This window comes from Pseudomonas rustica (assembly GCF_018336155.1).
Classification (GTDB): domain Bacteria; phylum Pseudomonadota; class Gammaproteobacteria; order Pseudomonadales; family Pseudomonadaceae; genus Aquipseudomonas; species Aquipseudomonas rustica.
Map to the genome: position 1 here is coordinate 1 of NZ_JAGYHF010000004.1, position 56,486 is coordinate 56,486.

54 protein-coding genes, 1 tRNA gene, 2 pseudogenes and 1 riboswitch (1 of these 58 running past the window's edge) are annotated in these 56,486 nt (G+C 59.4%); of the genes and pseudogenes, 31 read left to right on the plus strand and 26 right to left on the minus strand.

Translation table 11 applies throughout. From position 1 onward, the window contains the following. Both KFS80_RS27265 and KFS80_RS07965 read left to right on the plus strand, forming a co-directional pair. Positions 1-240: hypothetical protein (locus KFS80_RS27265; RefSeq protein WP_212544445.1), on the plus strand; the 240-nt coding region annotated here is incomplete at its 5' end. A gap of 168 nt (positions 241-408) precedes the next feature. Continuing rightward, a complete protein-coding gene (locus tag KFS80_RS07965) occupies positions 409-2,397 on the plus strand; it encodes a peptidase U32 family protein (RefSeq protein ID WP_212544446.1) in 1,989 nt (662 codons plus the stop codon). A gap of 114 nt (positions 2,398-2,511) precedes the next feature. On the opposite strand, the gene KFS80_RS07970 is transcribed toward KFS80_RS07965, so the two are convergent. From KFS80_RS07970 to KFS80_RS07995, 6 genes and pseudogenes are all read right to left on the minus strand, one after another. Then, positions 2,512-2,586 (minus strand) — tRNA-Gln (locus KFS80_RS07970). Between the two features lie 127 nt (positions 2,587-2,713). Continuing rightward, positions 2,714-3,739 carry a GlxA family transcriptional regulator gene (locus KFS80_RS07975; RefSeq protein WP_053120706.1) on the minus strand — a complete coding sequence of 342 codons (1,026 nt, stop codon included), beginning with the start codon at positions 3,737-3,739 and terminating at the stop codon, positions 2,714-2,716. 50 nt (positions 3,740-3,789) lie between these two features. Continuing rightward, positions 3,790-4,911, minus strand: coding sequence for an agmatine deiminase family protein (locus tag KFS80_RS07980; protein WP_212544447.1), 1,122 nt, complete (start codon positions 4,909-4,911; stop codon positions 3,790-3,792). Positions 4,912-4,960: 49 nt separating this feature from the next. Next, a complete protein-coding gene (locus KFS80_RS07985; protein ID WP_212544448.1) occupies positions 4,961-6,064 on the minus strand; it encodes an extracellular solute-binding protein in 1,104 nt (367 codons plus the stop codon). 1 nt (position 6,065) lies between these two features. After that, positions 6,066-6,973, minus strand: a pseudogene (gene aguB / locus KFS80_RS07990) (N-carbamoylputrescine amidase). 4 nt (positions 6,974-6,977) lie between these two features. Further along, on the minus strand, positions 6,978-8,030 hold the full coding sequence (locus tag KFS80_RS07995; RefSeq protein ID WP_212544449.1) for an agmatine deiminase family protein: 1,053 nt from the start codon (positions 8,028-8,030) through the stop codon (positions 6,978-6,980). A 111-nt stretch (positions 8,031-8,141) separates the two neighbouring features. Between KFS80_RS07995 and KFS80_RS08000 the strand changes: the two genes are divergently transcribed. After that, positions 8,142-9,029, plus strand: a complete 888-nt coding sequence (locus KFS80_RS08000; RefSeq protein ID WP_212544450.1) for a LysR substrate-binding domain-containing protein — start codon at positions 8,142-8,144, stop codon at positions 9,027-9,029. Here the strand turns inward: KFS80_RS08000 and KFS80_RS08005 are convergent. Both KFS80_RS08005 and KFS80_RS08010 read right to left on the minus strand, forming a co-directional pair. Further along, on the minus strand, positions 9,000-10,154 hold the full coding sequence (locus KFS80_RS08005; protein ID WP_246541740.1) for a radical SAM/SPASM domain-containing protein: 1,155 nt from the start codon (positions 10,152-10,154) through the stop codon (positions 9,000-9,002). The two genes, KFS80_RS08000 and KFS80_RS08005, sit on opposite strands and share 30 nt — an antisense overlap. A 128-nt stretch (positions 10,155-10,282) precedes the next feature. Continuing rightward, the gene (locus tag KFS80_RS08010) at positions 10,283-11,176 is read right to left on the minus strand and encodes a LysR family transcriptional regulator (protein ID WP_212544451.1); all 894 of its coding nucleotides are present in this window, start codon (positions 11,174-11,176) and stop codon (positions 10,283-10,285) included. Between the two features lie 114 nt (positions 11,177-11,290). On the opposite strand from KFS80_RS08010, the gene KFS80_RS08015 reads away from it, so the two are divergent. After that, positions 11,291-11,683, plus strand: a complete 393-nt coding sequence (locus tag KFS80_RS08015; RefSeq protein ID WP_212544452.1) for a RidA family protein — start codon at positions 11,291-11,293, stop codon at positions 11,681-11,683. Positions 11,684-11,694: 11 nt separating this feature from the next. Here the strand turns inward: KFS80_RS08015 and KFS80_RS08020 are convergent, their stop codons facing one another. Further along, positions 11,695-13,251 (minus strand): GGDEF domain-containing protein, encoded by a 1,557-nt coding sequence (locus tag KFS80_RS08020; RefSeq protein ID WP_212544453.1) that lies wholly within the window; start codon positions 13,249-13,251, stop codon positions 11,695-11,697. Between the two features lie 352 nt (positions 13,252-13,603). Here KFS80_RS08020 and KFS80_RS08025 point away from each other — a divergent pair, with 352 nt between their 5' ends. From KFS80_RS08025 to KFS80_RS08050, 6 genes and pseudogenes are all read left to right on the plus strand, one after another. After that, complete coding sequence (locus KFS80_RS08025; RefSeq protein WP_212544454.1) at positions 13,604-14,323, plus strand: SDR family oxidoreductase; 720 nt, start codon at positions 13,604-13,606, stop codon at positions 14,321-14,323. A gap of 129 nt (positions 14,324-14,452) precedes the next feature. Next, on the plus strand, positions 14,453-15,316 hold the full coding sequence (locus KFS80_RS08030; RefSeq protein WP_053120727.1) for a putative selenate ABC transporter substrate-binding protein: 864 nt from the start codon (positions 14,453-14,455) through the stop codon (positions 15,314-15,316). Beyond that, entirely contained in the window at positions 15,313-16,110 is a 798-nt protein-coding gene (locus KFS80_RS08035; RefSeq protein ID WP_212544455.1) for a phosphonate ABC transporter ATP-binding protein, read from the plus strand. The genes KFS80_RS08030 and KFS80_RS08035 overlap by 4 nt, the downstream gene beginning before the upstream one ends. Continuing rightward, positions 16,104-16,928, plus strand: a complete 825-nt coding sequence (locus KFS80_RS08040; protein ID WP_053120731.1) for a PhnE/PtxC family ABC transporter permease — start codon at positions 16,104-16,106, stop codon at positions 16,926-16,928. Before KFS80_RS08035 ends, KFS80_RS08040 begins: the two co-directional genes overlap by 7 nt. After that, the gene (gene phnE, locus KFS80_RS08045; protein WP_212544456.1) at positions 16,925-17,692 is read left to right on the plus strand and encodes a phosphonate ABC transporter, permease protein PhnE; all 768 of its coding nucleotides are present in this window, start codon (positions 16,925-16,927) and stop codon (positions 17,690-17,692) included. Before KFS80_RS08040 ends, phnE begins: the two co-directional genes overlap by 4 nt. Positions 17,693-17,881: 189 nt before the next feature. Then, a pseudogene (locus tag KFS80_RS08050) lies at positions 17,882-19,561 on the plus strand (MFS transporter). 147 nt (positions 19,562-19,708) lie between these two features. Here KFS80_RS08050 and KFS80_RS08055 read toward each other — a convergent pair. Further along, positions 19,709-20,065, minus strand: a complete 357-nt coding sequence (locus KFS80_RS08055) for a lysozyme inhibitor LprI family protein (protein WP_212544457.1) — start codon at positions 20,063-20,065, stop codon at positions 19,709-19,711. A 115-nt stretch (positions 20,066-20,180) separates the two neighbouring features. On the opposite strand from KFS80_RS08055, the gene KFS80_RS08060 reads away from it, so the two are divergent. Then, complete coding sequence (locus KFS80_RS08060; RefSeq protein WP_159812095.1) at positions 20,181-20,399, plus strand: hypothetical protein; 219 nt, start codon at positions 20,181-20,183, stop codon at positions 20,397-20,399. A gap of 172 nt (positions 20,400-20,571) precedes the next feature. Here the strand turns inward: KFS80_RS08060 and KFS80_RS08065 are convergent, their stop codons facing one another. Continuing rightward, entirely contained in the window at positions 20,572-20,976 is a 405-nt protein-coding gene (locus KFS80_RS08065) for a DUF1801 domain-containing protein (RefSeq protein WP_212544458.1), read from the minus strand. A gap of 264 nt (positions 20,977-21,240) precedes the next feature. Then, positions 21,241-21,411, plus strand: a riboswitch (yybP-ykoY riboswitch). Positions 21,412-21,417: 6 nt separating this feature from the next. Between KFS80_RS08065 and mntP the strand changes: the two genes are divergently transcribed. Continuing rightward, positions 21,418-21,981, plus strand: coding sequence for a manganese efflux pump MntP (gene mntP, locus KFS80_RS08070; protein ID WP_212544459.1), 564 nt, complete (start codon positions 21,418-21,420; stop codon positions 21,979-21,981). A 2-nt stretch (positions 21,982-21,983) separates the two neighbouring features. Here the strand turns inward: mntP and KFS80_RS08075 are convergent, their stop codons facing one another. Both KFS80_RS08075 and KFS80_RS08080 read right to left on the minus strand, forming a co-directional pair. After that, the gene (locus tag KFS80_RS08075; protein ID WP_212544460.1) at positions 21,984-22,700 is read right to left on the minus strand and encodes a DUF72 domain-containing protein; all 717 of its coding nucleotides are present in this window, start codon (positions 22,698-22,700) and stop codon (positions 21,984-21,986) included. A gap of 107 nt (positions 22,701-22,807) precedes the next feature. Further along, a complete protein-coding gene (locus KFS80_RS08080; RefSeq protein WP_212544461.1) occupies positions 22,808-24,595 on the minus strand; it encodes a thiamine pyrophosphate-requiring protein in 1,788 nt (595 codons plus the stop codon). Between the two features lie 229 nt (positions 24,596-24,824). On the opposite strand from KFS80_RS08080, the gene KFS80_RS08085 reads away from it, so the two are divergent. Beyond that, positions 24,825-25,331, plus strand: coding sequence for a cupin (locus tag KFS80_RS08085; protein ID WP_212544462.1), 507 nt, complete (start codon positions 24,825-24,827; stop codon positions 25,329-25,331). A gap of 3 nt (positions 25,332-25,334) precedes the next feature. Here KFS80_RS08085 and KFS80_RS08090 read toward each other — a convergent pair whose 3' ends face one another. Next, positions 25,335-25,610 (minus strand): DUF2798 domain-containing protein, encoded by a 276-nt coding sequence (locus tag KFS80_RS08090; protein WP_212544463.1) that lies wholly within the window; start codon positions 25,608-25,610, stop codon positions 25,335-25,337. Between the two features lie 125 nt (positions 25,611-25,735). Between KFS80_RS08090 and KFS80_RS08095 the strand changes: the two genes are divergently transcribed. From KFS80_RS08095 to KFS80_RS08115, 5 genes are all read left to right on the plus strand, one after another. Further along, positions 25,736-26,662, plus strand: a complete 927-nt coding sequence (locus tag KFS80_RS08095) for a LysR family transcriptional regulator (protein ID WP_212544464.1) — start codon at positions 25,736-25,738, stop codon at positions 26,660-26,662. An 89-nt stretch (positions 26,663-26,751) separates the two neighbouring features. After that, entirely contained in the window at positions 26,752-27,168 is a 417-nt protein-coding gene (locus KFS80_RS08100) for a GFA family protein (RefSeq protein ID WP_212544465.1), read from the plus strand. Positions 27,169-27,264: 96 nt separating this feature from the next. Then, on the plus strand, positions 27,265-27,702 hold the full coding sequence (locus KFS80_RS08105) for a hypothetical protein (RefSeq protein WP_212544466.1): 438 nt from the start codon (positions 27,265-27,267) through the stop codon (positions 27,700-27,702). An 899-nt stretch (positions 27,703-28,601) separates the two neighbouring features. Further along, positions 28,602-29,441 carry a glutathione-dependent disulfide-bond oxidoreductase gene (gene yghU / locus KFS80_RS08110; protein WP_212544467.1) on the plus strand — a complete coding sequence of 280 codons (840 nt, stop codon included), beginning with the start codon at positions 28,602-28,604 and terminating at the stop codon, positions 29,439-29,441. Positions 29,442-29,534: 93 nt separating this feature from the next. Then, entirely contained in the window at positions 29,535-30,728 is a 1,194-nt protein-coding gene (locus KFS80_RS08115; RefSeq protein ID WP_212544468.1) for a GAF domain-containing sensor histidine kinase, read from the plus strand. Between the two features lie 11 nt (positions 30,729-30,739). On the opposite strand, the gene KFS80_RS08120 is transcribed toward KFS80_RS08115, so the two are convergent. The 3 genes from KFS80_RS08120 to KFS80_RS08130 form a co-directional block, all read right to left on the minus strand. Further along, positions 30,740-31,381, minus strand: coding sequence for a LysE family translocator (locus KFS80_RS08120; RefSeq protein WP_053120769.1), 642 nt, complete (start codon positions 31,379-31,381; stop codon positions 30,740-30,742). A 354-nt stretch (positions 31,382-31,735) separates the two neighbouring features. Beyond that, on the minus strand, positions 31,736-32,077 hold the full coding sequence (locus KFS80_RS08125; protein ID WP_212544469.1) for a YajG family lipoprotein: 342 nt from the start codon (positions 32,075-32,077) through the stop codon (positions 31,736-31,738). A gap of 86 nt (positions 32,078-32,163) precedes the next feature. Next, the gene (locus KFS80_RS08130; RefSeq protein ID WP_212544470.1) at positions 32,164-32,808 is read right to left on the minus strand and encodes an ATPase; all 645 of its coding nucleotides are present in this window, start codon (positions 32,806-32,808) and stop codon (positions 32,164-32,166) included. A 168-nt stretch (positions 32,809-32,976) separates the two neighbouring features. Between KFS80_RS08130 and KFS80_RS08135 the strand changes: the two genes are divergently transcribed. The 5 genes from KFS80_RS08135 (at position 32,977) to KFS80_RS08155 (ending at position 36,568) form a co-directional block, all read left to right on the plus strand. After that, positions 32,977-33,225, plus strand: coding sequence for a hypothetical protein (locus KFS80_RS08135; protein WP_212544471.1), 249 nt, complete (start codon positions 32,977-32,979; stop codon positions 33,223-33,225). Between the two features lie 55 nt (positions 33,226-33,280). Further along, on the plus strand, positions 33,281-34,309 hold the full coding sequence (gene ahr / locus KFS80_RS08140) for an NADPH-dependent aldehyde reductase Ahr (RefSeq protein WP_212544472.1): 1,029 nt from the start codon (positions 33,281-33,283) through the stop codon (positions 34,307-34,309). 106 nt (positions 34,310-34,415) lie between these two features. Continuing rightward, entirely contained in the window at positions 34,416-35,573 is a 1,158-nt protein-coding gene (locus tag KFS80_RS08145) for a GGDEF domain-containing protein (RefSeq protein ID WP_212544473.1), read from the plus strand. Between the two features lie 7 nt (positions 35,574-35,580). Further along, positions 35,581-36,075 carry a PaaI family thioesterase gene (locus tag KFS80_RS08150; RefSeq protein ID WP_053120779.1) on the plus strand — a complete coding sequence of 165 codons (495 nt, stop codon included), beginning with the start codon at positions 35,581-35,583 and terminating at the stop codon, positions 36,073-36,075. A gap of 37 nt (positions 36,076-36,112) precedes the next feature. Beyond that, positions 36,113-36,568 carry an HIT family protein gene (locus KFS80_RS08155; protein ID WP_212544474.1) on the plus strand — a complete coding sequence of 152 codons (456 nt, stop codon included), beginning with the start codon at positions 36,113-36,115 and terminating at the stop codon, positions 36,566-36,568. Positions 36,569-36,774: 206 nt separating this feature from the next. Here KFS80_RS08155 and KFS80_RS08160 read toward each other — a convergent pair whose 3' ends face one another. From KFS80_RS08160 to KFS80_RS08190, 7 genes are all read right to left on the minus strand, one after another. Next, positions 36,775-38,973, minus strand: a complete 2,199-nt coding sequence (locus KFS80_RS08160) for an OsmC domain/YcaO domain-containing protein (RefSeq protein WP_053120782.1) — start codon at positions 38,971-38,973, stop codon at positions 36,775-36,777. A 100-nt stretch (positions 38,974-39,073) separates the two neighbouring features. Then, positions 39,074-40,933: an ATP-binding protein gene (locus tag KFS80_RS08165; RefSeq protein WP_212544475.1), complete on the minus strand. Its 1,860-nt coding sequence runs from the start codon at positions 40,931-40,933 to the stop codon at positions 39,074-39,076. An 87-nt stretch (positions 40,934-41,020) separates the two neighbouring features. Further along, complete coding sequence (locus tag KFS80_RS08170) at positions 41,021-41,254, minus strand: hypothetical protein (protein ID WP_212544476.1); 234 nt, start codon at positions 41,252-41,254, stop codon at positions 41,021-41,023. A 153-nt stretch (positions 41,255-41,407) separates the two neighbouring features. After that, positions 41,408-42,409, minus strand: coding sequence for a cytochrome d ubiquinol oxidase subunit II (cydB, locus tag KFS80_RS08175; protein ID WP_212544477.1), 1,002 nt, complete (start codon positions 42,407-42,409; stop codon positions 41,408-41,410). Beyond that, a complete protein-coding gene (locus KFS80_RS08180) occupies positions 42,409-43,785 on the minus strand; it encodes a cytochrome ubiquinol oxidase subunit I (protein WP_212544478.1) in 1,377 nt (458 codons plus the stop codon). Before KFS80_RS08180 ends, cydB begins: the two co-directional genes overlap by 1 nt. 24 nt (positions 43,786-43,809) lie before the next feature. After that, a complete protein-coding gene (locus KFS80_RS08185; RefSeq protein ID WP_053120791.1) occupies positions 43,810-44,022 on the minus strand; it encodes a hypothetical protein in 213 nt (70 codons plus the stop codon). Between the two features lie 81 nt (positions 44,023-44,103). Further along, positions 44,104-45,132 (minus strand): AbrB family transcriptional regulator, encoded by a 1,029-nt coding sequence (locus tag KFS80_RS08190; protein ID WP_212544479.1) that lies wholly within the window; start codon positions 45,130-45,132, stop codon positions 44,104-44,106. 135 nt (positions 45,133-45,267) lie between these two features. Between KFS80_RS08190 and KFS80_RS08195 the strand changes: the two genes are divergently transcribed. Beyond that, positions 45,268-46,173, plus strand: a complete 906-nt coding sequence (locus tag KFS80_RS08195; RefSeq protein WP_212544480.1) for a LysR family transcriptional regulator — start codon at positions 45,268-45,270, stop codon at positions 46,171-46,173. A gap of 855 nt (positions 46,174-47,028) precedes the next feature. On the opposite strand, the gene ppk2 is transcribed toward KFS80_RS08195, so the two are convergent. Continuing rightward, entirely contained in the window at positions 47,029-47,844 is an 816-nt protein-coding gene (gene ppk2 / locus KFS80_RS08200; RefSeq protein WP_159812131.1) for a polyphosphate kinase 2, read from the minus strand. A gap of 190 nt (positions 47,845-48,034) precedes the next feature. Here ppk2 and KFS80_RS08205 point away from each other — a divergent pair, with 190 nt between their 5' ends. Further along, positions 48,035-50,161 carry a TonB-dependent receptor family protein gene (locus KFS80_RS08205; RefSeq protein WP_212544481.1) on the plus strand — a complete coding sequence of 709 codons (2,127 nt, stop codon included), beginning with the start codon at positions 48,035-48,037 and terminating at the stop codon, positions 50,159-50,161. 9 nt (positions 50,162-50,170) lie between these two features. Here KFS80_RS08205 and KFS80_RS08210 read toward each other — a convergent pair whose 3' ends face one another. After that, a complete protein-coding gene (locus KFS80_RS08210; RefSeq protein WP_212544482.1) occupies positions 50,171-51,085 on the minus strand; it encodes a LysR family transcriptional regulator in 915 nt (304 codons plus the stop codon). 83 nt (positions 51,086-51,168) lie between these two features. On the opposite strand from KFS80_RS08210, the gene KFS80_RS08215 reads away from it, so the two are divergent. The 6 genes from KFS80_RS08215 to KFS80_RS08240 form a co-directional block, all read left to right on the plus strand. Next, positions 51,169-52,236 (plus strand): LLM class flavin-dependent oxidoreductase, encoded by a 1,068-nt coding sequence (locus KFS80_RS08215; RefSeq protein WP_212544483.1) that lies wholly within the window; start codon positions 51,169-51,171, stop codon positions 52,234-52,236. A gap of 89 nt (positions 52,237-52,325) precedes the next feature. Further along, entirely contained in the window at positions 52,326-53,318 is a 993-nt protein-coding gene (locus KFS80_RS26905; protein WP_246541743.1) for a flavin reductase family protein, read from the plus strand. A 91-nt stretch (positions 53,319-53,409) separates the two neighbouring features. Then, complete coding sequence (locus KFS80_RS08225) at positions 53,410-54,798, plus strand: MFS transporter (RefSeq protein ID WP_212544484.1); 1,389 nt, start codon at positions 53,410-53,412, stop codon at positions 54,796-54,798. 31 nt (positions 54,799-54,829) lie between these two features. Continuing rightward, the gene (locus KFS80_RS08230) at positions 54,830-55,243 is read left to right on the plus strand and encodes a GFA family protein (RefSeq protein WP_212544485.1); all 414 of its coding nucleotides are present in this window, start codon (positions 54,830-54,832) and stop codon (positions 55,241-55,243) included. A 30-nt stretch (positions 55,244-55,273) separates the two neighbouring features. Beyond that, positions 55,274-56,323, plus strand: coding sequence for a YeiH family protein (locus tag KFS80_RS08235; RefSeq protein ID WP_212544486.1), 1,050 nt, complete (start codon positions 55,274-55,276; stop codon positions 56,321-56,323). A gap of 88 nt (positions 56,324-56,411) precedes the next feature. Then, a protein-coding gene (locus KFS80_RS08240; protein WP_212544487.1) for a DUF1329 domain-containing protein crosses the window boundary here: on the plus strand, positions 56,412-56,486 show its beginning. It continues 1,299 nt past the right edge of the window; 75 of the gene's 1,374 nt are visible here — the first part of the coding sequence; the start codon lies at positions 56,412-56,414; its stop codon lies beyond the right edge, outside the window.

Genomic DNA, 56,486 nt, shown 5'->3' on the forward strand with positions numbered 1-56,486 from the left:
TGGTCAGGCGACATCTTTATTGAATGCACCACCGCTTTCGCGAGCAAGCTCACTCCCACAGGTTCTTTGTCGCCCGCCTATTCGGCGATCACCGCTGAACCCTGTGGGAGCGGGCTTGCTGGCGAAGGCGTCTGGTCAGGCGACATCTTTATTGGATGCACCACCGCTTTCGCGAGCAGGCTCACTCCCACAGGTTTGTGTGTCGCCCACCTATTTGGCGACCACCGCTGGATCCTGTAGGAGCTGCGGCACGCTGCGATCTTTTGATCTTGATCTGAAAAGGTCAAAAGATCGCAGCATGCCGTAGTTCCTGCAAGGGCCCGGTGCCATCGGGCAGCACGGGCGTGCCGGGCGCGCGTTTCGGGGGTAGAATGCGCGCCTAACCGTGACAGCCTGACTAAAAAAACTATGTCCTTGCCCAAGCATCATCTGGAATTGCTCAGCCCTGCCCGCGATGTCGCCATCGCCCGTGAGGCGATCCTGCACGGCGCCGACGCCGTGTACATCGGCGGCCCGAGCTTCGGTGCGCGCCACAACGCCTGCAACGAAGTCGGTGAAATCGCCGAGCTGGTCGAATTCGCCCGCCGTTATCACGCGCGCATTTTCACCACCATCAACACCATCCTGCACGACAACGAACTGGAACCGGCGCGCAAGCTGATCCATCAGTTGTACGACGCTGGTGTCGACGCGCTGATCGTTCAGGATCTGGGTGTGATGGAGCTGGATATTCCGCCGATCGAGCTGCACGCCTCGACCCAGACCGACATCCGCACCCTTGAGCGAGCGAAGTTCCTCGATCAGGCCGGCTTCTCGCAGTTGGTATTGGCCCGTGAGCTGAACCTGCAAGAAATCCGCGCAATCGCCGACGAAACCGACGCTGCCATCGAATTCTTCATCCATGGCGCGTTGTGCGTGGCCTTCTCCGGCCAATGCAACATCTCCCACGCGCAGACCGGGCGCAGCGCCAACCGTGGCGACTGTTCGCAAGCCTGCCGTTTGCCGTACACCCTCAAAGATGAAAAGGGTGGCGTGATTGCCTACGAAAAACACCTGCTGTCGATGAAAGACAACAACCAGAGCGCCAACATCCGCGCGCTGGTCGAGGCCGGCGTGCGTTCGTTCAAGATCGAAGGTCGCTACAAGGACATGGGCTATGTGAAAAACATCACCGCCTACTACCGCCAGCGCCTCGACGACGTGCTCGAAGACCGCCCGGATCTGGCCCGCGCTTCCAGCGGCCGCACCGCGCACTTCTTCCTGCCTGACCCGGAAAAAACCTTCCACCGTGGCAGCACCGATTACTTCGTAACCGATCGCAAGATCGACATTGGCGCTTTCGACTCGCCGACCTTCACCGGCCTGCCGGTGGGCACCGTCGAGAAAGTCGGCAAACGCGACATGCAGGTCATCACCCACGAGCCACTGTCCAACGGCGACGGTTTGAACGTGCTGGTGAAACGCGAAGTGGTCGGTTTCCGCGCCAACATCGCTGAAGCCAAAGGCGAGTTCGAAGAAGACGGCGAGAAGCGCTATCGCTATCGCGTCGAGCCGAACGAAATGCCCGAAGGCCTGTTCAAGCTGCGTCCGAATCACCCGCTCAATCGCAACCTCGACCACAACTGGCAACAGGCGCTGCAAAAGACCTCGTCCGAACGTCGCGTCGCCCTGAGCTGGGTCGCACGTCTGCGTGAAGAACAGCTGGAAGTCACCGCCACCAGTGAAGAAGGCATCAGCGCCAGCGTCACCCTCAACGGCCCGTTCGGTGTGGCCAACAAGCCTGAGCAAGCGCTGGAACAGTTACGCGATCTGCTCGGCCAACTCGGCACCACGCAGTACCACGCCACCGACATCAAACTCGATGCGCCGCAAGCGTTCTTCATCCCCAACTCGCAGCTCAAAGCCTTGCGCCGTGAAGTGATCGAAGCCCTGACCGCCGCGCGTGTCGCCGCTCACCCACGTGGCGGCCGTAAAGCCGAAACCACTCCGCCGCCGGTGTACCCGGATTCGCACCTGACCTTTCTTGCCAACGTCTACAACCAGAAGGCGCGCGACTTCTACCACCGCCACGGCGTGAAGCTGATCGACGCGGCGTATGAAGCTCACGAAGAGCCGGGCGAAGTGCCGGTGATGATCACCAAGCACTGCCTGCGCTTCTCCTTCAACCTGTGCCCGAAACAGGCGAAAGGCGTGACCGGCGTGCGCACCAAAGTCGCGCCGATGCAGTTGATCCACGGCGATGAAGTGTTGACGCTGAAGTTCGATTGCAAGCCGTGCGAGATGCACATCATCGGCAAGATGAAAGGCCACATCCTCAACCTGCCGCAACCGGGCAGCGTGGTCGGCCACATCAGCCCCGAAGACCTGATGAAAACCATTCCGCGCGCACCGCACTGAGTGGACGGCGTACGCGGTGCTTCGGCGCCGCGCACGCCCGTATCACCAAGCCTGGCCAAATCGCAGGCATAAAAAAACGCCAACTTCTTGCGAAGTTGGCGTTTTTTTCGAATATGGCAGGGGCGGCTGGATTCGAACCAACGCATGGCAGGATCAAAACCTGCTGCCTTACCGCTTGGCGACGCCCCTACTGCTCTTTCCAGCTACTTCGTTATGTTCGCTGTGAGAACGGGGCGCAATTTACCAAGGTTTATTCACTTTGGGAAGCACGAACTGAAATATTTTTTGTTTTAAAACAGAGACTTCCAAAACGCGCCTATTTCACCAGACGCTTTTCCTTTGAAGGCCGGTAACCAAAGAACGCGCTGTAGCACTTGCTGAAATGGCTCGGCGAGACAAAACCGCAGGCCACCAGCACTTCAACCTGCGACAACTCGGTGTGCTGCAACAAACGCCGCGCTTCGGTAATCCGCAGTTCCAGGTAATAGCGCTGCGGTGTGGTGCCCAGTTGTTCCTTGAACAATCGCTCCAGTTGCCGACGCGAGCGCCCGGCGTACACCGCCAGTTGTTCCAGCTCCAGCGGCTCTTCCAGATTGGCGTCCATCAGCTTCACCACTTCACGCAGCGGCGCACTGACGCAGATGTTCTCGTCAGGCTTGATCCGCCGGTAACGCGATTCCTCAAACGCCAGAATGTCTTCGATGCCTTCAACCAGCGCCTTGCCGTGCAGGCTTTTGATCCAGTCCAGCGCCATGTGGAAAGCACCTGATGGACTCGACGCCGTGAGCCGATCGCGATCGATCACATACGGTTCGCTGCTGACGTGGGTGGCTTTGGCGATTTCGGTCAGTGCCGGGCGATGCTCCGGGTGGATCGCGCAACGATAGCCATCGAGCAATCCGGCGCGGCCGAGAAACCACGAACCATTCCACAAACCGGCGAGACTGACGCCCCGCTCCGCCGCCGCTTTGAGCAGGTGAATAAACTCGTCACTCGCGCGTAGCTCGGTGCGATAACCGCCGCACACCACCAGCAGATCCAGCTCTTCAAGCGCTGCCAGATCAAGACGCGCATCCGGCCGAATTACCAGCCCCAGATCACTGACCACTTCGCCGTCGCCCAAGCCGAACGTGCGCGAGGCAAACAGCCCCGGGCGCAGCAGATTGGTGGTCACCACCGTGTCCAGCGCCTGGGTAAACGCCGGCAGCGAAAAGTGTTCCAGCAGCAGAAAACCGGTACGGGTCAGGCGCGGGCTATCAGCGCTTTGCTCATTCAGATAGCGGAGGTTTTTCCCCTTCATGCCTCCGCTGAATTGGCGTCGTTCGATCAAGTTTTGTTCCATCGGTCATGTTGTTATGCGCCGATAGTTGGCTTGATCCGCGAAAGAGTCAATCACGCCTGTGGTTGATGGCTGGTTACGCAGTGAATCCCGCCGCCACCGGCCGCGATGGCATCAATGTTCAGCAGCACGATGTCGCGATCCGGGTACAGCTCGGACAGCAGATCGAAGGCCTTCTTGTCCGCGGCTTTGTCACCGAACTCCGGGGCGATGATCGCGCCGTTGATCACGAAGTAGTTGATGTAGCCGGCAGCGAAGTCCGGGTTGTTTTTGCTGAACTTGCTTTTGCGCGGATTGAGTGGCGGCGAAATCGTGTGGATCTGCAATTTGCGCCCGTCAGCATCGGTGGCGTTCTTGAGGATGTCCAGGTGCGCCAGCGTGACCTTGTGATCGTAGGATTCAGGGTCGGTGTCGAGGTTGGCGATCACCACGCCTGGCCTGATGAAGCGCGCGTAGAAATCGACGTGAGCATCGGTGATGTCCTTGCCCTTGATCCCCGGCAGCCAGATGATTTTGCGCAGGCCCAGACGCTCTTTCAGTTCCGCTTCGACGTCGGCCTTGCTCCAGTCCGGATTGCGATTGCGGTTGATCCAGCTGCTCTCGGTCATGATCCCGGTGCCGTGGCCATCGACTTCGATAGCACCTCCCTCACCCGTCAACTCACTGCGGATATAGGTCGCTTGTGCGCCGTTGGACACGAGCGCGGCGATTTTCGCGTCTTTGCTGTGCTGCTGTTTATCGCCCCAACCGTTGAAGTTGAAATCCACCGCGCCCAATCCGCCCTCGTCGCCGATGACAAAGTTGGCGCCGATATCGCGCATCCAGATGTCGTCCAGCGCCGTGGTGACGTAGGTGATGTTGCGGGTGCCACAAAATTCTTCGGCAATGCTGCGCTCGTTCTGGCGGCAGAACACCGTGACCGGCTCATATTTGGCGATGGCACGGGCGATGCGGCCGAGGGCTTCCTGGACGTCTTCGGTGAAGTCTTCCCAGATCGCGTCCTGCGCGCCGAAAGCGATGTAGGCGCGTTCGTGCTTGTCGCCTTCGTCGGGCATGAACCAGCGCCCCTGAGCGGCCGCAAACACCTTGCCCGGCGACAGACCGAGGCCCATGAACGCAGCGCCCACACCGGCGGCAACGGTGACTTGTTTGATGAACTCACGACGAGTCGACATGCAGTGTATTCCTGTAAAAACCAGGGCCGGCGAACGCGCCGGCCGTGGATCATTGGCCAGTGGCAGTTTTGAATTTAGTCCAGGTACGCATGCGTGCGCGCATGTCGGCCTGAGGGATGTCTTTGCCCGGGATCAAACGCGCATAGGTCGCTTCGTCGAGGTAGATGTCCGGGTTGTCGCGCATGCTTGCATCGACACTCGCCCGCGCCTTGGCGTTGGACGTCGGGTAACCGGTGAAATTGCTGATCGCCGCCATGTTCGCCGGGCGCATGACAAAGTTGATAAACGCATAGGCGTATTCCGGGTGTCTGGCGTCGACCGGAATGGCCATGGTGTCCATCCACACCGTGGTGCCCTCGCGAGGGACGCGGTACTGAAACTTCGTGTGCTTGCCGGCGCTGTCCGAGGTGCGCTGGGCTTGAGTCATGTCGCCGCTGTAACCCAGCGACAGGCACAGGTTGCCGTTGACCAGATCGGTCACCGGTTGCGACTGGAATTTGCGGATGTACGGACGCAGCCTCATCAATAATTCACTGGCTGCTGCCAGATCCTCGGCTTTGCCGCTGCGCGGATCGCGACCGAGGTAATTGAGCACCACCGCCAGCGCTTCGTCCGGCGAATCGATCATCGAAATTCCGCAGTCGGCAAACTTCGCCGCCAGCTCCGGTTTGAACAACATGTCGAGGCTGTTGACCGGCGCATCAGCCATGCGCTTTTTGATCTCTTCCTCGTTGTAGGTCAGGCCGATGGTGCCCCAGGTATACGGCACCGTGGCTTTGCTGGAGTGCTCGTAGTGGCTGCGCAGTTTCTGCAAACCGGGCTCGATGTCGGCCAGTTCCGTCAGCTTCGATTGATCCAGCGGCATCAGGCTGCCGGCGCGCATCAAGCGCTCGGCCACGGTGTCGCCGGGGAAGATCAGGTCGTACCCGCTGCCGCCGGAGAGCATCTTCGCTTCGAGGGTTTCGCTGCCGTCCATGACGTCGTAAATAACTTTGATCCCGGTCTCGGCGGTAAAGCGGCTCAGCGTGTCTTCGGCAAAATAATCGGCCCAGTTGTAGAGGCGGAGGGTTTTGTCTTCGGCGTGCAGCGACGGCATTACGCAGATCAGGGCCAGGCCCATCGCGCCGAGCAATCGTTTGTGGTGGGTAACCATGTCAAACCCCTTGAGTGTTCCAGCGTGCATGAAGGTGGCGACCGTCCTGACTCAGCAGCGGCCCATACATTTCCGGACGACGATCGCGGTAGATGCCCCAACTCAAACGTTCTTCACGCATGGCCGCCAGATCGACGCTTTGCAGTAAAAAGCCAGTGCTGTCACGGTCGGCTGTGGCGAGTAACTGGCCCTGTGATCGCTGATGAACGAGGAACCGTAGAAGCTCATTTGCAGGCTCGAATCGGTGGTCGCGGTTTCGCGCCCGACGCGGTTCGACGCCACCACCGGCAGCAGATTGGCAGCGGCGTGGCCACGCATGGTCATCTGCCAATGGTCGCGGGAATCCAGCGCCGCGCAGCCCGGTTCCGAGCCGATGGCGGTCGGATACAGCAGCACTTCAGCACCCATCAACGCCAGGCAACGCGCGGTTTCCGGGAACCACTGATCCCAACAGATACCCACGCCGAGACGGCCGAACGCGGTGTCCCAGACTTTGAAACCGGTGTCGCCGGGGCTGAAATATTCCTTCTCCTGATAGCCGATGGCGTTGGGGATGTGCGTCTTGCGATACACGCCCAACAAGCGCCCGTCGGCATCGGCCACGCTCAACGAATTGAAGTACGCGTTGCCGGCCTTCTCGAACCAGCTCAGCGGCAACACCACGCCCAACTCGCGGGCCAGTGCGGCGAAACGTGCGAGCACGCGGCTGTCGCGATACTCCTCGGCCAACGCCATGTGTTTATGGCTTTGTTCGATGCAGAAGTACGGCGTGGCGAACAGTTCCTGCAAGAGGATCACTTGCGCGCCCTGCTTCGCCGCATCACGGACGAGTTGCTCGGCACGATCAAGGTTGCCGGGTAAATCCCAGGTGCACGGCATCTGGGTGGTAGCAATGGTCAGCGTTGTCATGGTTTCAACCCTTCACCGGCCAGGCTGGCTGCTGCTGGGTGATGCAATGCACACCGCCACCGCCGTGCGCCAGATGGTTGATCTGCACCGGCACCACTTCGCGCCCGGGGAAGACTTTTTCCAGCACGTTCGCCGCGACGTTGTCCGCCTCGATGCCATAGGCCGGCATGATGATCGCGCCGTTGGCGATGTAGAAATTGGTGTACGAGGCGCAGAACACTTCCGCTTCGCTGTCGACCGCGTCGGTGGCTTCGAACAGTTCGATCAGCGCGAATTTGCGTCCTTGCGCATCGGTGGCCAGCTCCAGCGCTCGACGGTTTTCCCGCGCCACTTCGGCGTACACCGACGATTGATCGTGCGTCGCGTCGACCAGCAACACACCGGGACGGGCGAAGGCGCAGACGCCGTCAACGTGGCCATCGGTCATGTCGCCGGTGACGTAATCCGGATCGCCCGGCAGCCAGATGGTTTTCTTCACGCCGAGCAGGCGGCTGAAGATCTCTTCCATCTCGGCTTTGCTCATGCCCGGGTTGCGATTGGGGTTGAGCAGCACCGATTCGGTGGTGATCAGCGTGCCTTCGCCATCGACATGAATCGCCCCGCCTTCGTTGCTCAGCGGCGTGCCAAAGCATTCCAGACCGAGGTGATTGAGCGCGCGGCGCGCCAGGCTTTCGTCCAGATCGTGCGCCGACTTGCCGCCCCAGGCGTTGAAGCGCCAGCTCACGCCAGCCAGGCCTTGCTGTGGGTGGCAGACAAACGTCGGGCCGGAGTCGCGGCACCAACTGTCATTCACCGCCAACGGGATCAGTTCGATGTTCGGCCCGCACAAGGCTTTGGCGCTGGCAATGGCCGATGGATCGACCACCAGTTTCACCGGCTCAAACCGAGCGATGGCATTGGCGACGCGAGCGAAATCTTCCTGCACCTGCGCCAGCGTCACGCGCCAACCGGATTCCCACAACGTCTGGTTGTGCGGCCAGACCATCCACGTCGCGGCATGGGTCACCCACTCTGCCGGCATCATCCAGGCGCTGTTTTTATTGTCGTTGTGCTGCATGATAAGCCTCGTTAGTTAAGCCACTGTGTTCAATGCGCTTATGCTACGGGCCGTAAAATCGGCAAACAAACGATGGATTTAGCAGACAATTGATTAGCGGAGCTTATCGATATGCTTAAACACTGGCCGCCGCTCAGCTCCCTGCGCGGCTTCGAAGCGGCCGCTCGACTGGGCAGTTTTCACAAGGCCGCTGAAGAGCTGAGCCTGACGCAGTCGGCGATCAGCCAGCAGATCCGCAGCCTTGAAGCGTATCTGGAGCAGCCGCTGTTTTTTCGCAGCGGACGCAGCGTGGCGCTGACCGATGCCGGCCACGATTTGCTCAGCACCACCCAGGCCATGCTGCAGCAATTGGCGGTGGGGATTCGCCGTTTGGGCCAGTATCAAAAGCCCAATCAACTGGTGCTCAACACCACACCGGCGTTTGCCCGGCACTGGTTGTTGCCGCGCCTGGCGGATTTCCGCGCGCTGCACCCTGAGGTTGATCTGTGGATTTACAGCACCGACGAAGTGCCGGACATGGCCACGCAAACCATCGATCTGGCGGTGCGCGACGACATCAGTTCACAGGCTGAATGCAGCTTCAAAGTGCTGCACGCCGATCGCCTCTATCCGGCGTGTCATCCGAGCGTTTTGGCGCTGACGGCGCCACAGCGCACCACATTGCATGGCGAGCGGGAAATGGATTGGAGCCATTGGGCGGTCGAGGCCGGAATCGATGTCGGCCAGCAGGATCAGGGCCTGAATTTCTCCGATCCGGGATTGCTGCTGGACGCCGCGTGTTCGGGGCTTGGCATCGCGCTGGTGAGCCAGTTGCTCAGCCGTCAGGCGCGGGCTGACGGCGTGTTGCAACCGCTGGTGGAAGACAGCATTCGGGGGCCGAATTGGGCGTTGCTGACCCACCGCGACAGTGAACAGGATCCCATGGCGAAAAGCTTTAGCGCGTGGCTATCGGTCAATTTGAACCCACACTCAGACGACGGAGAACACGCCGGCGCCTAATCGCCCCTCGAGACGACCACAGAGTACATAGTGCTGATAACCGCTGGAAAAGACACCGGTGGAAATCGCGAGCCTGACATCCTCGTTCAATTGAAGATACTGGGCTTCATCAAAGTTTTCGGCACTGACTTCACCGGCGCGCCCCAGTTGCTCGCTGTCCACGGTAAACCCTTGGCTGTTGCGATTTTCAAAATCAATGATGCGATTGACTGCATGTCGCTCCAGCACGCTCTGATTGGGGTACATCGAGTAGATGTGCAAGCCTTTTTTCGCACAGCGGTTGCACATATCGACGCAATTTTTCTCCGTCGATTTGCGCCGTGTGAGCTCATCAAGCGGCATGTCGAGGTACTTGCCGACCTGATATTCGGTCTGATTGAAAATTGTGCAGCACAGCACGGTAGTGCCATTGCAATCGATCACCAGCCAGTCATCTTTGAGCGTGCAAGCTTGTTGCGGAAATTGCTGGACAACGTTGATCAGATCGTCGTACGGCGGCAACGCAAGGCGTTCCAGGGTTTCATAATCGGTTGCTGTGACGGACGGATCGCGCTCGACGATAGCCAGCGTCTTCTCCAGCGGCATCATCACCGAATAACCCGTCGAGAAATCAAAACCCAGGGCTTCACTGAACTCGCGCATCAGTGATTCTTCTTCGATGTTATCCAGATAGCGATGATAGTAAACGTCGATACGGGTGCTTAAACCCAGTCGCTGCTTGATCTCAGACAGAGCAATCATGTTCTGTTTGACCACTTCGATATCGCCGCCTACATGACCCTTTTTGTAGGTGTCCTGGTAGAAGCCTGACAGCGATATACGAAAGTAACCTGGCTCGGCCGACAAGGCTTTTTCCATGTTTTTGGCCAGATTCAAATTGGTACTGATGCCACTCTCCATGCCGGCAGCGTTGATAACCTCGATAAACTCGCCAATTTTTGGATGAACCAAAGGCTCAGTCCAGTTGTAGAGAAAAATAGCGCCAACGCCCTCGCCCTTGGCCTTCTCGACAATCTGCTTGAACATGTCGAGCTGCATGGCTTTTTTGAAATTGAGATTTTCCGAGTTGCCCATCGGGCATGAAGGGCAGCTCAAATTGCAGGCGCCGACGATATCGATGTACATATTCATTATGAGTGTTGCTCCATGATTCGAAAGCTGTGCATCTCATCACTGCACACTTTCGATTCGCCGGTTGTGTTGGTTTTTTGACGACATTGACAACCTCACCTGCAAATACCGCACCAAGTGTCTCAGGCCATTAAACTCACCACCCAGTCGATGAACACGCGCAACTTGAGACTGATATGCCGGTTCGGCGGATAAGCCACATAGAGCGGCATGGGTTCGAGCTGCCAGTCTTCGAACAGGCGTACGAGTTCACCTTTAGCGACGTGGGCATCGGACATATAAGTGGGCAACCACAACACACCCATTCCGGCGAGACCGGCAGCCAGATAGGCATTGCCGTCATCGACCGCCAGCACATGCCGACCCTTGATTTGTAGCTTTTCACTGGCGTTGTGCAAGGCATACGGCACCGGTTTGCCGGTACGCGCCCACAGAAAACCAACTACGCGATGATGGGAATCCTCCAGATCGCGCGGGTGTTCGGGGACACCCTCGCGGGCAAGATAGGCCGGCGCCGCAAATACGCCCAACGGCAGATCGGCGACCTTACGCGCCATCAATGACTGATCGAGCAACTCGCCGCCACGCACCACGCAGTCGACGTTCTCATCGATGATGTCGACGATGCGGTCGCTGACTCCCATGTGGAATTGAATGTCAGGATACTGCCGGTGAAAGTCTGGCAGCGCAGGCATCAGAATGTGCCGGGCGAATGGGCTTGGGACGTCGACGCGCAAGCGGCCTGAGGGCACCACCGATACGCCAGGCAGATTACTTTCAGCGTCTTCCATATCCGCCAACAGCCTGACGACTTTTTCGTAATACGCAGCGCCATCGGCCGTAACGTTGACCTTGCGTGTGGTGCGATTGAGCAGCTTCACCCGCAACCGCGCTTCCAATTGCTGCACCAGTTGCGTCACGGTGGTCTTGCTCATGTGCAAGGTTTCGGCGGCTTTGGTGAAACTCCCCGCCTCGACCACTCGGGCAAACGCCTGCATTGCGTCAAATCGATCCAAGGTTCGCGCCTCGATTGTTTGGGATTCACAAACAGTGAACGCCAAGCTTGCGCGTTTATCGACCGCCTGCAAATACCTACAGTGGCTTCATCAACTCACCGATGGAGACACCCCATGACTCAGCGCGATGTCGTTTTTCCGGCCGCACGCCGTACCCTTTATGAGCGCAATCGCTACTCGCCAGCGATTCGCTCCAACGGTTTTCTATTTGTCTCGGGGCAAGTCGGCAGCACCGAGGACGGTACGCCGGAGCCGGATCTGCAGAACCAGGTACGACAGGCTTTCAGCAACCTGAACACGATCCTCAGCGAGGCCGGTTGCAGCTTCGACGATGTGGTCGACGTGACGATCTTCATCGTCGATCCGCACAGCAAATTCGAGACGATCTGGAATGTTGTGCTCACCGAATTCTGGGGCGATGCGCCGCATCCGACAGTCACCGCAGTGGGTGTGACGTGGCTGTATGGCTTTGATTTCGAGATCAAGGTGATTGCCAAACTGCCGTAAGCTGCTGCCCTTCATACCACTTTGTTGCGCCCACTCTGTTTGGCGATGTAAAGCCTTTCATCAGCAAGTTTCAACACGCTTGGCGATGTCGCAGTCTCCGCATCACGACAGGCGACGCCAATCGACATCGTCAATTTTCCAACCTGCGGCACCTCGGTCTCCTCGAGGTGCACACGAATTCGTTCGGCAATCATCCGCGCGGTCTCCAGCGGGGTATCCGGAAGAATCAGTGCGAACTCCTCACCACCGGAGCGGCACGCCCAGTCACCCGAGCGCGAGTTCTGTTTGAGGATGTCGGCGACGCTTCGCAGCGCCACGTCGCCGGCGTCATGTCCAAAGGTGTCGTTGACGCGTTTGAAATGATCGATATCCAGCGCCAGCACGGAATACCCCTGCCCGGACTGATCCAGCAGGTTCAGCGCAGCGTCCATGGCGCGACGATTGGCCAGGCCTGTGAGGGGATCACTTTGCGCTTCATGACTGAGCTGACCGAGTTTCTGATGGAGCAATTGCACCCCGGCCAGCATCGCCTGACGGATCGCAGCGGCGTCGCGGTACCAGGCATGCACCCGGTTCAAGCGCTCCGTGGTGTCAGGCGCGGCCAACTGGTCGGCGGCCGCCGACAATTGCCGCAAGGGTCGGGCGATCAGCGCTGTTCCAGCGAGGATTAGGGCCAGCCCGAGCAAACCCGCCGGTATCATCCCCACAACCATATCGCGCATCAGCTGTGCCAATGGCGCCAGGCTGCGTTCGCGAGGTTGCTGGACCACCACAGCCCAATTGGCTTCAGGCACACGGGCATAGCCGGCCAGCATCGGCACACCTCGGTAGTTGTCGCCTTGCAAGGTGCCGCTTTCACCACGCAACGCGGCGTCCACCGTCAGACTCCAGCCCAGCACTTCGCCGATTCGCTTCGAATCAGGGTGATACAACAGCCGCCGATTACCGTCAGCGACGAAAGCGAAGGTGCCGTCGTGATGGAAATGACGGCTGATCACCGTGTGAAACGCGCTTTGCTCAAGCAAGTAAACAGACCCGCCCACCACACCGAGAAATGCACCGGACGGGCTGAAAACCGGTTGCGAAACAAACACCACCAGATTGCCCGCCGAGGAAACGTACACCTCACTGACCAAGGGTCGACGCTCTTTGAGGGCTTGCTGGATACCCTGCGATTGCAGCGTTGCGCCGACGATCTGCAAGCTGTCCGGATATGCCTGAAGCACTTGCCCGTTCGCATCGAGAATCGTCACCGAGTTGAAATCGGTGTCCTGCGCCTGTAAGCGCATGGCTTCTTTGCGCAATGCCCCAGGCTCATCCCAGTGATCGCCCAGCACCGTCGCGCCGTAATTCAAATGATTGTGGGCCGCGCCGAGAAACTCGCCGATGCTGGAAGCGACTTTCGCCGCATACGCGCCATTGGCTTCCAGCGTCGCGTGAATCAATGCGTCACGCTGTACGCGATAGGCGACATAGAGGCTGTTGCACAGCGTCGCGACGACCGACAGCAGGACAAAAAGCAGTATCAGTCCGCGCAGGTCGATTGGCAGCGGTCTGGAAAGCTTCATTCCGCCACCCGGAATGCGGATTTCAACTTCTGAGCAATGGACGATGGGGGGAACGGTTGAGCCATGAACAAGACTTTTGCTGAGGGGCGGACACAGGAAGCAGTCGCTGCCACGTTGGGAATGACATGGAGGATAGGCAGAGACTTTGCCTTTGTCACAGCCCGGAATAGTGCGGTAACAGTTTCTCGGGGGTGAGTAATAAACAACCCTGTGGTGAAGGGATTTATCCCCTCACCACAGGGAGTAGCGTTTATCGTCCATAAATATTCCGACACACCCATTCGTTTGCCATTTCCTAGGTCGTCTGTTTGCATGCTGTACGGAATCAGCACTTGGATCATGGAGACGATCGATGAATATTTTGGTGGTGGGTGCGAGTAAAGGTTTAGGCAGGGCTTTTATAGAGGGGTTGGGCAACGCGGGAGACACGTTGATCGGCGTTTCCCGCACACGCCCCCAAGGGTTGATGGCGGGTGCCGAGCGCTCTGTACGCTGGATTGAAGCCGACCTGATGAATCCAGCCAAGGCTGCGCAGGAGATTGAAAAAGCGGTAAAGGCCGACGGACTGGATACGCTGATTTACAACCTCGGCATCTGGGAAGAGTTTGCCTTCGACAGCGCGTACGACTTTGTCGAAAGCGCAGACGACGAAGTGCAGGCCATCGTCAACTGCAACATCACCTCAACCATTTTGCTGATCAAACGTCTGCTGCCCCTTCTGCTAAAAAGTCCCCATCCCAGAATCATCCTCACCGGTTCGACGTCGGGTCTGCCACAGAGCGGGCGTACGGAAGTCGCTTTCGGCGCATCCAAATTCGCCCTGCGCGGGATCGCCGAGACCCTGCGCGAAGGCTATAGAGAGCAGCGTCTGGCAGTGACCTGCCTGAATCTCGGCTATCTGAATACCGAAGATCTACTGAGCACACCGATTAACGTCGCGGCGCAGCGTGGTGAGGGACATTTGATTCCCGTACACGATGTCGTCGAGGTGGTGCGCATGATCCTTAGTTTGTCTCCGGCCAGCTACGTCAGGGAACTGACCTTGCCGGCGATCCTCGACGAACGTTTCTGAGCGCATCCCCCCGATGGCGCTGGCCTTTGCGCGCGTGAGTACGTATAACCTCGCCGATTCGTCTACCCTCACGTAGCGCCCTCTTTCAGCTCTTCACATCTTTTTGCCGCTCATGAAACGGAGATTTCCATGCTCAAACGAACCCTGGCATTGACCGCCGGCCTGGCCCTGTCCCTTTCTACGTTGATGGCTCAAGCCGCTGACGTTTTGCGCGTCAGCGCGATTCCCGATGAAGCGCCGACCGAACTCCTGCGCAAGTTCGAACCGCTGGGGGCTTATCTGGAGCAGCAAATTGGCATGAAAGTGCAGTTTGTGCCGGTGGCCGATTACCCGGCGGTGGTTGAAGCACTCGCTACCGATCGCCTCGATATGGCCTGGCTGGGCGGTTTCACCTTCGTTCAGGCACGTCTGAAGACCGATGCCACCACGCCGGTGATCCCGTTGGTGCAGCGTGAACAGGATGCGCAGTTCACCAGTAAATTCATCACCGCTGACCCGAACGTGCACAGCCTCGCCGACCTGAAAGGCAAGACCTTCGCCTTCGGTTCGGTGTCGTCGACCTCCGGCAGCCTGATGCCGCGTTATTTCATGCTGAAAAACGACGGCATCAAGCCGGAAGCGTATTTCAGCCGCGTTGCCTACTCCGGCGCTCACGACGCCACCGTGGCCTGGGTACAGGCCGGCAAGGTTGACGCCGGTGTGTTGAACGCCAGCGTCTGGCAAAAACTGGTAGACGCCGGCAAGGTCGACACCAACAAGGTGAAAGTCTTCGCCACCACCCCGACCTACTTCGATTACAACTGGACCGTGCGCGGCACCCTTGATCCAGCACTCGCGGCGAAGATCAAAAAAGCCTTCCTTGATCTCGACCCGGCCAATCCTGAGCAGAAGAAGATTCTGGATCTGCAAGCCGCCAGCCGCTTCATCGACACCAAGCCTGAAAACTACAAGGGCATCGAGGAAGCCGCCCGCGCCGCCGAACTGCTGAAATGACCTTAAGCCTCAAACAGGGCAGCCTGCGCCACGCCAATGGAGTCGATGCCCTGCGCGGTATCGATTTGCAGATTGGCGTTGGCGAACAGGTTGCGATCATCGGCCCGTCCGGGGCTGGCAAGTCGAGTCTGCTTAATCTGCTGGCCACCGCGTTGCGGCCCAGCAGCGGTGAAATCGAAGTACTTGGCGAGCGCGCCTGGCACTTGTCTGCCCGCCTGCGTCAACGCCTGCGTGCACGCATCGGCCTGGTGCATCAGGCACCGCCGTTGCCGCCGCGTCAGCGCGTGGTCACGGCGGTACTGGCCGGCAAGCTCGGTCAGTGGAGTCTGGGCAAAAGTCTCTTGAACTTGCTGCATCCGCTGGATGTAGCGGGCGCGCGCGCAGCATTGGCGCGACTGGATCTGGGCGACAAGCTGTTTGCCTATTGCCAACAATTGTCTGGCGGTCAGTTACAACGCGTCGGCATTGCTCGTGTGCTGTATCAAGCGCCAGAGCTTTTGCTGGCCGATGAACCGGTGTCGGCGATGGATCCGGTGATGGCCGGGCATACCCTGTCGATCCTTTCGCGCCATGCCCGTGAGCACAACGTCACACTGATCGCGAGCCTGCATGCGGTCGATCTTGCGTTGTCGCACTTCCCACGGATCATCGGTTTGCGCGAAGGGCAGATTCTGTTCGACAGCCCGTCCGATCAAGTCAGCCCGGACATGCTCGACGCGCTGTACGCCAACGAAAAGCTGCAATCGCCGACCGCTGTAGCGGTGCCTTTGACTGTGCAGATTCCACGATGCTGAAAGCCGATTCACGCGATCCCGCTGCATGGCCACGGTTGCTACTGAGCTTGCTGGCCATTGCTTTGCTGTGGCCGGGGATTCAGTTGAGTGAACTGGATCTAAGTGTGCTGTTGCCCGGCAGCCAAAATGAAATGGGCCAGTTTGTCGCGCAATTCTGGCCGCCGGCGCACGACGAAGCCTTTCTGCAAATCTTGCTTAAAGCCACCCTGCAAACCCTGGCCATTGCCACTGCCGGTATGGCTTTGGCGTTGCTGCTGGCGGTACCTGCCGGTTTGATTGCCAGTCGCGCCCTGTCACTGTCCGCCGCCTCTCGCGGTGGCGTGCCGAGTCGTTTAGGACGTTTGCTGCGCTGGCCGGTTCGCGGGCTGCTGATTTTCCTGCGCAGCGTGCCGGAGATTGTCTGGGCACTGCTGTTCGTGCGTGCGGTCGGCCTCGGCCCGGCAGCGGGCGTGCTGGCGATTGCCATTACCTACAGCGGCATGCTCGGCAAGGTCTACGCGGAGATCTTCGAATCCACCGACCAACGCCCGGCGCATGCGTTGTTGCAGGCTGGCAGCGGCCGACTGGCGGCTTTCGCTTACGGCACGCTGCCCAATGTCGGCGCGGAATTGCTCTCGTACACCGTGTATCGCTGGGAATGCGCGATCCGTGCTTCGGTGGTGATGGGGTTCGTCGGCGCGGGGGGCCTGGGTCAGCAAATCGACCTGTCGATCCGCATGTTCGCTGGCGGTGAAGTCGCCAGCATGTTGCTGACGTTCCTGCTGCTGGTGCTGGCCGCCGATCAACTCAGCCGCTTGCTGCGCTGGAGGCTGGCATGAATCGCCTGATCAATTTGCTGCTGATCGCCGCTATCGGGGTTGCAGTGATTGCGTCCTTCGCCTATCTGGGTCTGGATCTCGGCGAACTGGGCAGCGCCACCAGCCTGAAGCAGATGGGCGCTTACGTGCAGCGTTTTCTCAGCCCGGATTTGAGCGCTGACTACCTGAAAGCGATCTTCCACGGTTCGATGGAAACCCTGGCCATGTCCGCTGTCGGCACGCTATTGGCGGCAGTTGTTGGCATTGTTCTGGCGCTGCCGGCGGCGGGACGTTTCGGCTGGCCGCTGCAAAGCGTTGCGCGCCTGCTGCTGAATGCCTTGCGGGCGATTCCGGAACTGGTCTGGGCGGCGCTGATGGTGCTCGCTGCCGGCCTTGGCCCGAATGCCGGCGCCCTCGCCCTCGCCTTACACACCACGGGAGTACTCGGCCGGTTGTTCGCCGAAGCGCTGGAAAACACGCCGCCGCAACCCGCCGAGGCCATCCGTTTGCAGGGCGGCAACCCGATTCTCGCCTTCTGCTACGGCACCCTGCCCAATCTGGCGCCGCAACTGCTCGCCTACATCCTCTATCGCTGGGAAAACAACATTCGCATGGCCAGTGTGCTGGGTTTTGTCGGTGCTGGCGGTCTCGGCCAGATGCTCTACGTGAGCCTCAGCCTGTTTCAGGAAGCGCAGGCCAGCACGGTGATTCTGGCGATGCTGGTGCTGGTGTTCATGGTGGACTGGTTGAGTGCGTGGAGTCGCCAGAGCTGGGTCAAGGCGTAAACGGCGATGCTGGCGAGTGGATATCTGCCAGAAGCTGATTATGCTTCAGGAAAGCGTGCACACCTGCCCGACGGCTAACTGTGCACGCTTAAACGCATCAGCGCTTCAGGCATCTGCCACAAGGCCAGGGTGAGATAAGCGGTATTGGGGGACTCCGGCCTACAACAATAAGCACGACGGAGAACACCCATGGCCACGACTTACACAACATCCACCGGCAGTCCACCGCGCAGCGGCGGCATCACCAAGGAGGAACGCAAAGTCATCTTTGCCTCCTCACTGGGCACGGTTTTCGAGTGGTACGATTTTTACCTCTACGGTTCACTGGCGGCGATCATCGCCAAGCACTTCTTTGCCGGTGTCAACGAAACCACTGCGTTCATCTTTGCCCTGCTGGCGTTTGCGGCAGGCTTCGCGGTGCGGCCGTTCGGCGCGATTGTGTTCGGCCGGCTCGGCGACATGATCGGGCGCAAACATACGTTTCTGATCACCATCGTCATCATGGGCGTCTCGACTGCGATTGTCGGTTTGCTGCCCGGTTACGCAACCATTGGCGTCGCTGCACCGGTGATTCTGATTACCCTTTGACTGCTGCAAGGACTGGCACTGGGCGGTGAATACGGCGGCGCGGCGACTTACGTGGCCGAACACGCGCCACGCAATAGACGCGGTTTCTTCACCTCGTGGATTCAAACCACCGCGACCCTCGGCCTGTTTCTGTCGCTGCTGGTGATACTCGCCTGCCGCACCGCGCTGGGCACTGAAGCGTTCGAAGAGTGGGGCTGGCGGATTCCGTTTCTGCTGTCGATCCTGCTGCTGATCGTCTCGGTGTACATCCGCCTGCAACTGAGCGAGTCGCCGGTGTTCCAGAAAATGAAGGACGAAGGCAAAGCGTCGAAAGCGCCGCTGACTGAATCATTCGCCCGTTGGGACAACCTCAAAGTGGTGATCATGTCGTTGCTCGGCGGCACGGCCGGGCAAGCGGTGGTCTGGTACACCGGGCAATTTTATGCGCTGTTTTTTCTGTTGCAGACGCTGAAGATCGATCCGCAAACCGCCAACCTGCTGATCGCCGGTTCGCTGCTGATCGGTACGCCGTTTTTCGTGATTTTCGGCAGCCTGTCCGACCGCATCGGGCGCAAGCCGATCATCATGGTCGGCTGCATTCTGGCGGCGCTGACCTACTTTCCGATCTTTCATGCGCTGACCCAGTACGGCAACCCTGATGTGTTCATCGCTCAGGAGAAAAACCCGGTCAAGGTGATCGCCAACCCCGACCAGTGTTCGTTCCAGTTCGATCCGGTGGGCAAGGCCAAATTCACCAGTTCCTGTGACCTGGCCAAGACGCTGTTGGCAAAACGGGCGATTCCGTATGAGAACGTCACCGCCGAACCCGGCACCGTGGCGCAGGTGCGTATTGGCGACAAAGTCGTCGAGAGTTTCGACGGCAGCGCCCTGCCCGCCGCCGACTTCAAAACTCGCAATGATGCGTTCACCGCGACCCTTGGCACTGCGCTGAAAGAAGCCGGTTATCCAGAGAAAGCCGACCCGGCAAAAACCAATTACCCGATGGTGCTGCTGTTGCTGACCATTTTGGTGATCTACGTGACCATGGTTTACGGGCCGATCGCGGCGTGGCTGGTAGAGCTGTTCCCGACGCGCATTCGCTACACCTCGATGTCGCTGCCATATCACATCGGTAACGGCTGGTTCGGCGGGTTCCTGCCGACGGTTGCGTTCGCGATGGTCGCGGCCACCGGGGATATCTACTACGGCTTGTGGTACCCGATCGTGATTGCAGTGATGACGGCGATACTGGGTACGTTCTTCCTGCCGGAAACCAAGGATCGCGACATTCTCAAGGATTGAATCGGGTGTACTTGATTTGGGTGGTTGTCCGGTGACGGTGATGTTGACCGAACTGGCCATTTCGCGAGCAAGCCCGCTCCCACATTGACCGTATTCGTGAGATCGAACTCGGTCAAATGTGGGAGCGGGCTTGCTCGCGAAAGGCTTTCAGAACGGGCCCTGGGTGACCACGCGGGTGTCGATGATCTGCTGCAATGCTTGAATTCGCTGCTGATAAACGTCGGTCAGGCATTTCACATCAGCGGCGCATTTGCCACGGTTTTTCAGCCACGCCTGTTGCTCGTCAATCAAGGCACCACGGCCGCCCATCGGCAGAAACCGGCGATCCAGTTTGTAGAGCAGCGCCATGCTCACGTCCATGTCGTTAAGCGCACGGTTGGCGCACACCGCTTTTTCATCGGCAGCTTTGGCCCTTTCGCAGTCGAAACTGGCGGCGTAAGCAGCCTGGCCGATGATCAGGGCAGACAAGCCGAACACGGTTGAAAGTAGAGTTTTGTTGCGCATGGGTTGGGTCATCCAGACAGCGATTGATCCCTCTTGGGCTAATGCATGAGCGCAAAGTTTCTGAACGCCTGCCAAACCACCGCCTCCAATGTTTACACCACTGGAGGTCAACACCATGAACAGCAACGACGACAAAACCCCGAATGCCCCACCTACCGACACATCCGGCAAACCGGTGAACGTGGTCGAGCGTGATCTTGAAGACCACGATGACGACACCAAAGGTGTGGATGAGGTGATTACGCCTTCGTCTACCCGAGTGAAAGAGCAGGATGCCGAGACGCTGCAGCGCAAGGTCGATGAGATAGAGCGCAAAGTGGCGGATGGCAACTGAGGTGGGTTGTCTGCGAGATTTACCCTCTCACCCCAGCCCTCTCCCCCAAAAGGTAGAGGGGGGAAAGGGAGCCGAACTCTATGCCCTTCAAGACCCGAGTTCTGCTCGATATTTCATGTCGGCGCAACTTGATCCAGCAACTCGGTCAGTCCCCTCTCCCTCCGGGAGAGGGTTAGGGTGAGGGCTTCTTGGTCGTATTCAACTTCACAGCCGCCCGAATCAACGAAATCAATGCCTTCTCATTGACTGTCTCGCCTTCGTGAATATCAATCGCGCGCCGCACATTTCCTTCCAGGCTGGCATTGAACAATCCCGTCGGATCTTCCAGCGCAGCGCCTTTGGCGAAGGTCATTTTCACCGCCGCTTTATACGTTTCACCCGTACAGATAATCCCGTCGTGATACCAAGTCGGCACACCGCGCCATTTCCACGCTTCGACCACGTCCGGATCAGCCTTGTGCATGATCGCGCGAACCTTCGCCAGGGTTTCGCCGCGCCAATCGTTCAGCTCCTGGATACGCTGATTGATCAGCACCGACGCTGCCTCTGCGCCCTCTTCTGGCTTGTCTTTCTTCATCACGGCTCTCCCGAGATTTGAGAGAAAGAACTTTAGACGTCACACTTTGCCCACGCCAATTTCACCCCACACAAGTAACAGCGAAACGCTGGTGAAGGCTTAACTGTGGCGAGGGGATTTATCCCCGATAGGGCGCGCAGCGGCCCCGATTTTAGAAGCCGGGAACGCTGCGCACTCCATCGGGGATAAATCCCCTCACCACAGGGTAAATATCAGCTTGAGCGGCGGTTTTAACGAAATTTTCATACTCCCCCGCCTATGATCCCGCACCTCGTTGGGGAGTAGCCTGTTTCCGTGCACTGCGGAAGCGTTCGTATCAACATTCTCGGCAACATGCCGTGGTGCGAACACCTTTTGGTTGGTGAGACCGACGACACATCCATGCCTAAAGTCGGGCGTGTGGTTGTGTCGTTGACTCATAGCCCGACTGGAAGTATCTCCGTGAATCCTGTTTCCCTCATCTTCCTTGCGCTGGCCATGTCCACGGATGCGTTTGCAGCCGCCATCGGCAAGGGCTCCAGCCTGCATAAACCGCGTCTCACCGAAGCCCTGCGTACCGGTCTGATCTTCGGCGTGATCGAAGCCATCACCCCCATTATCGGCTGGCTGATCGGCCAGGCCGCGAGCCAATGGGTTGCCGAATGGGATCACTGGATCGCCTTCACCTTGCTGGTGGTTCTTGGCCTGCACATGATCTACAACGGTCTGAAGCATGAAGAAGAGGAAGAAGAAAAACCGGGTTCGCACTCCTTCCTGATTCTCGCCGTCACCGCGTTTGCCACCAGCATCGACGCCCTCGCCGTGGGCGTTGGCCTGGCGTTTGTCGACGTAAACATCTGGGTAGCTGCGGCGGCGATCGGTCTGGCGACGATGACCATGGTGACCATCGGCGTGATGCTCGGCCGGGTGTTGGGCTCTATGGTTGGCAAGCGTGCTGAAATCGTTGGCGGTGTGGTGCTAATGATCGTCGGTGCGACGATTTTGTATGAGCATCTTACGGTCTGAGACTAGCCGTTCGACAGTGCCGTCAGTGCCAACGCGTTGCCTAGCGCGGCCCCGCTGGCGGTGTTGTCGAAAATGCACCAGGTCGCCGTGCCATGCGCATCGGCGGCCTGCAATGCGCTAGCGAGGTTCTCTAAATAGGAGTCATCGTAAGCACTGTGGTAAATACGCGGCGAACCGTGCAGGCGCCAATACCGCGTCGCTTGCCAGCCAAACGCGGAAGAATCACTGCTGATGCGCGACGGATCGACCACAGCCTGAGCGATACGGCAAGCGATCAGCAATGATTCGGCAGCCATCCACGACTCATGACGCGGCTCCAGCACCACGTCGCCGTCGAAACGCTGGCGCAACGCACTGAAAAACGCTTCGGCACTGACCGCATCAAATGCCAGTGATGGCGGCAATTGCAGCAGCAAACAGCCCAAGCGATCAGCCAAACCGCTGCACTGCGCCAGGAACTCATCGAGTTCTTCGTCGCAATCCAACAATCGGCGTTCATGGCTGATCTGCTTGGGCATTTTTACCGAAAAGCGAAACCCTTCCGGCACCGAATCCGCCCAACGCTCATAGGTTTGACGGCGATGCGGACGATAAAACGAGCTGTTGATTTCCACACAGTTGAGCCGCGCCGCATAGCGTTGCAAATGCGTGCCCTCCTCCGCAAATGCCGGCCAATGCTCACGCCCGAGACTCCAGCCGGCACACCCAATGAAAATCAAACACCACCTCCGAAACTCCAATGTAGGAGCTGCCGCAGGCTTCGATCTTTTGATCTTACAAACGACGTCAAAAGATCGCAGCCTTCGGCAGCTCCTACAGGGGGACGTTATTTTTTGCTGGGGAGAACTGAGCTCAAAACCTGCTTGGCGGTTTGCACCAGAATCCCCGCCTCGTCCGGATCGCCCTTGAGCAACGTCGTGGCGAATTTCTTCGCTTGTTCAAGCTTGATGTGCGGCGGTAGCGGCGCCACGTTCGGGTCGGTTTTGAACTCGATCAGCACCGGCACATCGGAAGCCAACGCCTGTTCCCATGCGCCCGCTACGTCCTCTTCGCGATCAACGAAAATCCCCTTCAGGCCGATGGAAATCGCGAACAGGTGATACGGCACATCGGGAATGTTCTGCGACGCCTCGAACTTCGGATCGCCCTCCATCACCCGCTGTTCCCACGTCACCTGATTGAGATCTTCGTTGTTGAACACCGCGCAGATCCATTTCGGGCTCTTCCACTGCCGCCAGTATTTGGCAACGGTGATCAGCTCGGCCATGTTGTTCATCTGCATCGCACCGTCGCCCACCAGAGCAATCACCGAGCGTTCGGGATAGGCGAATTTAGCCGCAATCGCATAAGGCACAGCAGCGCCCATCGAGGCCAACCCGCCGGACAACGAACACATCATGCCGCGACGAATTTTCAGGTCACGGGCGAACCAATTGGCGCACGAACCGGAGTCGCTGGTGATGATCGCTTCATCCGGCACTCGCGGTGACAACTCATAGACCACCCGCTGCGGATTGATCGGTTTGGCCTTGGCCATCGCGCGTTTTTCCAGGGTTTTCTCCCAACTGCCGCGCCAGCCTTCGACTTTCTTGCGCCACTTGCCCGAGGTTTTCTGTTCGAGCAATGGCAGCAGCGCCGCGAGGGTTTCCGCCGCGTCGCCGACCAGATTGACTTCCATCGGATAACGCAGGCTGAGCATGTCGGGCTGCAGATCGATCTGCACACCGCGCGCCTGCCCCTCTTTGGGCAAAAACTCCGAATACGGGAAACCCGAACCGATCATCAGCAAGGTGTCGCACTCGGTCATCAACTTGTAGCTGGGCTCCGTACCGAGCAAACCGATGCTGCCGGTCACCCACGGCAAATCATCCGGAAGCACCGCTTTGCCAAGCAGCGCCTTGGCCACGCCGGCGCCAAGTTTTTCGGCGATGGCGATCACTTCATCCGTCGCCTGCAATGCGCCGGCGCCGACCAGAATCGCGACCTTCTCGCCTGCGTTCAAAACGTCTGCCGCACGCTGCAAATCTTCGTCATAGGGCAGCACTTTCGGCTTGGTGTAACCGACGCCGGAATGCGCGGTGCCGTGCGCGCGGGCCGGCGCCTGATATTCAAGATCCTGCAAATCATTGGGCAGGATCAGCGCGGTCACCCGACGTTCGCCAACCGCCGTACGCACCGCCCGGTCGAGCAAATGCCGCACCTGCGAAGGCGCCGAAGCCTGCTGCACAAACGCGCCGGCGACGTCCTTGAACATCGACACCAGATCCAGCTCTTGCTGATAGTGACTGCCCAACGCCGTGCGCGCCTGCTGCCCAACGATGGCCAGCACCGGCATGTGATCCATTCGCGCATCGTAAAGCCCGGTGATCAAATGCGAAGCACCGGGGCCGGAGGTGGCAATGCACACGCCCAGCTCGCCAGTGAATTTCGCGTGGGCCGAGGCCATGAACGCGGCCATTTCCTCATGCCGCGCCTGCACAAATTCAATCTTGCCTTTAGCTCGATCGAGCGCGCCGAACACGCCATTGATGCCGTCGCCCGGATAACCAAAAATCCGCGTGACGCCCCATTGGCTGAGCCGCTCAACCAGAAAATCGCCTACTGTCGTTGTCATCTCGATCCTCGTCTTTTCGCCGGTGTAAGGGTCTGGACAGTCGCGCGGATGGCGAAGTTTCGATTGATTACCTTGAAACGGTTTCTCGTTTACGATCCAACCATTGAGCCCGCAGGCCATTCGCGAGCAAGCCCGCTCCCACATTTTGCAATGCGTGCCAAAGTGGGAGCGGGCTTGCTCGCGAAGAGGCCAGAGCCATTCACACAAAATTTCGGCAGAGGAACACAGCATGCAAACGCCCCCACAATCCCTGCTGCTCCAACCCAACGAATGGGTACCGAACAACCCGCGCTTGCCGGTTTTAATCTACCGCCAGGCGATTGCCATCGAAGGCAACGACCCTGCCGCGCTGTTCGAGCAAACTTTCAACGCCAATGGCTGGCCACCGCAATGGCGCTACGGGATTTACGACTATCACCACTACCACACCGAGGGCCATGAAGTGCTCGGGGTTGCCGTTGGTCATGCGCAGTTGATGCTCGGCGGGCCCAACGGACATGCCGTTGAAGTCAGCGCTGGTGACGTGGTGCTGCTGCCCGCCGGCACCGGCCATTGCAACCTGGGGTCAAGCGATGACTTCCTCGTGGTCGGCGCTTATCCGCCCGGGCAGCATGCCGATATCTGCCGCGAGGCGCCGACTTCGCAGCAGTTGGAGAAGATCAAGAATCTACCGTTTCCGCAAACGGATCCGGTGCAGGGATTGCACGGCGCGGTCAGCCAGCAGTGGTCGAAGTAACGGTCAACGATGCGGATGCACCGTCATCGAAACCAGTTTGATCACGATCGGCCGCACCACGAGGATGCAAAGAAACGCCACCGGCATCGCCAGCTTGTAGGCGTGCAGCGCATTACTCAGGTAGTCGTTATCAATGCCTGAATTGGCGGCGGTAATCACCAGCGACATCAGAAAAGCCATGATGGTCGCCATGTACAACGCAAAGACATACGGCGTCGCTCGCGCCGAAAGCTTGCGGCGACTGACATAAACGGCTTCTGCATTGCTTCTTTGATTCATAGGGCTTTCCATCCATTGACAGGGAGCGGGCACGTTAGCAAAGCCCTGACCCCTCAACTAGACGGCCAAATGCAGGTGCTTTATAAAGCAGAACTTACGAATCAATCCCTTCCGGCAGGCCATCGATGAATCTGTTAGCGGCGATTGCCAGTTTTATCAAAGTGGTCGAATCCGGCTCTATCGTCGGCGCCGCCAAGGCGCTGGGCGTCAGTGCCGCAGCGGTCAGCCAGACCATCAATCGCCTGGAAACACACCTCGGTGTGCGCCTGTTGCAACGCACTACCCGGCGCATGGCACTCACCGAAAACGGCGCGGTGTATTACGAAAAGGTCAAGCGGATTGCGGCGGATCTGGAATCCGCGCAAAGTTCGATCAATCGCGAAGACAGCGAACTGCAAGGTCGCTTGAGCATCGCCTCGACCTCGGCGTTCGGCCGGCATGTGCTGGCGCCGCTGATTGCCGGTTTCGCCGCGCAACATCCGCGCCTGCTGATCGAATTGTCGACCACCGACGGCAAGATCAATCACATCCAGGACGGCATCGATCTGAGCTTGCGGATCAAGCCGCAACTGGAGGACGGCATCGTCGCACGCAAGATCGTTTCGTTGCCCTTCATCATGTGCGCCGCGCCGGCCTATTTGCAGCGCGCCGGTTGGCCGCAATCGCCTGATGATCTGCAAAACCATGCGTGCCTGGCATTTCGTTATCCCTTGGACGGGCGTTTTCTGCGCTGGAGTTTTATCCGCGATGGTCAGCGTTATGACGCCGATATCAACGCGACCGCGATCAGCGACGACATCGACGCGCTGACGCAAATGGCAATCCACGGCGCCGGCATCACCCGACTGGCGGAGTTCGTCGCGGCTCCGTATCTGCAAAACGGCCAGCTGCTGCCGTTGTTTGCACAACGCGACGACGCAACTCATGCAGTTGTCGAACCCATGGAGATTTTCGCCTGCGTGCAGGAGCGCGCGGCGATGACGGCCAAAGTCAGAGCGTTTATCGAGTATTTGACCGAGCACCTGAAACAGCGCTGGCCGGTGGATTTTTGATACAAGTCGAACTCGCCGAAACGCGCGGAATCAGGCACAGTCGCGCCTCGGTGATCGCTGTACATCCTTCATGGAGAACCAAAACAATAATGCTCACACCTTCACCCCAAACCTTCCGCGGCAGTTGCCTGTGTGGCGCGGTCAAATACCAGATCCGCTCACGGCCCAAAGCGCTTTCGCACTGCCATTGCAGCCAATGCCGCAAAAGCCACGGCGCAGCATTTGCCAGCTTCGGCAGTGTGATGCGCGGCAATCTGGAATTGTTGCAGGGCGGTGAAGACCTCAAGTCCTACCAGTCTTCAGAATCGGTGGTGCGCCAGTTCTGCTCGCACTGCGGCTCGTCGATGTTCTGGTCGCGGGCACAGGGTGAATTTGCCGAGTGGGTTTCGGTGGCACTGGGCACGCTGGATACGCACTTCACCTCGGACAATCAGAAGCACGTCGAGCTGACGTCTAAGGCGTCGTGGTACGAGATGGCGGATCAGCGGCCGAAGAGCCGCGCGTGAAGAGGGTAAACGGTGGTCGGGTTGATGCGACGGTTTCAGACGCCCGACGATCTGCTTAACTGAGTGGTTGCAGTTCTTCATTAACGGAGGCCAGCCATGAAATTCAGTCATTCACTCACCGCACTGTTGGTAGTCGCCAGCCTGTTCGGTTGCGCCTCTTCATCTAAACCCGGCGCAAACGTGACGCTCACCGCCACTCGCCAAAACAGCGGGCAGATCGGCAACGTCACGCTCGCCGACTGGGGCAAGGAAACTGGCTTCAGCTTCTTCATCAGCGGCGCACCCAACGGGGCTTCCCTGCCCTTGCGCCTGTACACCTTCGTCAACAAAGGCAGCTGCGCACAGCCCGGGCCCGTGGCGTATGCGATGAACGACAAGGTCAATACAGAGCGCCAACCGGTGCGTGGCTGGGCCTTCTCAAGAAGCGCGCCGGTGCCGTTGTCGACGTTGCTGGCCGGTGAGTATTACGTGGTCGTGCGCACGGCCGCGACTGATGGGAATGTCGATATTTTCTGCGGGGATATCCGCCAGTAATCAGATCTCAGCGTCTGACAGATTGCTTTCGCGAGCAGGCTCGCTCCCACATTTGATTTGGGGTGTGACCGGGCTTTGTGTTCGACAGAAATCTGTAGGAGCAAAGCTCGCTCGCGATGGCGACGGCGCAGACAACATCTCCATCGCCTGACACACCGCTTTCGCGAGCAGGCTCGGCTCCTACGGTTATAGGTGGTTTGATCGGGATTTTGGGTACGGCCGAGAAACCTGTGGGAGCCGGGCTTGCCCGCGAAGGCGGCGGCAAGGTCAACATGTTCATCGCCTGACACACCGCTTTCGCGAGCAGGCTCGCTCCCACATTTGATTTGGGGCGTACACGGGCCTTTGTGTCCGACAAAAATCTGTAGGAGCAAAGCTTGCTCGCGATGGCGACGGCACAGACAACCTCTCCATCGCCTGACACACCGCTTTCGCGAGCAAGCTCGGCTCCTACAGTTATCGGGTGGTTTGATCGGGATTTTGGATACGCCGAGAACCCTGTGGGAGCCGGGCTTGCCCGCGAAGGCGGCGGCAAGGTCAACATGTTCATTACCTGACACAGCGCTTTCGCCAGCAGGCTCGCTCCCACATTTGATTTGGGGCGTACACGGGCCTTTGTGTTCGACAGAAATCTGTAGGAGCAAAGCTTGCTCGCGAAGGCGTCGGCACAGACAACCTCTCCATCGCCTGACACACCGCTTTCGCGAGCAAGCTCGGCTCCTACAGGATTTGGGATGTAACCGAGATTTTGTGTACGCCCGAGAAACCTGTGGGAGCGAGCCTGCTCGCGAAGGCGGCGGCAGGGTCAACACTGTTTGGCAGGCAGTCCGGTTTTACATGGATCACCCTTGATTGGGTATATTCCTCCTCGTGCATTCATCGATGACGAGGTCTGTTTCATGAGCAAGTCGCCCTACGTTCCGCCCAAAGTCTGGAAACACGAAGCACCGTCTGGCGGCCAGTTCGCCAGTATCAATCGCCCGACGGCCGGGCCGACTCACGACAAAACCCTGCCGGTCGGCAAGCATCCTTTGCAGTTATATTCCCTGGCCACGCCCAACGGCGTCAAGGTCACTATCCTGCTCGAAGAGCTGCTGGCATTGGGGCACACCGCTGCCGAATACGACGCCTGGCTGATCCGCATCAACGAGGGCGACCAGTTCTCCAGTGGTTTCGTCGAGATCAACCCCAACTCGAAAATCCCCGCCCTGCTCGATCACAGCACCGAACCGCCGACTCGCGTGTTCGAATCCGGTTCAATCCTGCTCTACCTCGCGGAGAAATTCGGCGCCTTCCTGCCCAAAGACCCGGCTGGGCGCACCGAAACGCTCAACTGGCTGTTCTGGCAAATGGGCGCAGCGCCCTATCTCGGCGGCGGCTTCGGGCATTTCTACGCCTATGCGCCGGAGAAGCTCGAATACCCGATCAACCGCTTCACCATGGAAGCCAAGCGTCAGCTCGACGTGCTCGATCGGCGTCTGGCGGAAAGCCCGTATCTGGCCGGCGACAGTTACACCATCGCCGACATCGCGGTGTGGCCGTGGTACGGCCAACTGGTGCGCAACAACGTTTATTCAGCGGCGGAGTTTCTCGCGGCGCAGGAATACACCCATCTACAACGCTGGGCCGAGGACATTGCCCAACGTCCGGCGGTGGTTCGCGGCCAGCGGGTCAATCGCACGTGGGGTGATGAGGCGAGTCAGGTGCCTGAGCGGCATTCGGCTGAAGATCTGGGTTGAAGCACCCGAGCGGTTCCTGACAACACAGCGCCCATTAGTCATGGCGCGCGATTAGGGATAGTCTTTGCCAGACCTCATCTCGAAGCGCCCGCCATGACCGACCCGCAATTCTCAGCCGACATCGACGCGATCAGCAGCATAGACGCCGTGCCGGTAATTCTGAGCATGGTCAAACACCTCACCGGCATGCGTTTCGCGGCGGTAGCCCGCGTCACTGAGCGCAACTGGGTGGCCTGCGCTGTCGATGACTCGATCGATTTCGGCCTCAAACCCGGCGGCGAACTGGTGCTGGAATCGACCATCTGTCATGAAATCCGCCAACACCAGCAACCGGTGATCTTCGGCCACGCTAGCACCCACCCGATCTTTTCCACGCATCACACACCGATAACCTATGGCCTGGAAAGCTACATTTCCATTCCAATCGTCAAAGCCAATGGCGATTTTTTCGGCACGCTGTGCGCCATCGATTCGGTGCCGGCCAATCTCGATGAACCGGCCATCGCGAAAACCCTGACGCTGTTCGCCCAGTTGATCGCCATGAGCCTCGACACGCAAAGCCATCTGGCGGCCACCAAGGTTGAACTGGCCGATGCCAATGAACTTGGCCGATTGCGCGAGCAGTTCATCGCGGTGCTTGGGCATGATCTGCGCACGCCGTTGAGCGCGATTCGCATGAGTGCCGATCTGCTGGAAACCAAGACCGAGGAAAAACGTTCGCTGAATCTGATTTCGGCGATTCGCAACAGCTCGTTGCGCATGGGCGTGCTGATTGAAAACATCCTCGACTTTGCTCGTGGGCGGCTGGGTGGCGGGATTCCGATCCAGCGCAAACTGGTCGATGACCTGCAACAGACGCTGCAACTGACCCTAGAAGAAGTGCAGGCGTCACACCCGCGAGCGACGTTCACGCACACGCTGAACGTGCCGAGCGGCGTGTATTGCGATGCGCTGCGCATCAGCCAGTTACTGTCCAATCTTCTGGGTAATGCGGCCACTCACGGTTCGGTACACGCGCCGATAGTCTTGAACGCCTACGCGCAAAACGATGAAATCGTGATCTCGCTGACCAACCAGGGCACACCGATTTCGGCGCAATTGATGCCGCTGCTGTTCGAACCGTTTTCCCGTTCGGAAGCCGGCCATCGCAAAGAAGGTTTGGGGTTGGGGCTGTATATCGCGGCGCAGATTGCCACGGCGCACAACGGCACGTTGAGCGTGACTTCAGACGCCGAGTCGGGAACACGCTTTGTGGCGCGATTCCCGGCTCAGTTCAAGTGGGTTTGAGACGTCGTCCCTTACGCCGTCTGCCGGCGCATCGCCAGAATCGCCGCCCCAAAACCAATAAACGTCGTCCCCACCACCCGGCTGACCCACCGCGACAGCGCGGGCCGGGTCAGTACGCCTTTGGCGCGTGACGCCAACGCCGCGTAGACGCTGAGCGATGACACCGAAAGCGCCATGAAGATCGAGGTCAGGATGAAAAACTGCGGCAGCAGCGCCGCGTCCTGATCGATGAACTGCGGGAACAGTGCGGTGAAAAACATCGTCGCTTTCGGGTTGGTCACTGCGGTGAGGAATGCCGATTTGAACAGCTTGCCGCGACTCGGGCGGTTTTTGCTGGTATCGCCGTCACTGCCAACTGCGAGCATTGGGCCCTTTTTCAGCAGTTGCTTGACCCCGAGGTAGAACAGATAGCCGGCGCCGAGAATCTTCACTGCGTTGAAGAGCATCTCAGAACTGGCGAGCAAGGCGCCGAGGCCCAGCATCGCGGCGGCGGACAGGCAGAACAGGCCGCTGGCATTACCCAGGGAAGACCAGATCGTGCTGCGCTGTCCGTGGGCCAGGCTGTTGTTGATCGCCATCAACGTCGCCGGGCCTGGGCTGGCGATTGCGATGGCGCCGACCAGGGTGAAGGTCAGAATCGAGTGAGAATCCATTTTCAGTGCTCGCGGCAGGTGGGTGACGGCATGTTACAGCAGCTCTGAAAACAGTCATACACAGAGCTCCGTGATGAAGGAGTAATTGTGGCAAGTGAGGTTATTGTGGTGAGGGGATTTATCCCCGATGGGGCGCGCAGCGGCCCTTTCTCTTGAATCTAAAGAGGGCCTGCTTCGCAGCCCATCGGGGATAAATCCCCTCGCCACAATGACCTCACATGCCACAGAGGTTTTTCTCATGAGAGATTTCGTAGAGGCAAAAAAAGCCCCGCAACCCAATAAAGGCACGGGGCAAAGAATTGGTTGGTTGCGGCCAACCAAAGGAGCTCTTTCAGATACGTGTTCGCACAGTCTTCAGATGCAATCCTGTGCAGCACGTTCAAAACTGGAGGGCAGCAAGTTCGAGGCGAGCAAGTGTCGTTCATAGATAAACACCTTGCCGCCAGTGCCGGCCTTGTAAGCCTCCAGCACGTTGTCGGCGGAAATCTTGCTCGGCACCACGATCCGGTAGCTGCGCTGGGTCTGCGAAACGGTCGGGCTCAATGCACTGCCCTGCAACTTCGGCACCACGCAATCGGCGTATTGCGCCGGGGTCTTGCTGGTCTGCAAGGTCAGGCTCGGCGTGTTCGGGGCGGAAGCACAGCCGCCGAGCAACAAGGAAGCAACCGCCAGAACAGGCGCAAATAAAGGACGCATCGGGTTCAATCCTGAAAATAAAAGGTTCGGTTTAACCGGCAATGGTTCAGCCTCACGGAGCCGCCATCGCCATTTATGTGTTGGGTTCAGCTCGCGGCGACCAGGGCCTTGAGCGAAGCGTCGAACTGCTTCAACGCATTCAGTTGCAGGTCACGCTGCTTGTCGATCTGCGCAGCAACAGCAGGCGCTGCCAGGTTATGCACCCAGACCGATGGCAAGTTTTTCTCCACCGCGCCTTCGGCCTTGCCGATGTATTGCAGATTCGCGTCGTAGAACTTCGCGGTGAAACGCGCTTCAACCAGGCTGTTACGCTGGGTCAGCAAGCGATTGAACGTGTCGAGCTTGACCACCACGTCCGGATGCGCCTGAATCAACGCATCGAGATTGTCGTAAACGGTTACCGACAAAAACTGCTGCTGCAACGAACTGATCAACCAGTCGACCGCCAACTCCGGATCGGAACTGGCGACAAACGCTTCACGAATCCGCGAGTCCAGCGCGTCTTTTGCGCCGTTCGCCGCCATGGCGTGGTAACGCGCCAGGTATTGCAGATTTTCCAAGGTGTTTTCGCTGTACAACACACCGACCGTTTGCGTGTGTTTCAACGCCGCACTGCTGGCCGTAATGGGTTGCAAGTGACACGACCGGGCGTCGTCTGCGTAGGTCGGTGCTGCGGCAACCGCCCCGCCCATCAGCAGGGCGACCATGGCCAGTCGAGTCAATGTGTTCATCGCGCAAATTCCTTGAGCAGCGTGTTCGATGGAGGCAATTTTCCGCCTAACGCCGCTAAAGCAGAACTTCCGTTTCGTGATGATCACTATTACTTCCAGCGATAGTTGCGCGCCGTGTAGATTGATACACACTCAATTCCAACGAAAATAATCACTGAGGATCTTTCCTTGAGAACGTTTGATCTGATCCGCGACGCCGTACTGCCCGACTTCCGTGATCGGGTGGCCGAATACCTTGTCCAGTACGAAAGCGTCCTACTCGACAAAGACATCCACGACCCACAGCTCATTCTCGACACCGCCAATCAACTGCGCGGCTACCTGCGTGGGCTGAACACCACGCGGGTGTTAGGCATGGCCTATTGGGAAGAACTGGATCGACGGGTGGTGGAAACCTGGCTCGCGCCGGCGCAATGACCGGCTAGACTCCTCGGGCTGTCACAGTCCCTGTGAGTCCTATCGGAGGTGCCCCATGAGCAACACCGAAACCACCCCATTCAACGGCTGGGCCGCCACCGCTGCCGGCGCACCGCTGGAGCGCTATAGCTACGACCCCGGCGCGTTGGGCGAAGAAGACGTTGAAGTCGCCGTTGAATATTGTGGCGTCTGCCACTCCGATCAGTCGCTGATCGACAACGACTGGGGCATCAGCCGCTATCCGTTTGTGCCGGGCCATGAAGTGGTCGGCAAAATCGTGCGCATGGGCCCGCAAGTGCGCGGCCTGAAAATGGGTCAACGCGTGGGGATCGGCTGGTACAAGGGCAGTTGCATGCACTGCTCGTCCTGCATCAGCGGCTCGCAACAACTGTGCGGCACCGCGCAACCGACCATCATCGGCAGCAACGGCGGTTTCGCTGATCGCTTGCGCTCGCACTGGGCGTGGGCGATTCCAGTGCCGGAACAGCTTGATCCAGCGCTGGTCGGGCCACTGTTCTGCGCCGGTTCAACGGTATTCAATCCGCTGCTGCAATTCGGCGTCAAACCGACCGACCGCGTCGGCGTGGTCGGCATCGGCGGCCTCGGCCATCTGGCGCTGCGCTTTCTCAATGCGTGGGGCTGCGAAGTCACCGCGTTCACCTCATCGCTGAACAAACAGGACGAAGCCAAGCGTCTGGGCGCGCACAACGTCGTCGCCTCCACCGACAGCAGCGCGTTGAAAGCGATTGCCGGCACCCTCGACTTTCTGCTGATCAGCGCCAACGCCGACCTCGACTGGCCAGCCATGCTCGCGACCCTGCGCGGCAACGGCCGGTTGCACTTCGTTGGCATCGTACCCAGCGCGATTCCGGTGCATGTGTTCGATCTGATTCCTCAACAAAAATCGTTGTCGGCCTCACCGGTTGGCTCGCCGGGCACCATGGCGACCATGCTCGAATTCTGCGCGCGGCATCAGATTCTGCCGCAAGTCGAGATGTTTCCCATGAGCAAGGTCAACGAGGCCGTCGACCATCTGCGCAGCGGCAAGGCGCGCTATCGCGTGGTGCTCGACGCCAGTCAGTAACCATTCGGCGCGGCGGCGATTGCCGTGCGCGCCGCCCTCCTGCCAAAACACCCGCAAACGCTTACAATCGCCGGTCTTACCGCCCAATAGACAGGCTCGCTCAGAAATGCCGCTCGACCCTATTACAATGCTGACCATCTCGATCGCGCTTGCAGCCGCCGCGGCGCTGTACCTGGCGATCGAGTGGCGCAGTATTCGCGAGCCTTCCCTGCTGTTCTGGAGCGCCGGTTTCGCCACGATCACCGTCGGTTCCACCCTCGCCTTGCTACGCAGCAGCGGCTTTTTGCTGATCGGCATCTGGTTCGCCAACGGTCTGCTGGTGACCGCACACTTTCTGTTCCTGCTCGGTGTCGCACGCTTCACGCAGACGCGTCTTTCGAGTGCCTGGTACCTGATTTTCGTCACCTGGCTGGTGATGCTACTGCTGCCGGACGGGCCGCTGTGGTCGAAAGTCATGCTCGCGGCCAACTCGCTGCTGGTGGCACTGGCAACGCTCAAAGGCAGTTTTCTGCTGCGCCCGCACGGTAAATCCCTGAGCGTCGGCGCCGTGCAACTGCGCTACGTGTTGCTGGTGCACGGCGCTTTTTATATCGCCAAGGCGCTGACCGTGGTCATCCCCGGCTCGCTGATTGATCTGGCGGCGTTTCGTGGTGAGATCATCCAGATTTCACTGGTCGAAGGCGCGATGGCGATCATGTTGATTGCGCTGTCGATGACCGGCACCGAGCGCTACCGTCGCGAAAAAGAGATCGCCCGCCTCGCCGAACGCGATCCGCTGACCGCCCTCTACAACCGCCGCGCGCTCGAAAAACGAGCGCCGCGCTTGCTCGCCGATGTCTCGGCTGAACGTCCCGGCGCCCTGCTGCTGATCGATATCGACAACTTCAAACTGGTCAACGATCAGTACGGCCATATCGCTGGCGACCGCTTGCTGATCGCCTTGAGCGAGATGATTCGTTCGCTGCTGCCGCGTAATGCGCTGACAGCTCGATTGGGTGGCGACGAGTTCGTCATCCTGCTCAACGGCGCCACAAGCGAACGTATCGTCGAACTCGGCAACGTGCTGCGCGAGCAGTTTCTCGGCACCACTGCGCAGACATTCCCCACCACCGAACCCGTCACCTTGAGCCTCGGCGCCACTCTGTTCGAGGCGCCGCCGGCCAGTCTGGCGGCGCTGATCGAACAAGGCGACGCCGCGCTTTATGAATCCAAACGCGGTGGCCGCAACCGCATTCGCCTCACCGGGCTCCCACTTTCAGGATGAAAACACCATGACCAGCCTCGACACTGCTTTGCAAGACAGCGCCGCGCCAGAAGGCGTTTGCTATGGCTGCGGCGGCAGCAACCCGCACGGTCTGCACATCAAAAGCTACTGGCATGAAGACGGCGTGCACGTCCTCGCCGACCACGTGCCGGACGCCAAATACTGCGGCTGGCCGGATCTGGTCTACGGCGGCTTGATCGCGATGCTGGTCGACTGCCACTCCAACTGGACGGCGATGGCCTACCACTACCGCGCCGAGAGTCGCGAGCCGGGCAGCCTGCCGCGTATCGATTGCGTCACGGGCAATCTGGGCATCAAATTCATCAAGCCGACGCCGATGGGTGTGCCGCTGACCTTGCGCGCCAGAGTTGAAGGAGAAGTCGGGCGCAAGTCGCGGGTGATCTGCGAAGTGTTTGCCGGTGATGTGCTGACAGCGGTGGGTGATTCGGTGTTTGTGCGCGTTGATACGGGATCATTGGCGGATGCAGCGCACGGACGTTAAGGTAATTTGAACTCAAAACTTTCATCAAGGATTGTGAATGTCGCTTATCTCGCAACGTGTCGAAATGGCCCGCAATGGCAGCAACGACAAAGTCATCTGCCGTATGGCTTCGGGCTGGGCAGTCATGGGGGATGTGCAGTTTCTGCCGGGCTATTGCCTGCTGCTGCCCGACCCGGTTGTGCCGAGTTTGAATGATCTGGACGCGGAGGCCCGGGCGGTTTACCTGCTCGACATGGCGAGCCTTGGTGATGTGGTATTGGCGGTGACCGGCGCGCTGCGGATGAACTATGAAATTCTGGGTAATTCAGAACCCGAGTTGCATTGCCATTTGTTTCCCCGTTACGCCACGGAACCGGACGACAAACGCAAAATGCCTGCATGGTTTTATGACTGGAAGACGGCGGAGCCTTATGCGGAGGAAGTGCATGGGGAACTGCGGATGAGGATTGCGCAGATGCTGGAGCCCCTCACCCTAGCCCTCTCCCAGAGGTAGAGGGGACTGATTGGGGGATGCTGGTGAGGTACGCCGACCTGAAAGTGATTTGCCGAATCCAGAATCGACTAGGTCTTCTGAAAGCGCTTCACCGAATCCATAATCGACCCGGTCGTTCAGGTCGATGTATGACGCAAGACACCTCGGTCGGCCCCCTCTCCCTCCGGGAGAGGGCTGGGCGGGCGGCGTTCCGATGAGGGTAACGCTTAACGAGCCTGAAAATCAGCCCGAGCCGAATGCAATTTCTTATAGCTCTCAATCAAGCGCAAATGCCGATCCAGCCCTTCCAGCTTCATGCTGGTCGGCGTCAAACCGTAAAACCGCACGCTGCCATTCACCGAGCCAATCGCCGCATCCATCCGCTCGTCACCGAACATCCGGCGGAAGTTGGCTTCGTAGTCTTCCAGCAGTAAATCCTCATCCAGTTCCATCTCCAACACCACGTTCACCGCTTGATAGAACAAGCCGCGTTCAACCGTGTTGTCGTTGTATTGCAGGAACGCTTCAACCAGATCCTTCGCCTGTTCAAATTTCTGCAACGCCAGATAAATCAGCAAACGCAGCTCCAGAATAGTCAACTTGCCCCACGGCGTGTTGTCGTCGAATTCGATGCCGATCAGCGTGGTGATTTCGGTGTAATCGTCTTGCTCGCTGTTTTCCAGGCCTTGGGCGAGGTTGCGCAGGCCGACTTTGCTCAAGCTGTGCAGGTTGAGGATGTCAGCGCGGAATTGCAGGGCTTTGTTGGTGTTGTCCCAGATCAGGTCTTCGATCGGGTAGATCTCCGAGTAATCCGGCACGAGGATGCGGCACGCCTTGGCGCCGATGTGCTCGTAGACCGCCATGTAGACTTCTTTGCCCATGTCTTCGAGGATGCCGAACAGCGTCGCGGCTTCTTCGGCATTGGAATTTTCGCCTTGTCCGGAGAAGTCCCACTCGACGAATTCGAAGTCCGGCTTGGCACTGAAGAAGCGCCACGACACCACACCGCTGGAGTCGATGAAGTGCTCGACAAAGTTGTTCGGCTCGGTCACCGCTTGCCCGGAGAACGTCGGCTGCGGCAAGTCGTTCAAGCCTTCAAAACTGCGGCCCTGCAGCAATTCAGTCAGGCTGCGTTCCAGCGCTACTTCGAGGCTCGGGTGCGCGCCGAACGAGGCGAACACGCCGCCGGTGCGCGGGTTCATCAGGGTCACGCACATCACCGGGAATTCACCGCCCAGCGACGCGTCCTTGACCAGCACTGGGAAGCCCTGCTCTTCCAGGCCTTTGATGCCGGCGAGGATGCTCGGGTATTTCTCCAGCACTTCCTGTGGCACATCCGGCAAAGCCATTTCGCCTTCGAGGATTTCGCGTTTCACCGCGCGCTCGAAGATTTCCGACAGGCACTGCACCTGCGCTTCGGCGAGCGTGTTGCCCGCGCTCATGCCGTTGCTGAGGTAGAGGTTTTCGATCAGGTTCGACGGGAAGTACACCACTTCGTCATCCGACTGGCGCACAAACGGCAGCGAGCAGATGCCGCGCTGGGTGTTGCCGGAGTTGGTGTCGTACAGGTGCGAACCGCGCAGCTCGCCGTCGCGGTTGTAAATGCCGAGGGTGTACTCGTCGAGGATTTCCGTCGGTAGTTCGTCTTTCGCGCCGGGCTTGAACCATTGCTCGTCCGGGAAGTGCACGAACTCAGCGTTGGCGATTTCTTCGCCCCAGAACTGGTCGTTGTAGAAGAAGTTACAGTTCAGCCGCTCGATGAACTCGCCCAGCGCCGACGCCAGCGCGCCTTCTTTGGTCGCGCCTTTGCCGTTGGTGAAGCACATCGGCGAATGCGCGTCGCGGATGTGCAGCGACCAGACGTTTGGCACGATGTTGCGCCACGAAGCGATTTCGATCTTCATGCCGAGGTCGGCGAGAATGCCGGACATGTTGGCGATGGTCTGCTCCAGTGGCAGATCCTTGCCAGCGATGTAGGTGCCCGCCTCAGACGTGGAAACCGGCATCAACAAGGCTTGCGCATCGGCGTCGAGGTTGTCGACTTCTTCGATGATGAACTCAGGGCCGGTCTGCACGACCTTCTTCACCGTGCAGCGATCAATCGAACGGAGGATGCCCAAGCGATCCTTGTCGGAGATGTCCGCTGGCAGTTCGACCTGGATCTTGAAAATCTGGTTGTAGCGGTTTTCCGGGTCGACGATGTTGTTCTGCGACAGGCGAATATTTTCCGTGGGGATGTTGCGGGTGTCGCAGTACAACTTCACAAAGTAAGCCGCACACAACGCCGACGAAGCCAGAAAGTAGTCGAACGGCCCCGGTGCCGAGCCATCGCCTTTGTAGCGAATCGGCTGATCGGCGATCACCGTGAAGTCGTCGAACTTGGCTTCAAGTCGAAGGTTGTCGAGAAAATTGACCTTGATTTCCATGCGGGATTACCAGAATACGGCTAAACGAATGGCCGCCATTATCCGGTTTTTGCGCGGGATGTCTTGCGGTTTCGGGAACGGCCGATGACGGGGGCCGCCGTTATTTCGCCAACAACTCGCGCACCCGCCCACCCAGCGCATCGACGGCAAACGGCTTGGTCAGCACGTGCATGCCATCCTCAAGCTGACCGCCGCCAAACACTGCGCTCTCGGCATAACCGGTGATAAACAGGGTCTTCATCTGCGGGCGCAATTGCAGCCCCGCTTCGGCCAGTTGCCGGCCGTTCATGCCGCCCGGCAGGCCGACGTCGGTGACCAGCAAATCGATGTGCACATCGGAGCGCAACAGCTTCAGCCCGGCGACGCTGTCGGCGGCTTCGATCACCGTGTAACCGAGTTCGCCCAGCACGTCCGCCAACAGCATGCGCACGGTCGGCTCGTCGTCGACCAGCAACACGGTCTCGCCCAGTTGTGAGGCCGCGACGGACTCATCGGCAGCGTCATGTTCGTCCTGGCTGGCCTCGACATGATGCCGCGGCAGGTAAATCGACACCTGCGTGCCCTCACCCACCGTCGATTGAATCTGCACTTGCCCGCCGGATTGCTGAGCAAACCCGTAGATCATCGACAGCCCGAGGCCTGTGCCCTGACCGATCGGTTTGGTGGTGAAAAACGGTTCGAACACATGCGCCATAACGTCCGGCGACATGCCGGTACCGGTGTCACGAACGCTGACACACAGGTAATCGCCTTCGGGCAGATCGATGCCACGCGCGGCCTCGCGACTCATCCACTGATTGGTGGTTTCCAGGGTGATGCGGCCGCCATCGGGCATGGCATCGCGAGCGTTCAGGCAGAGGTTGAGCAGCGCGTTTTCCAACTGACTCTTGTCGACAAACGCCGGCCACAGCTCCGGGCTGCCGAGCGTCTCGACGACAATGCCCGGCCCGGCGGTACGCTGGATCAGCTCGGCCATTCCGTACATCAGCGTGTTGACGTTGGTGGCGTGCGGTTCGAGGGTTTGCCGGCGCGAGAACGCCAGCAGGCGATGGGTCAGCGATGCCGCACGTTTTGCCGCGCTTTGGGCGGCGACCATGTACCTGTCGACTTCGCTCAGGCGCCCTTGGCCGATGCGCCGGTTCATCAGCTCAAGCGCACCGGAAATACTGGTCAGCAGGTTGTTGAAATCGTGGGCGAGGCCCCCAGTCAGTTGCCCCACCGCTTCCATTTTCTGCGATTGGCGCAGTTTCTCTTCGGCCTGCATCAATTCGGCGGTGCGCTCAGCGACACGCTGTTCGAGGGTCTCGTTGAGTTCGCGCAACCGCGCGGCGGTCTGCCGTTGCTGCTCTTCGACTTCACGCAACGCCTCTTCGGCGATGGTGCGTTCGAGCAAATCAGCGGCCTGGCGCGCGAGAATGTCCAGCAGGCGCAAATCGCGCTCGGAGGGATGGTGCGGTTTGTTCCAGTGCGTCGAGATCATGCCGAGCAGATGGCCATCGCGCGACATCAACGGCGTGGTCTGCGCCGAGCGAATGCCCGTGCGGCGAAACGCAAGCAGGTCTTCGGTACCGGCAATGTCGGCCCATTGTTCGAAATCGGGAATGATCGCGCGCTGGCCGAGTTTCAGCGCCAAGGTGCAACTGCTATAGGCCGCCGGGCTGACGTAATGCCAAAAACCGACCGCCTCGGCCGGCAGGCCATGGGCGTACAACAATTGCAGCTCGCCACCATGGCCGGCGCCGTGTTCCGGCGTACAGAGCAATTGCATCGTGCCGAACTGCGAACCGGTGATGAACACCGCCGCATCGACGATTTTGCCGTAGAGCGCTTCGCGATCCTGCTCGCCGATCAGGCTGACGCTGATGCTGTGCAGCAGTTCGATGTCCGAGAGCGCGGTTTGCGCCGCCGAAACATTGCCAGGAGCCAGGTCTGGAGGAAAAGCGGCGTAAAGGCCAGTCATGAAAGGCTCCCGAGAGCTGCAGATAATCGGGCGGCAGATTACCAGCTAACGTCGGATTAAGGGATACGGCGTGCTGGCGCGCCGCCATCATCCGACGAGCAGCGCCTCATGCACCTCAATCGACGGGATCGCCACCTCGGCGCGGCGACTGTCGAGCCAGCCTCGGGTTTTGCCGACATCGAAGATTTGCCCCTGCTCAATCAGGGTCAGCAAGAGTTCATCGGCCACGCGATAACGCCCGCAGTCAGGGCAATCGCGTTCTTCCCATGGGCCTTGGCAATGAATGCGCTCAGCGCCCCCCGCACAAATCAGACAACTCATGACAGACACCTTTTTATAGTTTTCAACCGACCCGTCGTATGGCCGGTTTTGTGGTTGTCTGGTCGACTCGATGGAGGGGATGAAAGTTCTCGGGACTGACGTTTTCAGAACAGACAGGTCGTATCTGCCAGTATCTGGCCAGCCAATACGCTCTCAAGAAGACTTGATCGGCCGCACTTTGCCGCTGAAGACTTTGAAGCCAAAGGTGTTGTAAACCAGGGTCACCGGGATCAGCACGGCGAAACCAATCAACATGAACAGTTGGCTTTTCGGGCTGGCCGTGGCGGCTTTCAAGGTCAGATCCGGCGGTACGATCAGCGGAAACAACGCAACCAGCATCAGCGCGAATGCCAGCACAAACACGCCCAGCGCGGCAAACAGCGGAACGCCATCGAAGCGGCTGCGAAACCCCGACCAGAACACTGCTGAAAGAATGGTGAGCACCATCAGCGTCGGCGCCCAGACGCGAATATCGGTCAGACGTTGCATGTATTGGGCCTGCAACGTTGCCGTCCATATCACCAGCACAATCAACAGCATCACAGTGATCAGCGCCAACACCCGCGCCTGGCGTGCGCAGCGCAGCTGCAAGTCGTCGACGGTTCGCCAATACAGCCAGCAAGCGCCGAGCCACGTGTAGCCGAGTACCAAGACCACGCCGCAGAACAGCGGAAACGCCCCCAACCATTCCACACCGCTGCCGGTGTATTGGCTGCCCTGATGCGGCACGCCTTGCACCAGCGTTCCCAACACCACGCCCTGAATCGCGCCCGCCAGCAAAGAACCGCACAACAGCGCGCCATCGACCCAACGCTTGATCGCTTCGTTGGGCGAGTGGTCGCGAAATTCCAGCGCCACCGCGCGCAGAATCAGCGCGAGGAACATCAGGATAAAAGGCAGATAAAGCGCCGGCAGCAAAATCGCGTAGGCCAGCGGAAACAGCGCGAGCAGCCCGCCGCCGCCCAGCACCAGCCAGGTTTCATTGGCATCCCAGATCGGCAGAATGGTTACCGCCATGGCGCGGCGGTGCTGGCTGTTTTCGGTCAAGCCGAGCAGCACACCGACGCCCAGATCCGTGCCGTCGAGCAGCACGTAATTCATCACCGAGAAGGCCAGAGCGCCCGCGCACAGCAGCGTGATCCAGTCGGTGTCCATCAGGAATGCCCCGTTTCATCGGCCAGTGTCGGCTGCGGCCCGGACTCGTCCTGCTTTGGCGGCTCGCGCAATAAACGCAGCAACACCCACAGGCCGATGCCAAAAATCAGCAGATAAAACAGCAGAATCAGCCAGGTCGAGGCCAACACTTGCTCGCGGGACACCGATGACAGGCTGTCGGCCGTACGCATCAGGCCGTAGACGGTAAACGGCTGCCGGCCCACCTCGGTGACAACCCAGCCGCTGAGCATCGCGACAAAACCCGCCGGCGCCATGCACACGCTGGCCCATAACCAGCCGCGCGATGTGTACAGGCGCTGACGACGACGGAAAAACAGGCTGACCACGCCCTGCCCCAGCATCAAAACACCCAGTCCGACCATCAGCCGAAACGCAAAAAACACCGGCGCCACGGGCGGAATGTCCTGCGCGGGAAATTCATCGAGGGCGGCGATGGTGCCGCTGAGATCGTGGGTCAGGTACAACGAAGCCACTCGCGGAATCGCCACTTCCCAGTGATTGTGCCGCTGCGCCATGTCGGGCCACGCGACCAGCCGCAACGGTTCGCCCGCGCCCTCGGCTGGACGCGTCCACGAACCTTCAATGGCGGCGACTTTCTGCGGCTGCACTTTCAAACTGTGCCGGCCATGCAGATCGCCGACCACGATCTGCACCGGCATCAGCACGACGAGCAGCCACAGCGCCATGGAAAACCCCAGCCGCGCCCGTGGATTGTCCGCGCGTTTGAGCAACTGCCAGGCACTGATGCCGGCCACCAGCGTCGCGGTGCCGAGCAACGCTGCCAGCGTCATATGCACCAGCCGATAGGGAAACGATGGATTGAAAATGATCGCCCACCAGTCTTCGGCGATAAAACGGCCGTCGGCGGCAATCGAATACCCCGCCGGCGTGTGCATCCAGGAATTCGCCGAGAGAATCCAGAACGCGCTGATCAGCGAGCCCACCGCCACCGCGCAGGTGGCGAAAAAATGCAGGCGCGGGCCGACCTTCTTCATGCCGAACAGCATGATGCCGAGGAAACCCGCTTCGAGAAAAAACGCCGCCAACACTTCGTAAAACATCAGCGGGCCGAGAATATCGCCCGCCTGAACCGCCAGCCGCGACCAGTTGAGGCCGAACTGATATTCCAGAATCAGCCCAGAAGCCGTGCCCACCGCGACATTCAGGGCAAATACTTTCAGCCAATAGCGGTAAACATCGAGATAAATCTGCCGTCCGCTCTTTAGCCAAAGCGCCTCGAGCACCAGCAGAAAATTGGCCAGGCCGATGGTGAACGCGGCCAGCACGATGTGAAAACTGATGGTGATCGCAAACTGGCTGCGCGCCGCCATCAGCGCTGAGTCGAGCGAGTCCATGGCATCACTCAACCGTTGCCGATTTTATCTGCGCGCTTGATCGGGATGCGTGAACACGCTGCCCGCATCGCGCACCAACTGACGCCATTCGGCGCTGGTGATCAGCCCTTGCTCCTCCATGTCATCGGCGGCTTTGAGCAACTCGTCATATTGTTCTTCCGGATCCAGGCGCTTTTGCGATTGCGTCGCCAGTTTGCGCCATGCCGCCAGTGATTCTTTCTTCCGCTGATCGAACATAGGGGATTTCTCATCGAGGGCTTGATCGATAGAGATAAGTCCTTCCTGCGTCGTTCAGCGCGGGCGACGGATGGAGAATGTTTATGCCGGTTGCGGATTCTCCTGAAAGAATCGCTTGGGCAACACTGCCGGGCACAGATGGATGATCGACATGCGCACCACGTGATTGAGCATCACGAACGCCGGGTCGAGTTTGAGCAGCAACGCCGCTGCCGTCATCACCTCGACGCCGCCCGGTACCCACGACATGAACAATGCCAAAAACGGCTTGCCGGTGAACTGGCTGAACGCGAAGGCAATCGCCAGCGTCGAGCAGAACGTCAGCGCCGTGACCACCAGCCCGGCGCGGATGTAGCGGACGAAATCCTTGAGGGTGATGTCTTTGAGACGGATACCGATCAGGCCGCCGAGCAGGATCAGCGCGACAATCGCCAGTGGCTCGGGCACCTGCAAATCGGCGTGAAACCCGACGTTGGCCGCCGCGGTGCAGAGCAAACCGGTGAGCATGTACGGCGCGGGGACATCGAAGCGTTCCAGCAGATACCCGGCGATTACTGCCGCCAGCGCGGGCGGGATCACTCGCAGGTAATCGTCCAACGCGCCCAGAGTCGGTGCCGTGTTGTCTGCATGACCGCCCGCGATGAGCGTCACCACCAGCAACAACGCGAGCAACCGCACGATGTGTACAAAGGCTATGCGCCCCGAGGCCGGGCCTTGATCGCTGGTGACGGTCATCACCGCCGCCATTGCGCCGGGTATCGAACCGAGCAGGCTTTCCACATGGCCCCAGCGTTCCATGCGCCGCAACCAGTTGTAGCCGACGACGATTTGCGCGGTCATGCAGATCAGCAGCCCTACCAAGATGCTGAAATCGCTCAGCTCGCCGAGCATTGAAGCGGTGACGATCGAGCCTACGCTGACGCCGAGCAACAACTGCACGGCGGCCACGAACGGGTAAGGCATACGCATGCGCACGCCGATTTTGCTTAACGCGGTGACCAGGCAGATCGCGCCGATCAGCTCGCCCAGCGGCAGGCCGGTGAGGTAACCAAGCCATGCGCCGAGCGCGGCCACGGGGATCGGGATGAGGCTTTCGAGCAGAGTCTTCATTGAATATCCATGTAGTTCTGAAGGCGATGTTGAGAAGCCGCAGGATTTTTCAGAAATATTTTTAAACATTTTTATAAGATGAACGCTGCACGGATCCAATACCGATTTCCGACCGATTGATACCCAAGGATGAACATGCTCGATCTGCGCCGCCTGCGTTACTTCCTGATCGTCAGCGACGAATTACACTTCGGCCGCGCCGCCGCACGTCTGCACATCGCCCAGCCACCCCTGACCCGGCAGATTTCGGCACTGGAAAAAGAGCTGGGGTTTCAGCTGTTTGATCGCAGTAGCCGCAATGTCACGCTCACTGCAGAGGGGCGGCATTTTTTACCGCATGCGCGAGCGCTGCTGGAGCAGGTGGAAATGACGGAAGGCATTACGCGCAAGCTGGCGACGGGCTCTGCCGGACATTTGGCGGTGGGGTATGCGAGCTCGATTGCGTTGTCGGATGTGTTTAGCGAGACGCTTAAGCGGTTTTGTTCTTTGTATCCGGATGTGCAGGTGACGGTGGATGAAGGGGCTTCGAATCATCAGTGTGCGCAGTTGATTGAGGGACGGCTGGATATTGGCTTGAGTCGTTTGTTGCCGGTTGGCGAGGATGCGCGGGTTCAGGTGATCTGCTTGGGCAATGAGCCGTTGGTGGCGGCGGTTGCCAGTGATAGCGCGCTGGCCATGCAGGATCGGGTGACGTTGGCTGAGCTGAGCGCTTATCCGTTGATTGCGTTCCCGCAGGATTATGGTTCGGGGTTGAATGACATCGTTGAGGCGCTTTTTCGCCTGCATGGGCTGACGCCGATCGCTGGCCCGACGGGCAAACAGATTACCTCGATTATTGCGTTGGTCGCGGCTGGTCGAGGGGTTGCGGTGGTGCCGGAATGTGCGCAGGCGTTGGTCAAGCGTGGCGTGGTTTATCGGCCGCTAGCCGAGCCAGGTGCCGTAGCGCCGCTGTTGCTGCTGACACGCAAGCATGAACGCAGTGCGCGGGTGCAGGCGTTTGTCGAAGTGATCAAACAGACAACACCAAATTGTAGGAGCTGAGCTTGCTCGCGAAAGCGGAATGTCTATGCCGAAGATGTTGCCTGGCCCACCGCCTTCGCGAGCAAGCTCAGCTCCCACAAGGATTTGAGGAGTGTTCGCAAATTTGTGGACGGCCTAAAAACCCTGTAGGAGCGAGCCTGCTCGCGAAAGCGGAGTGTCTGTGCCGAAGATGTTGCCTGACCCACCGCCTTCGCGAGCAAGCTCAGCTCCTACAAAGATTTGTGGGGTGATCGGGGATTTGTGTACGGCCAAGAACCCTGTAGGAGTGAGCCTGCTCACGAAAGCGGTGTGTCTGTGCCGAAGATGTTGCCTGACCCAAAGCAATCGCCAGCAGGCTAGCTCCCACAGGGATTTGTGGGGTGTTCGGGATCTTCGGTACGACCGAGCCCCATGTAGGAGCTGAGCTTGCTCGCGAAAGCGGTGAATCTGTACCGGAGATGGTGACTGACCCACCGCTTTCGCGAGCAAGCTCAGCTCCTACAAAGATTTGTGGGGTGATCGGGGATTTGTGTACGGCCAAGAACCCTGTAGGAGTGAGCCTGCTCGCGAAAGCGGGGTGTCTGTGCCGGTGATGGTGATTGACCCAAAGCAATCGCCAGCAGGCTAGCTCCCACAGGGTTTTGTGGGGTGTTCGGGATCTTCGGTACGACCGAGCCCCATGTAGGAGCTGAGCTTGCTCGCGAAAGCGGTGGATCTGTACCGGAGATGGTGACTGACCCACCGCTTTCGCGAGCAAGCTCAGCTCCTACAATGATTTGTGGGCTGTTCGGGGATTTGCATACGACCGAGACCCCTGTGGGAGCCGGGCTTGCCCGCGAAGGCGGCGGTGGGTTCAACATCGCACCCGGCTGCGTATCAGAACTTTTCCGCCACACGCCGATACGGATAATTCGGATCCTTGTACTTGCCCGCCTTCTGCCGCTTCGGCAGTTCGACCTTCTCGCGCTTCACATCCTCATAAGGAATGCGACTCAGCACATCAGTGATGATATTCAGCCGAGCCCGACGCTTGTCATTCGAATCCGCCACCAGCCAAGGCGCATGCTCGGTATCGGAATGTTTGAACATCTCATCCCGCGCCCGCGAATAATCGTACCAGCGGCTGTAGGATTTCAGATCCATCGGCGTCAGTTTCCAGATCTTGCGACCGTCATTGATCCGCGCTTCCAGCCGCCGCGTCTGCTCTTCCGGGCTCACTTCCAGCCAATACTTCAGCAAAATCACCCCGGACTGCACGATCGCATGCTCAACCCACGGGATCGACTTGAGAAACTTGTCCGCCTGCTCATCCGTGCAAAAGCCCATCACCCGCTCGACACCGGCGCGGTTGTACCAACTGCGGTCGAAGATCACCACTTCCCCCGCCGCCGGCAGATAAGGCAAATAACGCTGCACATGCATCTGGCTCTTCTCGCGATCCGTCGGCGCCGGCAGCGCCACCACGCGGAAAACCCGCGGGCTCACACGCTCAGTCAGCGCCTTGATCGTTCCGCCCTTCCCCGCGCCATCACGCCCTTCAAAAACAATACAAACCTTTACGCCCTCGGCGATCACCCATTCCTGCAACTTGACCAGCTCAACGTGCAGTTTGCGCAGTTGCTCAAGGTAATCCTTGTTTTTCAGCTTCGGACTTTCAGGCGCCTTGGCGTCCTTCTTTTTGTCTTTTGCCATGACCCGGCCCTCTCGAATGAATGCAGAAACAGAATGTTTATTGACGACACACACCAGACACGTGAGGTTAGTTCATGACCTGCTGTTTGCCATCGCCGGGTAAAAAGCAAAATTGCCATGTGTTTCCTTCGTTCTTTCCTGCGTCGCACTGTTCATTCATTGCCCGCCCTTGCCTGTCTGGAGTTTTTCGATGCCGTCGCCAAAATCCCTGCCCACTGCCCTGCTGGGCCTGGCCCTTGCCTGTCCGGCGATGGCCGAGACTCAAGGTCTGGAACTGGGGCAAGTGCTGATTTCGGCCGATGAGCAGCGCGGTTCGGATGCGTCGGTTGAAGAAGCCAAAGAGCGCCTCGAGCAAGTGCCCGGCGGCACCAACGTGGTCGATATGCGCCAACCGTTGCAGGGCCGCGTCTCGAGTAATCAGGATGTGCTGGCCTATCAACCGGGCGTTTACGCGCAGTCGGCAGGCAACGAAGGCGTGAAGATTTCCGTGCGTGGTTCGGGCATCAATCGCGCGCCGGGCGCCCACGCCTCGGGCCTTTACACCATGCTCGACGGCCTGCCGCTGACCGGCCCCGGCGGCACGCCTTACGAATTGCTCGAACCGCTGTGGGTCGATCACGTTGAAGTGCTGCGCGGCGCCAACGGTTTCGACCGTGGCTCACTGGCCCTCGGCGGCGCCATCGATTACGTCAGCCACACCGGCTACAACGCGCCGAAACTGCAAGTGCGCTACGCCACTGGCAGCCACGGCTATCAGCAGCGTCAGGTCAGTTCCGGGCAAGTGCTCGGCGACTTCGACTACTACGTGTCGCTGACCGATTCCAACGCCGACGGCTATCAGGATCACACCGCCAGCGAAAGCAAAGGCGTGATCGCCAACTTCGGTTATCGCTTCAACCCGAACCTGGAAACGCGCTTCTACATCCGTTACCGCGAAACCGACAACGACCTCGCCGGCCGCGTAACCAAGCACTCCATCGAACACGATCCGCGCGCGGCCAATCCGTCTTACGTGGCGCGCGACGACAGCCGCAAGCAACCGGGCAGCACCTTCATCGGCAACAAAACCACCTTCTACATCGACGACGACTCAAGCATCCAGACCGGCCTCGTCTACCACGACTACCCGATGGATCTGCGTGAAGGCCCGAACCGTTTGAAAGTCGCCTACACCGACGTCAGCGGCACCTTCGACTACAAACGTCGCGACACGATCTTCGGCATGGAAAGCCGCAGCAACGTCGGCCTGCGCGTGACCAAACACCTGCCCAATGACGGCGCCAGTGAATTCGTGCGCATTCCCACCGGCAACACCACCGGGTATGCGCCGGGCACAAAAATGCGCGATTTCACTTATCAGGGTTCGGACACCGTGCTGCACTTCGGCAACGACCTGGAAATCGCCAACGACCTGTGGCTGACCACCGGCCTCGCCGCCATCTACACCCGCCGCGAAAGCGACGTGACCTATCCGCAAAGCGGTGGCAAAACCAGCATGAACGACTGGGACTACGCGCCGCGCCTCGGCCTGCGCTACCAGATCAACCCGGATCTGCAAGTGTTCGGCAACCTCAGCCGCTCCGTCGAAGCGCCGCACCCATGGTCGCTGATCTACAGCTCCAACGTGCGCTTCCCTGCCGGCAATGGCGCCTCGACGGGTACGCAAAAAGACCCGATCAAGCTGCAGAACCAGACCGCGACCACGCTGGAGCTCGGCGGGCGTGGCGACAGCGCCATCGGCGAATGGAGCCTGGCGTGGTACTACGCGCAGGTGCGACATGAACTGCTTTCAGTGCTGCCGGATGCGAACGCCGTCACGCCGTATGAGTTGAACGCCAGCCCGACCGTGCACCAGGGCGTTGAAGCGAGCCTCAACAGCAAACTCTGGTCGGCTGCCGATGGTCGCCAGTTGAGCCTGCGTCAGGCATACACCTTCAGCGATTTCCACTATCGCGACGACGACCGCTTCGGCGACAACCGCTTGCCGGGCCTGCCGATGCATTACTACCAAGGCGAATTGCGTTACGACTGGCCGCAGGGGTTCTTTGCGGCGGTGAACACGCAACTGGTGTCGAAAGTTGCCGTGGATTACGCGGACAGCTACTACGCCGATCCGTACGCACTGTTCGGCGCAACGCTCGGCTACAACGCGCCGAAAGGAGACTGGCAGGGTTGGGTCGACATGCGCAATCTGACCAACAAACACTACGCCGCGACGGTCACGCCGGGGTATGACGACAAAGGTCAGGATGCCGCGCGGTCGACGCCGGGCGAAGGCATGGGGGTTTACGTCGGGGTTTCGTGGAGCCTGCTGTAAAGCCGAGCGTCAAGCCAGCGCACATTGCCTGACCAGATCGCGCATCCATTGCAGACCTTCGTCGGCATCGAATCGCGTGTGCCAGCAGACGATCAGCTCCGGCTCGGGAAACTCGATGGGCGGCGCGTGGCAGCTGAGTTTGTAAGCCTTGGCAAACGCCTGTGCGATGGGGCTCGGCAGATTGCAGATGTAGCCGGTTTGCGAAGCGATCACCGGCATCGCCATGAAATTCTGCACCACCGCACCAATCGGTCGGCGCAACGACTGCGCCGCCAAGGTGCGGTCGATGATGTTGCCGCCGCGCTCGTGCATGCTGATCACCACGTGCGGGCGCTCCAGATACAACGCCATCGGGAAACGCCCGGCCTTCAGGCCTTCGCGCTGCCAGATCAGGGTCTGCAACTGCACGGTGGCGAGTTTCTCACTGCGCACGCCGGCGCCGAGCACGGCGGGTGTGTTGATCATCAGATCAATCGCCCCGCTCTCCAGCATCAACGACAGCGCCAACGGATCCGGCAACGGCACGACTTCGATGACGACCCCGGCGGCCGTGGTACTGATGTGCTGGAGCAATTTCGGCAAGATCATGAACTCGACAAAATCCCCCGCCGCAATCCGAAAGGTTCGTTGCGTGGTGCCCGGTGAGAACGTGCTACCGCCCTGCAACACTTGATCGATCTTCTCCAGCGCCTCACGCACCGGGCCGATGATTTCGGTGGCCCGCGAGGTTGGCAGCAGGCCAGTGCGCCCCAGCACAAACAACTCGTCGCCCATGCGCTCACGCAACCGGCGCAAGGCATGGCTGACGGCGGACTGACTCAAGGCCAGACGCTCGCTGGCGCGGGTCACGCTTTGGGTTTCCCAGAGCGTGAGAAACACCACCAGCAGGTTCAGGTCGAGTGTGCGGATATTAATATTGTGCATACCGGCAATGTTACCTATTCATTTTACTCAGCGTAAAGCCTTTGATGAAGTGCACCCATCGTTCACCTGACGGGAGCCTCACAATGAATAATAAAGTCCCCCTGAGCATGGGCTGGTTCTGTCCAACCCTCGGCGACACCAGCGCTTTTGGTGACCCAAGCCAAGACATTCCACGCTCGCTGGAACACTTCGAGCGCGTGGCCATCGCGGCCGAAAACGCCGGTTTCGACTACATGCTGATTCCGGTCAGCGCTATTTGCTGGGATGCCTGGATGGTCGCCGCGTTTCTCGCCTCGCGCACCAAACACCTGAAAATGCTCGCCGCGCTCAAGCCTGGCTACATCCACCCGGTGGCTCAGGCAAAAATGATCGCGACCTTCGATCAGATGTCCCAGGGCCGCATTTACCTCAACCTGATTGCCGGCGTCAGCGACAAAGACGCTGTCGCCGAAGGCCAGTTTGCGGAAAAAGAACAGCGCTACGATCAGCTCCTTGAAGAAGTCGAGTTGATGAAGCGCCTGTGGACTGAACAGGACGTCGAGCACAACGGCAAATACTTCCAGGTAAACGGGCCGAAAATCATACCGTCGACGTTCCAGCAACCGCACCCGCCCTTCTTCCTTGGCGGCGGCTCGGAGCAGGCGGCGGAGATTTCAGCCAAGCACTCGTCAGTGCACCTGTTCTGGGGCGATTACCCAGAGCGCATCGCCGGGCAGATCATCGAAATGCGCGCCCGCGCGGCCAAATACGGTCGTGAAGATGAACTGCAATTCGCCATGCGCTTGCAGATCATCTGCCGCGAAAACGAAGACGACGCTTGGGCCGCCGCAGACGCGCTGATTGCCGGTGCAGAAAACTCGGCACTGGCCGCCGCCGTGCAAATGGCGGCAAAAAGCAACTCGGTCGCCAGCCAGCGAGCGGCTGAATTGTCGAAAACCGTCGGGCGCAAAATGACCCCGCACCTGTGGACTGGCATCACCGAAGTCCGCCCGGGCGCTGGCGTTGCAGTGGTCGGCAATCCCCAGCAAGTCGCCGCGCAACTGATGGAATTTGTCGAGGCCGGCTGCACCGGCTTCTGCCTCTCGGGTTATCCGCATCATGAAGAGGCTGAGCGCTTCGGCCGCCTGGTCATGCCATTGCTGTGCCCGTGAATCACTGAAGCTCTGCCTTTGAAGCATGCGTGTTTGTCAGAACAACAATAAATTCGCCCCGATACGTTGGCGGCGATGGAGTACCCAGCATGAACAATACGAATTTTGACCCAAGACAGTTCCGCCAGGCCCTCGGCGCCTTCACCACCGGCGTCACCATCGTCACCACGCGCGGCGCCGACGGCCAGGACTACGGCTTGACCGCGAACAGTTTCAATTCGGTATCGATTGACCCGCCGATGGTGCTCTGGAGCCTGAACAAGGACTCGACCTCCGCCCACGCGTTCACCGCGTCCGAATACTTCGCCGTGCACATTCTGGCCACCGATCAGGAACACCTGTCGAACCTGTTCGCCAAGCGCGGCGTCGACAAATTCGCCGGGCTCACCACCGGTCGCGGCCCCGACGGCATTCCCCTGCTGGAAGGCTGTTCGGCACGTTTTCAGTGCCGCACCACCTACCAATATGAAGGTGGCGACCACGTCATTCTGGTCGGCGAAGTGCTCGCCTTCGACCGCTTCGATACCCCGCCGCTGGTGTTTCATGGCGGTGGTTACCGGCGCCTGATGCAGCCAGCGCCAGCGGTGGACAACAGCGTTTACGGCGAGAACTGGCTGGGCTTCCTGCTCGGTCGCGCCTACTACCAGATGCAATTGCCGATTCGTCAGCAACTCAAGACGATGGGCATGAGTGATCTGGATTTCGAACTGCTGGGCATGCTCAGCTTCGGCGAAGGTAAAACCCTGACGCAGCTGCGGCGCCTGTTCGAATTCGTTGGCAAGCACCTGCCCCGCGAGCACCTCGACCTGTGGGTCGACAAGGGCTTGCTAACGCTGGAGGCATCTGACGAAGAATCGGAGCGCATCTACTTCACCGAGTCCGGACGGCAACTGACCATCCAGTGGCTGGCGTTCGCCAAAGCGGCAGAAATGAGCGCCCTCGAATCACTCGACTACGAAGAAGCCCAGCAGTTGAAATTGCTCATCGGCCGGGTCATTCAGCACACAGGCGAAACCCTGCCGGAGCACTGGCGCAAGGAAAACATCTGGCAGGACAACAATCTCTGGCAGCAACCCGGCTAAGCGTTTATTGCCATGGCCAATGCGCGCCGCACACGCGCGCATTGGCAGCGTTCAACAATAAAAACAACGCACGCCAAGAGGTCATCCAACGATGTCCAGCACAAACGGTTTCCAGGCCAGCACCGTCACCTCCTCGCCCGTGGAACTCACCCATCGTGGGCAGGCTTATTACACGGTCAGCGTTCTGCTGATCGCCTATGTTTTTTCGATCATGGATCGGCAGATCCTCACGCTGCTGGTCGGCCCGATTCAGCATTCGTTGCAGGTCAACGACAGTTGGATGGGGGTTCTCCACGGTTTTACCTTCGCGGCGTTTTACTCACTGGTCGGGCTGCCGATTGCGCGCCTGATCGACCGTGGTAATCGTCCGTTGGTGATCACCGTCGGCATCGGTTTGTGGTGTCTGGCCACGGCGGCCGGTGGGCTGGCAACCGAGTTCTGGCATCTGCTGCTGGCGCGCATTGGCGTGGCGGTTGGCGAGGCGGTGCTGTTGCCGGGCGCGGTGTCGCTGATCAGCGATTTGTTCACCCCGCACAATCGCGGACGTGCGCTCGGCGTGTTCGGCATGGGCGCCTCGTTCGGTGCCGGCGCCGGCTTGCTCGCCACCGGACTGGTGCTTGGCTACTTCACCGCGCACCCACTGACCTTGCCGTGGCTGGGCTTGCTGCAACCGTGGCAGACCACGCTAATGTCGATCGGCCTGCCGGGCCTGCTCGTCCTGGTGCTGATGATCGGTGTGCCAGAACCGCGTCTGCGTAAGAACGCGATGGGGCTCAGCCCGACCGTGCGCGTGGAGATTCCGCTGCGCGAGGTGCTGGCCTATCTGCGCGAAAACCGCCGCACCTTTACCGCGATTTTCCTTGGTGCCGGCTGCTTCTACACCGCCGTCTACGGCAGCGGCAGTTGGGTGCCGACCTACTTTGTCCGCGAGTTCGGCTGGAGCTATGCGCGCATCGGCGCCTTGATGGGCGCGATCATGTGCGTGTGCGGCCCGATCGGTGTGATCTTCGCCAGTTGGTTGGGTGAATACTGGCGCAATCGCGGCGTGACCAACGCCAACCTGCGCATCGCCGTGATCGCCAGCGTGCTGCTCGCCCTCGTTAGTATTCCGCTGTTGATGGCTTCAAGCGTCGAACGCGCAGTGCCCTTTCTGGTGCTGGCGGCGACCCTGTGGACTTGCCTGTTCGGCGTCGGTGCAGCGCTGATCGTCGAAGTCGCACCGGCGCCGATGCGCGGCCAGTTCATGGCCATGTACACCGGCGCACTGAGCCTGCTGGGCGCCGGCTGCGGGCCGGTGATGGTCGGCGTGCTGACCGACTACGTGTTCAAGGATCCGAACGCTATCAAGTTTTCGATTCTTTGCGTCGTGCTGTTCGGTTGCAGCCTCGCCGCGCTGGTGTTTTACAGCGCCCTGCGCAGCATCCGGCACACCGCGCAAAACGCCCTGCAATGGCAATCCGGATCAATCGCTCAGCCCTGATTCTTTCCCCCGACCCAAAGAGACTTTAACCATGAGCACCCTTAATGGCAGCTGCCTGTGCGGCAATGTTCAGTATTCGACCCTCGCCGCCCCGTTGGTGACCGCTGTATGTCATTGCACGGACTGCCAAAAACAATCGGGCAGCGCGTTTTCCATCAACGTCGTGGTGCCCGCCGAGGGCTTCGAAGTTGAGGGCCTCAGTCTTAGCAGTTTCGCCAGCGATGGCGGCAGCGGCATGCCCGTGCGGCGTTTCTTCTGTGGCGCCTGCGGCTCTGCGCTGTACAGCGAAGTGGCGACGATGCCCGGCCTGTTTGTCATCAAGGCCGGCACGCTCAGCGACCCGTCCGTGGTGCAACCGGCGATGCATCTGTGGTGCCGATCAGCGCAGCCGTGGGTGGCCATCGACCGCGCCTTGCCGTGTTTCGAGCAAGCACCGACCGATTGACGCGAGCACTTTTTCGGGAACGTGACAGACATGAACAAAACAATAAAAAACCCAGCTTATGCCGCGCCGATCAGCGCGCCCCGGCAACTGCTCAGCCGTTGCCGACAGATCGGCCCCGGCCTGCTGGTGAGTCTGGCAATCGCCATGGCGTCAGCCTTTATCGCCGATCATTACGGCGGCCCGACGCTGCTCTATGCCCTGCTGTTCGGCATGGCCTGTCACTTTCTCAGCGAGGATGGCCGCTGCCTGCCGGGCATTGAATTCGCCGCACGCGCCCTGCTGCGCATCGGTGTTGCGTTGCTCGGGGCGCGAATTACCCTGGGGCAGATGGGATCGCTGGGCTGGGAAACCGTCCTTGCTGCGGTGTGCGCAGTGGCCGCGACGATTTCCATCGGCTGGCTGCTGGCGCGGATGTTGGGTGTGCGCGCCGATCTTGGCGTGTTGACCGGCGGTGCGGTGGCGATCTGCGGCGCGTCGGCAGCATTGGCGATCTCGGCGATTTTGCCCAAACACAAAGACAGCGAGCGCGATACGTTGTTGACCGTGGTCGGTGTGACCAGCCTGTCGACCGTGGCGATGATCACCTATCCGATCATCAGCAAACTGTTGGGATTGTCGCCCGAGCAGGCCGGGATATTTCTCGGCGGCACGATTCACGACGTGGCTCAGGTGGTCGGCGCCGGCTACATGATTTCGCCGGCGACCGGTGACATCGCCACGGTGGTGAAACTGTTGCGTGTGGCGTTGCTGGTGCCGGCGGTGGTGGTCATTGCCTGGATGTTTCGCCGTCAGCACAAAGCCTCCTCTGACAACAACCGACGGCTGCCGATGATCCCCGGATTTCTCCTGGCGTTTGTTTGCCTGGTGGCGATCAACAGCGGTGGCTTGCTGGCGCCCTCGGTGTCCGACGCAATGAATGAATTGTCACGCGGCTGTCTGGTGATCGCCATCTCAGCGCTGGGCCTGAAAACCTCGCTGCAAAAACTCGCCTCGGTCGGTTGGCGACCGATTGCCCTGCTGGTCGGTGAGACGGTGTTCCTTGCCGCACTGGTTATCGGCCTGTTGTTCCTCAGTCGATAAATCGCTTTTTTTAACTGCGCTTCACCCACATCACCTCGTTCAACCGAGGTGCGAACTTCCACGCGACCACAATCATGAGTACCCCACCATGAAAACAACAAAAACACTCGCGCATATCGCTACTTTGAGCCTTTCGTTGCTGGCCACTGGTGTCATGGCCAAG

What these genes read in the sequence shown, in the direction of transcription:
- KFS80_RS07965 (WP_212544446.1), top strand. Translation starts at nt 409, where the DNA reads ATGTCCTTGCCCAAGCATCATCTGGAATTGCTCAGCCCTGCCCGCGAT.
- KFS80_RS07975 (WP_053120706.1), bottom strand. Translation starts at nt 3,739, where the DNA reads ATGGAACAAAACTTGATCGAACGACGCCAATTCAGCGGAGGCATGAAG.
- KFS80_RS07980 (WP_212544447.1), bottom strand. Translation starts at nt 4,911, where the DNA reads ATGTCGACTCGTCGTGAGTTCATCAAACAAGTCACCGTTGCCGCCGGT.
- KFS80_RS07985 (WP_212544448.1), bottom strand. Translation starts at nt 6,064, where the DNA reads ATGGTTACCCACCACAAACGATTGCTCGGCGCGATGGGCCTGGCCCTG.
- KFS80_RS07995 (WP_212544449.1), bottom strand. Translation starts at nt 8,030, where the DNA reads ATGCAGCACAACGACAATAAAAACAGCGCCTGGATGATGCCGGCAGAG.
- KFS80_RS08000 (WP_212544450.1), top strand. Translation starts at nt 8,142, where the DNA reads ATGCTTAAACACTGGCCGCCGCTCAGCTCCCTGCGCGGCTTCGAAGCG.
- KFS80_RS08005 (WP_246541740.1), bottom strand. Translation starts at nt 10,154, where the DNA reads ATGTACATCGATATCGTCGGCGCCTGCAATTTGAGCTGCCCTTCATGC.
- KFS80_RS08015 (WP_212544452.1), top strand. Translation starts at nt 11,291, where the DNA reads ATGACTCAGCGCGATGTCGTTTTTCCGGCCGCACGCCGTACCCTTTAT.
- KFS80_RS08020 (WP_212544453.1), bottom strand. Translation starts at nt 13,251, where the DNA reads ATGAAGCTTTCCAGACCGCTGCCAATCGACCTGCGCGGACTGATACTG.
- KFS80_RS08025 (WP_212544454.1), top strand. Translation starts at nt 13,604, where the DNA reads ATGAATATTTTGGTGGTGGGTGCGAGTAAAGGTTTAGGCAGGGCTTTT.
- KFS80_RS08030 (WP_053120727.1), top strand. Translation starts at nt 14,453, where the DNA reads ATGCTCAAACGAACCCTGGCATTGACCGCCGGCCTGGCCCTGTCCCTT.
- KFS80_RS08035 (WP_212544455.1), top strand. Translation starts at nt 15,313, where the DNA reads ATGACCTTAAGCCTCAAACAGGGCAGCCTGCGCCACGCCAATGGAGTC.
- KFS80_RS08040 (WP_053120731.1), top strand. Translation starts at nt 16,104, where the DNA reads ATGCTGAAAGCCGATTCACGCGATCCCGCTGCATGGCCACGGTTGCTA.
- phnE (WP_212544456.1), top strand. Translation starts at nt 16,925, where the DNA reads ATGAATCGCCTGATCAATTTGCTGCTGATCGCCGCTATCGGGGTTGCA.
- KFS80_RS08055 (WP_212544457.1), bottom strand. Translation starts at nt 20,065, where the DNA reads ATGCGCAACAAAACTCTACTTTCAACCGTGTTCGGCTTGTCTGCCCTG.
- KFS80_RS08060 (WP_159812095.1), top strand. Translation starts at nt 20,181, where the DNA reads ATGAACAGCAACGACGACAAAACCCCGAATGCCCCACCTACCGACACA.
- KFS80_RS08065 (WP_212544458.1), bottom strand. Translation starts at nt 20,976, where the DNA reads ATGAAGAAAGACAAGCCAGAAGAGGGCGCAGAGGCAGCGTCGGTGCTG.
- KFS80_RS08080 (WP_212544461.1), bottom strand. Translation starts at nt 24,595, where the DNA reads ATGACAACGACAGTAGGCGATTTTCTGGTTGAGCGGCTCAGCCAATGG.
- KFS80_RS08085 (WP_212544462.1), top strand. Translation starts at nt 24,825, where the DNA reads ATGCAAACGCCCCCACAATCCCTGCTGCTCCAACCCAACGAATGGGTA.
- KFS80_RS08090 (WP_212544463.1), bottom strand. Translation starts at nt 25,610, where the DNA reads ATGAATCAAAGAAGCAATGCAGAAGCCGTTTATGTCAGTCGCCGCAAG.
- KFS80_RS08095 (WP_212544464.1), top strand. Translation starts at nt 25,736, where the DNA reads ATGAATCTGTTAGCGGCGATTGCCAGTTTTATCAAAGTGGTCGAATCC.
- KFS80_RS08100 (WP_212544465.1), top strand. Translation starts at nt 26,752, where the DNA reads ATGCTCACACCTTCACCCCAAACCTTCCGCGGCAGTTGCCTGTGTGGC.
- KFS80_RS08105 (WP_212544466.1), top strand. Translation starts at nt 27,265, where the DNA reads ATGAAATTCAGTCATTCACTCACCGCACTGTTGGTAGTCGCCAGCCTG.
- yghU (WP_212544467.1), top strand. Translation starts at nt 28,602, where the DNA reads ATGAGCAAGTCGCCCTACGTTCCGCCCAAAGTCTGGAAACACGAAGCA.
- KFS80_RS08115 (WP_212544468.1), top strand. Translation starts at nt 29,535, where the DNA reads ATGACCGACCCGCAATTCTCAGCCGACATCGACGCGATCAGCAGCATA.
- KFS80_RS08120 (WP_053120769.1), bottom strand. Translation starts at nt 31,381, where the DNA reads ATGGATTCTCACTCGATTCTGACCTTCACCCTGGTCGGCGCCATCGCA.
- KFS80_RS08125 (WP_212544469.1), bottom strand. Translation starts at nt 32,077, where the DNA reads ATGCGTCCTTTATTTGCGCCTGTTCTGGCGGTTGCTTCCTTGTTGCTC.
- KFS80_RS08130 (WP_212544470.1), bottom strand. Translation starts at nt 32,808, where the DNA reads ATGAACACATTGACTCGACTGGCCATGGTCGCCCTGCTGATGGGCGGG.
- ahr (WP_212544472.1), top strand. Translation starts at nt 33,281, where the DNA reads ATGAGCAACACCGAAACCACCCCATTCAACGGCTGGGCCGCCACCGCT.
- KFS80_RS08145 (WP_212544473.1), top strand. Translation starts at nt 34,416, where the DNA reads ATGCCGCTCGACCCTATTACAATGCTGACCATCTCGATCGCGCTTGCA.
- KFS80_RS08150 (WP_053120779.1), top strand. Translation starts at nt 35,581, where the DNA reads ATGACCAGCCTCGACACTGCTTTGCAAGACAGCGCCGCGCCAGAAGGC.
- KFS80_RS08155 (WP_212544474.1), top strand. Translation starts at nt 36,113, where the DNA reads ATGTCGCTTATCTCGCAACGTGTCGAAATGGCCCGCAATGGCAGCAAC.
- KFS80_RS08160 (WP_053120782.1), bottom strand. Translation starts at nt 38,973, where the DNA reads ATGGAAATCAAGGTCAATTTTCTCGACAACCTTCGACTTGAAGCCAAG.
- KFS80_RS08165 (WP_212544475.1), bottom strand. Translation starts at nt 40,933, where the DNA reads ATGACTGGCCTTTACGCCGCTTTTCCTCCAGACCTGGCTCCTGGCAAT.
- KFS80_RS08170 (WP_212544476.1), bottom strand. Translation starts at nt 41,254, where the DNA reads ATGAGTTGTCTGATTTGTGCGGGGGGCGCTGAGCGCATTCATTGCCAA.
- cydB (WP_212544477.1), bottom strand. Translation starts at nt 42,409, where the DNA reads ATGGACACCGACTGGATCACGCTGCTGTGCGCGGGCGCTCTGGCCTTC.
- KFS80_RS08180 (WP_212544478.1), bottom strand. Translation starts at nt 43,785, where the DNA reads ATGGACTCGCTCGACTCAGCGCTGATGGCGGCGCGCAGCCAGTTTGCG.
- KFS80_RS08185 (WP_053120791.1), bottom strand. Translation starts at nt 44,022, where the DNA reads ATGTTCGATCAGCGGAAGAAAGAATCACTGGCGGCATGGCGCAAACTG.
- KFS80_RS08190 (WP_212544479.1), bottom strand. Translation starts at nt 45,132, where the DNA reads ATGAAGACTCTGCTCGAAAGCCTCATCCCGATCCCCGTGGCCGCGCTC.
- KFS80_RS08195 (WP_212544480.1), top strand. Translation starts at nt 45,268, where the DNA reads ATGCTCGATCTGCGCCGCCTGCGTTACTTCCTGATCGTCAGCGACGAA.
- ppk2 (WP_159812131.1), bottom strand. Translation starts at nt 47,844, where the DNA reads ATGGCAAAAGACAAAAAGAAGGACGCCAAGGCGCCTGAAAGTCCGAAG.
- KFS80_RS08205 (WP_212544481.1), top strand. Translation starts at nt 48,035, where the DNA reads ATGCCGTCGCCAAAATCCCTGCCCACTGCCCTGCTGGGCCTGGCCCTT.
- KFS80_RS08210 (WP_212544482.1), bottom strand. Translation starts at nt 51,085, where the DNA reads ATGCACAATATTAATATCCGCACACTCGACCTGAACCTGCTGGTGGTG.
- KFS80_RS08215 (WP_212544483.1), top strand. Translation starts at nt 51,169, where the DNA reads ATGAATAATAAAGTCCCCCTGAGCATGGGCTGGTTCTGTCCAACCCTC.
- KFS80_RS26905 (WP_246541743.1), top strand. Translation starts at nt 52,326, where the DNA reads ATGAACAATACGAATTTTGACCCAAGACAGTTCCGCCAGGCCCTCGGC.
- KFS80_RS08225 (WP_212544484.1), top strand. Translation starts at nt 53,410, where the DNA reads ATGTCCAGCACAAACGGTTTCCAGGCCAGCACCGTCACCTCCTCGCCC.
- KFS80_RS08230 (WP_212544485.1), top strand. Translation starts at nt 54,830, where the DNA reads ATGAGCACCCTTAATGGCAGCTGCCTGTGCGGCAATGTTCAGTATTCG.
- KFS80_RS08235 (WP_212544486.1), top strand. Translation starts at nt 55,274, where the DNA reads ATGAACAAAACAATAAAAAACCCAGCTTATGCCGCGCCGATCAGCGCG.